This window comes from Bradyrhizobium tunisiense (assembly GCF_042263385.1).
Taxonomy (GTDB): domain Bacteria; phylum Pseudomonadota; class Alphaproteobacteria; order Rhizobiales; family Xanthobacteraceae; genus Bradyrhizobium; species Bradyrhizobium tunisiense.
Genome location: NZ_JBHLEV010000004.1, coordinates 678,075 through 734,508, shown reverse-complemented (window position 1 = coordinate 734,508; position 56,434 = coordinate 678,075). Strand labels below are relative to the sequence as shown.

Annotated in this window: 53 protein-coding genes (1 of these 53 running past the window's edge); 26 read left to right on the top strand and 27 right to left on the bottom strand. The window is 63.8% G+C overall.

From position 1 onward, the window contains the following. Window positions 1-7: 7 nt before the first annotated feature. The 5 genes from ACFDR6_RS22155 to ACFDR6_RS22135 all read right to left on the bottom strand — a co-directional run bounded on the left by ACFDR6_RS22155 (window position 8) and on the right by ACFDR6_RS22135 (window position 5,155). Window positions 8-1,180 (bottom strand): fumarylacetoacetate hydrolase family protein, encoded by a 1,173-nt coding sequence (locus ACFDR6_RS22155; RefSeq protein ID WP_375859481.1) that lies wholly within the window; start codon window positions 1,178-1,180, stop codon window positions 8-10. Window positions 1,181-1,293: 113 nt separating this feature from the next. Next, the gene (locus tag ACFDR6_RS22150; protein ID WP_212092391.1) at window positions 1,294-2,271 is read right to left on the bottom strand and encodes a HEAT repeat domain-containing protein; all 978 of its coding nucleotides are present in this window, start codon (window positions 2,269-2,271) and stop codon (window positions 1,294-1,296) included. Window positions 2,272-2,273: 2 nt separating this feature from the next. After that, window positions 2,274-2,507, bottom strand: a complete 234-nt coding sequence (locus tag ACFDR6_RS22145; protein ID WP_212092390.1) for a 4Fe-4S dicluster domain-containing protein — start codon at window positions 2,505-2,507, stop codon at window positions 2,274-2,276. Between the two features lie 27 nt (window positions 2,508-2,534). Next, window positions 2,535-4,277: a fumarate reductase/succinate dehydrogenase flavoprotein subunit gene (locus ACFDR6_RS22140; protein ID WP_375859480.1), complete on the bottom strand. Its 1,743-nt coding sequence runs from the start codon at window positions 4,275-4,277 to the stop codon at window positions 2,535-2,537. A 104-nt stretch (window positions 4,278-4,381) separates the two neighbouring features. After that, window positions 4,382-5,155 carry a ferredoxin--NADP reductase gene (locus ACFDR6_RS22135; RefSeq protein ID WP_212092388.1) on the bottom strand — a complete coding sequence of 258 codons (774 nt, stop codon included), beginning with the start codon at window positions 5,153-5,155 and terminating at the stop codon, window positions 4,382-4,384. A 210-nt stretch (window positions 5,156-5,365) separates the two neighbouring features. Here ACFDR6_RS22135 and ACFDR6_RS22130 point away from each other — a divergent pair, with 210 nt between their 5' ends. From ACFDR6_RS22130 to ACFDR6_RS22110, 5 genes are all read left to right on the top strand, one after another. Continuing rightward, window positions 5,366-5,662, top strand: coding sequence for a gamma-butyrobetaine hydroxylase-like domain-containing protein (locus tag ACFDR6_RS22130; RefSeq protein ID WP_212092496.1), 297 nt, complete (start codon window positions 5,366-5,368; stop codon window positions 5,660-5,662). 183 nt (window positions 5,663-5,845) lie between these two features. Further along, window positions 5,846-6,622: a Crp/Fnr family transcriptional regulator gene (locus ACFDR6_RS22125; protein ID WP_212092387.1), complete on the top strand. Its 777-nt coding sequence runs from the start codon at window positions 5,846-5,848 to the stop codon at window positions 6,620-6,622. Between the two features lie 181 nt (window positions 6,623-6,803). Further along, window positions 6,804-8,225 (top strand): ABC transporter substrate-binding protein, encoded by a 1,422-nt coding sequence (locus ACFDR6_RS22120; protein ID WP_212092386.1) that lies wholly within the window; start codon window positions 6,804-6,806, stop codon window positions 8,223-8,225. Beyond that, window positions 8,222-9,130 (top strand): ABC transporter permease, encoded by a 909-nt coding sequence (locus ACFDR6_RS22115; protein WP_375859479.1) that lies wholly within the window; start codon window positions 8,222-8,224, stop codon window positions 9,128-9,130. Before ACFDR6_RS22120 ends, ACFDR6_RS22115 begins: the two co-directional genes overlap by 4 nt. Next, entirely contained in the window at window positions 9,127-9,999 is an 873-nt protein-coding gene (locus tag ACFDR6_RS22110; RefSeq protein ID WP_212092384.1) for an ABC transporter ATP-binding protein, read from the top strand. The genes ACFDR6_RS22115 and ACFDR6_RS22110 overlap by 4 nt, the downstream gene beginning before the upstream one ends. Before the next feature lie 57 nt (window positions 10,000-10,056). Here the strand turns inward: ACFDR6_RS22110 and ACFDR6_RS22105 are convergent, their stop codons facing one another. After that, window positions 10,057-10,854: an MBL fold metallo-hydrolase gene (locus tag ACFDR6_RS22105; protein WP_375859478.1), complete on the bottom strand. Its 798-nt coding sequence runs from the start codon at window positions 10,852-10,854 to the stop codon at window positions 10,057-10,059. A 102-nt stretch (window positions 10,855-10,956) separates the two neighbouring features. Between ACFDR6_RS22105 and ACFDR6_RS22100 the strand changes: the two genes are divergently transcribed. Beyond that, window positions 10,957-11,844, top strand: coding sequence for a LysR family transcriptional regulator (locus tag ACFDR6_RS22100; protein ID WP_375859477.1), 888 nt, complete (start codon window positions 10,957-10,959; stop codon window positions 11,842-11,844). A 96-nt stretch (window positions 11,845-11,940) separates the two neighbouring features. Here the strand turns inward: ACFDR6_RS22100 and ACFDR6_RS22095 are convergent, their stop codons facing one another. The 7 genes from ACFDR6_RS22095 to ACFDR6_RS22065 all read right to left on the bottom strand — a co-directional run bounded on the left by ACFDR6_RS22095 (window position 11,941) and on the right by ACFDR6_RS22065 (window position 18,235). Beyond that, window positions 11,941-12,996, bottom strand: a complete 1,056-nt coding sequence (locus ACFDR6_RS22095) for a YeiH family protein (protein WP_375859476.1) — start codon at window positions 12,994-12,996, stop codon at window positions 11,941-11,943. 119 nt (window positions 12,997-13,115) lie between these two features. Then, window positions 13,116-13,334, bottom strand: a complete 219-nt coding sequence (locus ACFDR6_RS22090; protein ID WP_212092381.1) for a hypothetical protein — start codon at window positions 13,332-13,334, stop codon at window positions 13,116-13,118. Window positions 13,335-13,500: 166 nt separating this feature from the next. Further along, window positions 13,501-14,214, bottom strand: coding sequence for an ABC transporter ATP-binding protein (locus ACFDR6_RS22085; protein WP_212092380.1), 714 nt, complete (start codon window positions 14,212-14,214; stop codon window positions 13,501-13,503). Then, window positions 14,211-14,966, bottom strand: a complete 756-nt coding sequence (locus ACFDR6_RS22080; protein WP_375859475.1) for an ABC transporter ATP-binding protein — start codon at window positions 14,964-14,966, stop codon at window positions 14,211-14,213. The genes ACFDR6_RS22085 and ACFDR6_RS22080 overlap by 4 nt, the downstream gene beginning before the upstream one ends. Window positions 14,967-14,968: 2 nt before the next feature. Next, window positions 14,969-15,988, bottom strand: coding sequence for a branched-chain amino acid ABC transporter permease (locus ACFDR6_RS22075; protein WP_375859474.1), 1,020 nt, complete (start codon window positions 15,986-15,988; stop codon window positions 14,969-14,971). After that, entirely contained in the window at window positions 15,985-16,887 is a 903-nt protein-coding gene (locus ACFDR6_RS22070; protein ID WP_317240289.1) for a branched-chain amino acid ABC transporter permease, read from the bottom strand. Before ACFDR6_RS22070 ends, ACFDR6_RS22075 begins: the two co-directional genes overlap by 4 nt. A gap of 88 nt (window positions 16,888-16,975) precedes the next feature. Continuing rightward, window positions 16,976-18,235, bottom strand: coding sequence for an ABC transporter substrate-binding protein (locus ACFDR6_RS22065; protein ID WP_212092376.1), 1,260 nt, complete (start codon window positions 18,233-18,235; stop codon window positions 16,976-16,978). A gap of 170 nt (window positions 18,236-18,405) precedes the next feature. On the opposite strand from ACFDR6_RS22065, the gene ACFDR6_RS22060 reads away from it, so the two are divergent. From ACFDR6_RS22060 to ACFDR6_RS22050, 3 genes are read left to right on the top strand one after another with little or no spacing between them, the layout of a single operon-like run. Then, window positions 18,406-19,899, top strand: coding sequence for an AMP-binding protein (locus tag ACFDR6_RS22060; RefSeq protein WP_317240290.1), 1,494 nt, complete (start codon window positions 18,406-18,408; stop codon window positions 19,897-19,899). Continuing rightward, window positions 19,896-20,543 (top strand): TetR/AcrR family transcriptional regulator, encoded by a 648-nt coding sequence (locus ACFDR6_RS22055; RefSeq protein WP_317240291.1) that lies wholly within the window; start codon window positions 19,896-19,898, stop codon window positions 20,541-20,543. The genes ACFDR6_RS22060 and ACFDR6_RS22055 overlap by 4 nt, the downstream gene beginning before the upstream one ends. Then, window positions 20,540-22,450, top strand: coding sequence for a flavin-containing monooxygenase (locus ACFDR6_RS22050; protein ID WP_375859473.1), 1,911 nt, complete (start codon window positions 20,540-20,542; stop codon window positions 22,448-22,450). Before ACFDR6_RS22055 ends, ACFDR6_RS22050 begins: the two co-directional genes overlap by 4 nt. Window positions 22,451-22,622: 172 nt before the next feature. Here ACFDR6_RS22050 and ald read toward each other — a convergent pair whose 3' ends face one another. Then, complete coding sequence (gene ald / locus ACFDR6_RS22045; RefSeq protein WP_375859472.1) at window positions 22,623-23,738, bottom strand: alanine dehydrogenase; 1,116 nt, start codon at window positions 23,736-23,738, stop codon at window positions 22,623-22,625. Window positions 23,739-23,878: 140 nt separating this feature from the next. On the opposite strand from ald, the gene ACFDR6_RS22040 reads away from it, so the two are divergent. The 6 genes from ACFDR6_RS22040 (at window position 23,879) to ACFDR6_RS22015 (ending at window position 31,249) form a co-directional block, all read left to right on the top strand. Next, complete coding sequence (locus ACFDR6_RS22040; protein ID WP_375859471.1) at window positions 23,879-24,358, top strand: Lrp/AsnC family transcriptional regulator; 480 nt, start codon at window positions 23,879-23,881, stop codon at window positions 24,356-24,358. Window positions 24,359-24,494: 136 nt separating this feature from the next. Next, a complete protein-coding gene (locus ACFDR6_RS22035) occupies window positions 24,495-24,986 on the top strand; it encodes a (2Fe-2S)-binding protein (RefSeq protein ID WP_375859470.1) in 492 nt (163 codons plus the stop codon). Next, entirely contained in the window at window positions 24,983-25,999 is a 1,017-nt protein-coding gene (locus ACFDR6_RS22030; protein ID WP_375859469.1) for an FAD binding domain-containing protein, read from the top strand. Before ACFDR6_RS22035 ends, ACFDR6_RS22030 begins: the two co-directional genes overlap by 4 nt. 7 nt (window positions 26,000-26,006) lie before the next feature. Then, complete coding sequence (locus tag ACFDR6_RS22025; protein WP_375859468.1) at window positions 26,007-28,211, top strand: xanthine dehydrogenase family protein molybdopterin-binding subunit; 2,205 nt, start codon at window positions 26,007-26,009, stop codon at window positions 28,209-28,211. A gap of 98 nt (window positions 28,212-28,309) precedes the next feature. Next, entirely contained in the window at window positions 28,310-30,667 is a 2,358-nt protein-coding gene (locus ACFDR6_RS22020; RefSeq protein WP_375847614.1) for an Orn/Lys/Arg family decarboxylase, read from the top strand. A 6-nt stretch (window positions 30,668-30,673) separates the two neighbouring features. Beyond that, window positions 30,674-31,249 carry a GNAT family N-acetyltransferase gene (locus tag ACFDR6_RS22015; protein ID WP_317240297.1) on the top strand — a complete coding sequence of 192 codons (576 nt, stop codon included), beginning with the start codon at window positions 30,674-30,676 and terminating at the stop codon, window positions 31,247-31,249. A gap of 3 nt (window positions 31,250-31,252) precedes the next feature. Here ACFDR6_RS22015 and ACFDR6_RS22010 read toward each other — a convergent pair whose 3' ends face one another. Both ACFDR6_RS22010 and ACFDR6_RS22005 read right to left on the bottom strand, forming a co-directional pair. Further along, on the bottom strand, window positions 31,253-31,465 hold the full coding sequence (locus ACFDR6_RS22010; protein WP_212092365.1) for a hypothetical protein: 213 nt from the start codon (window positions 31,463-31,465) through the stop codon (window positions 31,253-31,255). Between the two features lie 118 nt (window positions 31,466-31,583). Continuing rightward, window positions 31,584-32,633 carry a hydroxyacid dehydrogenase gene (locus ACFDR6_RS22005; protein WP_212092364.1) on the bottom strand — a complete coding sequence of 350 codons (1,050 nt, stop codon included), beginning with the start codon at window positions 32,631-32,633 and terminating at the stop codon, window positions 31,584-31,586. 240 nt (window positions 32,634-32,873) lie between these two features. Here ACFDR6_RS22005 and ACFDR6_RS22000 point away from each other — a divergent pair, with 240 nt between their 5' ends. The 3 genes from ACFDR6_RS22000 (at window position 32,874) to ACFDR6_RS21990 (ending at window position 34,503) form a co-directional block, all read left to right on the top strand. Further along, window positions 32,874-33,428, top strand: coding sequence for a thiamine pyrophosphate-binding protein (locus tag ACFDR6_RS22000; protein ID WP_375859467.1), 555 nt, complete (start codon window positions 32,874-32,876; stop codon window positions 33,426-33,428). 11 nt (window positions 33,429-33,439) lie between these two features. Then, complete coding sequence (locus ACFDR6_RS21995; RefSeq protein ID WP_212092362.1) at window positions 33,440-34,048, top strand: thiamine pyrophosphate-dependent enzyme; 609 nt, start codon at window positions 33,440-33,442, stop codon at window positions 34,046-34,048. A gap of 77 nt (window positions 34,049-34,125) precedes the next feature. Beyond that, window positions 34,126-34,503, top strand: coding sequence for a VanZ family protein (locus ACFDR6_RS21990; RefSeq protein ID WP_375859466.1), 378 nt, complete (start codon window positions 34,126-34,128; stop codon window positions 34,501-34,503). A 45-nt stretch (window positions 34,504-34,548) separates the two neighbouring features. On the opposite strand, the gene ACFDR6_RS21985 is transcribed toward ACFDR6_RS21990, so the two are convergent. The 11 genes from ACFDR6_RS21985 to ACFDR6_RS21935 form a co-directional block, all read right to left on the bottom strand. Further along, window positions 34,549-34,932, bottom strand: a complete 384-nt coding sequence (locus tag ACFDR6_RS21985; RefSeq protein WP_212092360.1) for a DUF1236 domain-containing protein — start codon at window positions 34,930-34,932, stop codon at window positions 34,549-34,551. Window positions 34,933-35,045: 113 nt separating this feature from the next. Then, on the bottom strand, window positions 35,046-35,933 hold the full coding sequence (locus ACFDR6_RS21980; protein ID WP_375859465.1) for a 2-hydroxy-3-oxopropionate reductase: 888 nt from the start codon (window positions 35,931-35,933) through the stop codon (window positions 35,046-35,048). A 101-nt stretch (window positions 35,934-36,034) separates the two neighbouring features. Beyond that, entirely contained in the window at window positions 36,035-36,820 is a 786-nt protein-coding gene (gene hyi / locus ACFDR6_RS21975; RefSeq protein WP_212092358.1) for a hydroxypyruvate isomerase, read from the bottom strand. An 11-nt stretch (window positions 36,821-36,831) separates the two neighbouring features. Then, on the bottom strand, window positions 36,832-38,616 hold the full coding sequence (gene gcl / locus ACFDR6_RS21970) for a glyoxylate carboligase (RefSeq protein WP_375859464.1): 1,785 nt from the start codon (window positions 38,614-38,616) through the stop codon (window positions 36,832-36,834). Between the two features lie 152 nt (window positions 38,617-38,768). Next, window positions 38,769-40,571: an adenine deaminase C-terminal domain-containing protein gene (locus ACFDR6_RS21965; protein ID WP_375859463.1), complete on the bottom strand. Its 1,803-nt coding sequence runs from the start codon at window positions 40,569-40,571 to the stop codon at window positions 38,769-38,771. An 85-nt stretch (window positions 40,572-40,656) separates the two neighbouring features. Beyond that, window positions 40,657-41,451 carry an NYN domain-containing protein gene (locus ACFDR6_RS21960; RefSeq protein WP_375859462.1) on the bottom strand — a complete coding sequence of 265 codons (795 nt, stop codon included), beginning with the start codon at window positions 41,449-41,451 and terminating at the stop codon, window positions 40,657-40,659. A 52-nt stretch (window positions 41,452-41,503) separates the two neighbouring features. Continuing rightward, window positions 41,504-43,003 carry a tripartite tricarboxylate transporter permease gene (locus ACFDR6_RS21955; protein ID WP_317240305.1) on the bottom strand — a complete coding sequence of 500 codons (1,500 nt, stop codon included), beginning with the start codon at window positions 43,001-43,003 and terminating at the stop codon, window positions 41,504-41,506. Beyond that, window positions 43,003-43,488, bottom strand: a complete 486-nt coding sequence (locus ACFDR6_RS21950; protein WP_375859461.1) for a tripartite tricarboxylate transporter TctB family protein — start codon at window positions 43,486-43,488, stop codon at window positions 43,003-43,005. The genes ACFDR6_RS21955 and ACFDR6_RS21950 overlap by 1 nt, the downstream gene beginning before the upstream one ends. After that, entirely contained in the window at window positions 43,485-44,453 is a 969-nt protein-coding gene (locus tag ACFDR6_RS21945; protein WP_375859460.1) for a Bug family tripartite tricarboxylate transporter substrate binding protein, read from the bottom strand. Before ACFDR6_RS21945 ends, ACFDR6_RS21950 begins: the two co-directional genes overlap by 4 nt. Before the next feature lie 107 nt (window positions 44,454-44,560). Beyond that, on the bottom strand, window positions 44,561-45,403 hold the full coding sequence (locus ACFDR6_RS21940) for an IclR family transcriptional regulator (RefSeq protein WP_375859573.1): 843 nt from the start codon (window positions 45,401-45,403) through the stop codon (window positions 44,561-44,563). Between the two features lie 70 nt (window positions 45,404-45,473). After that, the gene (locus ACFDR6_RS21935; protein ID WP_317240308.1) at window positions 45,474-47,603 is read right to left on the bottom strand and encodes an acetate--CoA ligase family protein; all 2,130 of its coding nucleotides are present in this window, start codon (window positions 47,601-47,603) and stop codon (window positions 45,474-45,476) included. Between the two features lie 344 nt (window positions 47,604-47,947). On the opposite strand from ACFDR6_RS21935, the gene ACFDR6_RS21930 reads away from it, so the two are divergent. The 8 genes from ACFDR6_RS21930 to ACFDR6_RS21895 all read left to right on the top strand — a co-directional run. After that, window positions 47,948-48,643 carry a GntR family transcriptional regulator gene (locus tag ACFDR6_RS21930; protein WP_161537124.1) on the top strand — a complete coding sequence of 232 codons (696 nt, stop codon included), beginning with the start codon at window positions 47,948-47,950 and terminating at the stop codon, window positions 48,641-48,643. Between the two features lie 61 nt (window positions 48,644-48,704). Continuing rightward, the gene (gene oxc, locus ACFDR6_RS21925) at window positions 48,705-50,438 is read left to right on the top strand and encodes an oxalyl-CoA decarboxylase (RefSeq protein WP_375859459.1); all 1,734 of its coding nucleotides are present in this window, start codon (window positions 48,705-48,707) and stop codon (window positions 50,436-50,438) included. Between the two features lie 62 nt (window positions 50,439-50,500). After that, entirely contained in the window at window positions 50,501-51,778 is a 1,278-nt protein-coding gene (gene frc, locus ACFDR6_RS21920) for a formyl-CoA transferase (RefSeq protein ID WP_212092349.1), read from the top strand. Between the two features lie 290 nt (window positions 51,779-52,068). Then, complete coding sequence (locus ACFDR6_RS21915) at window positions 52,069-52,266, top strand: hypothetical protein (protein WP_212092348.1); 198 nt, start codon at window positions 52,069-52,071, stop codon at window positions 52,264-52,266. Between the two features lie 673 nt (window positions 52,267-52,939). Beyond that, the gene (gene pcaB / locus ACFDR6_RS21910; RefSeq protein ID WP_375859458.1) at window positions 52,940-54,355 is read left to right on the top strand and encodes a 3-carboxy-cis,cis-muconate cycloisomerase; all 1,416 of its coding nucleotides are present in this window, start codon (window positions 52,940-52,942) and stop codon (window positions 54,353-54,355) included. Next, window positions 54,352-55,341: a Bug family tripartite tricarboxylate transporter substrate binding protein gene (locus tag ACFDR6_RS21905; RefSeq protein WP_375859457.1), complete on the top strand. Its 990-nt coding sequence runs from the start codon at window positions 54,352-54,354 to the stop codon at window positions 55,339-55,341. Before pcaB ends, ACFDR6_RS21905 begins: the two co-directional genes overlap by 4 nt. A gap of 194 nt (window positions 55,342-55,535) precedes the next feature. Further along, complete coding sequence (locus ACFDR6_RS21900) at window positions 55,536-55,979, top strand: SRPBCC family protein (RefSeq protein ID WP_212092345.1); 444 nt, start codon at window positions 55,536-55,538, stop codon at window positions 55,977-55,979. Window positions 55,980-56,153: 174 nt separating this feature from the next. Beyond that, window positions 56,154-56,434, top strand: the 5' portion of a protein-coding gene (locus ACFDR6_RS21895; RefSeq protein WP_375859456.1) for a c-type cytochrome. 145 nt of this gene lie beyond the right edge of the window; the window shows 281 of its 426 coding nt (coding positions 1-281); its start codon is at window positions 56,154-56,156; its stop codon lies beyond the right edge, outside the window.

The following is a 56,434-nucleotide window of genomic DNA, read 5'->3' as shown; positions in this document are numbered from 1 at the left end:
CGAAGAGCTAGATCAGCTTCCGCTGCGCCAGGTTCTTCATCAGCGCGCCGATGCCGAAGGTCCAGGGCTCGCACTCGTCGCTGGTGCGCATGCGGTTGACGAGCTTGCCGAGCTGCGGCGCTGAGATCGTGACGATGTCGTCGCGCTTGTGGGTGAAGCCCTGCCCTGGCGCGTCGCGATCCTTCACGGGGGCGAACATGGTGCCGAGGAAAAGAACGAACCCGTCGGGATATTGGTGGATCTTGCCAATGGTCTGCGCCACGAGATCGGTCGGATCGCGGCTGATCTTGCTGATGGAGGAATGGCCGTCGAGGACGAACCCATCTGTGCCCTGCACGTTCAGGCCGATGTCCAGCTTGCGCGCGTCGTCGAGCGTGAAGGTGTCGTCGAACAGGCGCAGCAGCGGGCCGATCGAGCAGGACGCGTTGTTGTCCTTGGCCTTCGACAGCAGCAGCGCCGAGCGGCCCTCGAAGTCGCGCAAATTGACATCATTGCCGAGCGCGCCGCCGACGATCTTGCCGCGGCTCGACACGAACAACACGAGCTCCGGCTCGGGATTGTTCCAGGTCGATTTCGGATGCAGGCCGGCATCCATGCCGGTGCCGACCGAAGATAAGGTCGGCGCCTTGGTGAAGACCTCGGCATCCGGGCCGATGCCGACCTCGAGATATTGACTCCAGGCGTTCTGGTCGATCAGCACCTGCTTCAGATGCATCGCCTGGTCCGAGCCCGGCTTGAGCTTGGACAGATCGTCGCCGATCAGCCGCGTCACCTCTTTCCGGATCGCCTCGGCCGAAGCAGGGTTGCCTTTTGCCCGCTCCTCGATCACGCGCTCCAGCATGGAAATGGCGAAGGTGACACCCGCGGCCTTCAGCGTCTGGAGATCGACCGGCGCCAGCAGCCACGGCTTTTTCGGATCGCGCCCATCGGGCGCCGTGTTGGCGACGATCGCTTCGAGATCGCCGATGCGCTCGCCATTGATCCCGGCAAGCGCTTTGGCCGGATTGTCCTCTTCGCAGAGGGCGCTGATGGTCGGAAATCTTGCGGTGACGTCGAAGACCCCATCCTTGCGCACGGCGACGACGGCGGGCCCACTTACCTGCGGCAGCCAGACGCGGCCGACCAGCGTTCCCCTCGTGCCATCCTCAGGGAGAAGATCCTGAACAGTCAATGTGGTCATGGCCGGCGTCCTCGCTGCTTTTCGGACCGGCCGCGTCAACGGCGGCCGATCACTTTGGCGAAGACCAATAAACGTCTGGCTCCGGATGTCCAGAGCACGGTCAAGGGCGGCGGCTAGGCCCCTGCCCGCGCCTTCCGCGCCGCAATCTGCTGCAGCGCCCACCGAGCGTTCTTGCGGACCTCAGGGTCTGGGTCGTCGGCGATCACGGCCAGAAATGCCTCGCCGTCGGCATGTGCGATCTCGCCGAGCGCGGCGGCGGCCTCTTTGCGCAAGTTTGCCTGGTCGTGGGTGACGCACGCGCCGATCGGCCGCACCGCGCGCTCGACCTTCATCTTGCCGAGGCTGCGGATCGACTTCAGCCGCACCTGCCAGAACTCGTCCGCGAGGCAGGCGACGAGCTGATCCGCCGCGATGGCTCCGTTCACGTTGAGGCCCAGCGTCTCCGCGGCCATCTCGCGGACCATCCAATCCGAATCCTTCAGCGCGCGCGTGATCGTCTCCGCAGCAGACTTCAACTGCGAGAACGCAAGCGCGCTCACGGCGGCGCGGCGCACATGAGCGTCAGGATCGTTGATCAGCGCCGTCAGCGCGGGGATCGATTCTTCCAGCTTCAGGAAGCCGATCACGCCGATCGCCTGCGCGCGCACGGCCGCATCGGAATCCTGCAGCGCCTCCAGCGCGGGCTTCAGCGTGTCCTTGCGGCGCAGCTCCTTGAGTGCCCGCAACGCGCCCATGCGAACGAAGGCGTGGCCATGCTTGACCAGCGGCAGGATGACATCGGCGCAAGCCGGGTCCTTGAACTCGGCCATGCTGTCGGCCGCGGCCGTCGCAACGATTCTTTCGGGATCGACCAGCAGCTTCACGAGCGCGCCCGCAGCTTCCGGCCCGTCGAACTCACCGAGCGCCATTGCGACCTGCTGGCGCACGCCCGCATCGGGGTCGGCCACCATGTTGGCGAGATGCGCAACCGCAGCGGGATCGCCGGAATGGCCGAGCGCGATGATGGCGACGCGGCGCTCGGCGGGATCGGCAGCCTGAAGCCGCTCGTCGGCGTCTTCGAGATCGTCGTAGGATTCGAACGGACTGGACATGGTCACCTCAACAGGTATGGAATGTTGACGGTGACGGCGCCGGTCGGGCAATCGGCTTCGCACGGCATGCAGTACCAGCACTCGTCATAAGCCATGTAGGCCTTGTTGGTCATGTCGCTGATACGCAGAACGTCGAGCGGGCAGACGTCGACACAGACGGTGCAGCCCTTGTCCGCAATGCACTTGGCGTCGTCGACGACCACCGGAACCGATGTCTGAAAGGACGCGAGGGGCATCGTTGTCTCCTGTTGTTCGCGATGGGGTCAGGCGGTGGCGCGGATGCGCTGCTTGTCGTAGAGGTCCTTCTCGTCGTCGGCGATCGGGACGACATAAGGCTCGACCGCACGCTTTTCGCTGGTCATCTTGCCGTCCCGCTTGCTCAGCAGCGTGTGACAGAACCAGTTCTCGTTGTCCTTCTCGGGGAAATCCGTGCGCCAATGGTAGAGGCCCCAGCGGCTCTCCTCCCGATATAGCGAGGCATGCGCCGCCATGTCGGCGCAGTCCATGATCGACTGCACCTCGAGCGCGCGGAGCAGCTCATGCGCGTTGCGCGCAATCATGCGCTCCTGCATGTCCTCCCGCGCCTCGGCCAGGCGGCGCATGCCGAGCTCGTACTTGCGCGTGACCTTCGGCGGCTGGAGATAGTCGTTGACCAGGCGGCGGGTCTTGTACTCGATCTGGTTCGGCGGAATGCCGTCCTCGCGCTTCGTCGGCGCCATCACGCGGTCGCGCTCCATCGCGACGTCGGCTGCATCGAACTCCGCGAAGTCGTGGCTGTCGGCGAATTCCATCGCGTCGATGCCTGCGACCGAGCCGTTCGTGAAGGCGCCGAGCATGTAGTTGTGGGGCACGCTCGCCATGTCGCCGGCGGCATAGAGGCCCGGCACGGTGGTGCGCGCATTGTCGTCGACGAACACGCCCGAGGCGCTGTGGCCAGAGCAGAAGCCGATTTCGGAGATGTGCATCTCGATCGATTCGCTGCGATAGTCGACGCCCCGCCCCTGCTGGAACAGCCCGCGCGTCGGCCGCTCCACCTTGTGCAAGGTGGATTCGATCTCCGAAATGGTCTCTGGATGGAGATGCTTGAGCTGGAGGAATACCGGCCCCTTGCCGGACAGGAGCTCGTTGTAGAATTCGAGCATCATCTGACCCGACCAATAGTCGCATTCGATGAAGCGCGAACCTTCGTTGTTGGCTGTGAAGGCGCCGAACGGACCGGCGACATAGGCGCAGGCCGGGCCGTTGTAGTCCTTGATCAGCGGATTGATCTGGAAGCATTCGAGGTTCGCGAGCGCGGCGCCGGCGTGATACGCCATCGCATATCCATCCCCGGAATTGGCGGCGTTCTCGTAGGTGCCGAACATGTAGCCGGAGGTCGGCAGACCCAGGCGGCCGGCGGCGCCCATGCACAGGATCACGGCCTTGGCCTTGATCACCAGCATCTCGGCGGTGCGGGTATTGACGCTCACCGCGCCGGCGATGCGACCGTCGGCGGATTTGAGCAGCCGCGTCGCCATGTAGCGGTTGGAGATCAGGATGCGGGCGCGGCGGAGCTGGCGATACAGCGCCTTCTTCACAGTCTCGCCGTTCGGCATCGGCAGCACGTAGGTGCCGATGTGGTGCACCTTCTTGACGGCGTAATCGCCGTTCTCGTTCTTCAGGAAGCGGATGCCGAAACTGTCGAGCTCCTCGATAATGCTGTAGCAGTTCTGCGCGTATTTATAGACTGCCTTCTGGTCGACGATGCCGTCGTTGGCGATGGTGATTTCCTTGGTGTACTGCTCCGGCGTGGCATAACCGGGGATGACGGCATTGTTGAGCCCGTCCATCCCCATCGAGATCGCGCCGGAGCGCTTGACGTTGGCCTTTTCGAGCAGAACGACATTGGCTTTCGGATTCTTCAGCTTCGCCTTCAGTGCCGCCATCGGCCCGGCCGTGCCGCCGCCGATCACCAGCACATCGCAGGAAACCTCCGAAAGTCCGTCGACGATCTGATCTAGTGCCATCGCTTGCTCCTGGTTCGCCGGACGTCCGGCGCCTTTGCATCAGATTTGTTCAGAGGGCCCTCCCGGCGATAGCAATTAGTTGTCGCCGGGGTGCGATTTGCGCCTCAGCGCTCGACGAAGGCCTTTTCGACCACGAAATGACCGGGCTGGCTGTGGTTGCCCTCGATAAAGCCGCGTGCGGAGAACATCGCGGGCAGTTCCTCCAGCATCGCCGGGCTGCCGCAGAGCATGATGCGATCGGTCTCGATATCGAGGCCGGATAGGCCGATATCGTCAAACATCTGATTGGAAGCGATCAGATCGGTGATGCGGCCGCGATTCCTGAACGGCTCCCGGGTGACGGTCGGGTAATAGACGAGCTTGTCGCGGATCAGCGGCCCGAAGAATTCGTGGTTGCGCAGGCCATCGACGACGTGCTCGCCATAGGCCAGTTCCGAAACGTGGCGGCAGCCATGGGCGAGCACGATGGTCTCGTAATTCTCGTAGACATCGGGATCCTTGATCAGGCTGGCGAAGGGCGCAAGGCCGGTGCCAGTCGAAAGCAGCAACAGGCGTTTACCCGGAATGAGATTGCCGGTGATCAGCGTCCCCGTCGCCTTGCGGCCGACCAGGATGATGTCGCCTTCCTTGATCTTCTGCAGGCGCGAGGTCAGCGGCCCGTCCTGCACCTTGATCGAGAAGAACTCGAGTGCCTCCTCGTGATTGGCGCTGGCCATGCTGTAGGCCCGCATCAAGGGCTTGCCTTCGACCTCGAGCCCGATCATCGCGAACTGGCCATTCTGGAAACGAAAGCCGGGATCACGGGTGGCAGTGAAGCTGAACAGGGATTCGGTCCAGTGCCGGACCGACAGAACCGTCTCCTTCTGAAATGCGCTCATGGTCTCTCCTTCTCGATGACACCAAGGTCGCGGCAAGAGGAGAGTCCGGCAATTCGGAAGTGAGATTCGCGGTCGATTAGTTTCACATTTTGCCGCGGTGATCGAAGAGAGGGCAATTGACCGCCATCCCCACGCATCCATGCCGGCAATTAGTTGCTATCCATGCTGTCCCGCGCCGACGTAGAAATCAGCCGGAGGTTCGTCATGACCATGAGACTGGTGGCACCCACCGTGGCCGATTATGAAGCAAGCGCCGATCTCGCTTCGCTCCTCGTCCGCACGACGCAGGACGATGCACTGAGCGTCCCCGCAGAAACGCTTCGCCTTTCCTGCAAATGCGCCCATTGCACCCGCGCGCGCTTCGACGGCCGCTTCCCGGAAGCATTTCCGGGCATCGCCATCACCGAAATCGGCGATCTCGGCTACGGGTTGAACATCGCGTTCTCGGACGGGCATAACCGAGGGATCTATCCGAAGCCGTATTTGCTGAGCCTGGCAGGGCATTGACCCATAACCGGTCTCGTCATTCCGGGGCGCCCGAAGGGCGAGCCCGGAATCCATAACCCCCACTCGCAATTATGGATTCCGGGCCTGTGCGCCTTGCGAATCCCGGAATGACGCCGGAAGTTGGCGCCCCATCTGGCACGGACATTGCTCCTCTTTAGAACGATTTGAACGTTCCGGAGGCAGATGATGTTGCAGGCCGCCAATGTGGTTCGCGGGCCCATTCCCCCGGCAGTCCGGCCTACCGGCAGCTCCTCGCTGCTCCTCACCGAGAACCAGCAATGGATCGGCGGACCGCCGCCGTTGATGGACAAGCTTTCGCCGCGGGAACGGGAGCTGGTGCTGAAACAGGGGCGGCGCAAGGTGCTCAACCGCGGCCAGACCCTGTTCAGTCAGGGCGGCAAGCATGACGGCATCTGGTTGGTCGAGAGCGGCCGGATCCGGGTGTTCTACACATCCCCGCTCGGGCGCGAGATCACGCTGGCCTATTGGCATGTCGGCAATTTCGTCGGCGGACCCGAGGTATTCGAGGGCACCGTGCATCAATGGTCCGGCGTCGCATCCAGCAATTGCAGCGTGGTGCATCTGCCCGGAAAGGAGCTGCGGTCCCTTGCCACCGAGATCCCCAATCTTGCGATCGGCCTAATCGAAGGCCTCACGTTCAAGGGCAAATGCTATTCGGCGCTGGCCCAGATGCTGGGAACGCGCTCGATCACGCAGCGCCTTGCGCACCTCTTGCTGCATCTCGTCGAGCTCTATGGCGTCGAGGACGCGGACGGCCGCGTGATCGCCGCAGCCTTCACCCATGCGGACATCGCCCACATGGTCGGGGCGACGCGCCAATGGGTCACGATCAGCCTGAAGCGCATGCAAGAGAAGGGAATCGTGCTGACCAAGCGCTCGCAGATCGTGGTCTGCCGGACCGACGTGCTGGAGGAGATGCGTGGACACGCATCTGACTGAAGGATTTTGGGACCAGGCCCGGTGCACAGGCAAGCGGCTTTATAATGCAGGACTGCCCAAGGAGTATGCAATCAGCTTTTCCCGGCAACTAATCGACTGCGGTCATCATTCCGGATTTGCCCTGTCTGAGCCCTCACCCAATCATGGCAACCACAGCACATCCAACCGAATGAGGATGAGAATGGTCCGCCATCTTTCCACGCTCTCGATCGCGATGTCGGTGACGTCGCTGACGCTTCTGATTGCGCAGTCAGCCTCGGCGGAAACCGTGACGCTCGGCATCGGAACGCAGGACACCACGACCAACACGGTGACCGCCGGCGTTGTGATCCGCCAGCTGAACCTTCTCGAAAAGTACCTGCCCAAAGACGGCAAATACGCCAACATCAAGTTTCAGCTTGAGTGGCAGAACTTCACCTCGGGTCCGCCTGTCACCAATGCGATGATGGCGAACAAGCTCCAGATCGGCATGATGGGCGATTATCCGCTGATCGTGAACGGGTTCACCTTCGAGAGCAATCCGGAAAGCAAGAGCCGGCTGATGGGCATCGCCGCCTACAGCCTCGAAGGCTCCGGCAATGGCCTCGTCGTTCACAAGGATTCGCCCTACTACGATCTCGCCGACCTCAAAGGCAAGCTGGTCAGCGTGCCCTTCGGCTCCGCCGCGCACGGCATGGTCCTGAAGGCGATGCAGGACCGTGGCTATCCCGCGGACTTCTTCCAGCTCGTCAGCCAGAGCCCTGAAGTCGGCTCGACCAATCTCCAGGAAAAGAAGATCGACGCGCATGCCGACTTCGTTCCCTTCGCCGAGCTGCTGCCCTTCCGCGGCTTCGCACGAAAGATCTTCGACGGCGTCGAGACCAACCTGCCGACATTCCATGGCATCGTGGTCCGCACCGATTTTGCCGAGAAATACCCGGAAGTCGTCGTCGCCTATTTCAAGGCGGTGATCGCCGCCAACCAATGGCTGCGCGACGATCCCAAGCGAGCCGCTGAAAAGATCCAGGAGTGGACCGGCATCAGCAAGGAGGTCGTCTACATCTTCCTCGGTCCGAGCGGCAACATGACCACCGATCCGACGATTAAGCCAGCGCTGATCGATGCCGCCGCAGTCGACGTCAAGGTGCTGCAGAACCTCGGTCGCATGAAGGAATTTGATCCGAAGAAGTGGGTCGACGATAGTTTCATCCGCAAGGCCTACGCCGAGATGAAGCTCGACTATGACACACAGCTCGCCAGTACGAAGAACTACGAGATCGCCGGTGAAGACAGCTTCTGCAAGAAGCCGATTGCGGATCCGCGCAAGGCTGGCGAAGTCTGGGTGGATGATGCCGGCATCATGCCCTTCGCGTCAGCCAACTGCACGCTTGGCGCCTATGCCGACTACAAGGCCAAGGGCAAGAAGATCAACGTCGCTTACGTTTTCGATACGACACGCGGCATCAAGCTGTTCGCCGACCAGGCCTTCTACGCAGTGGGCAATGGCGACGTGGCACCCTTCCTGCTGAAGAAGGATGCCGAAGCCCATGCCGCCAAGATCAGCGGCAAGGTGCTTGGCTTCGAGGACGCCGTGAAGGTGGCGGTGGGCGGAGGCAAGACGTGAGCAGTCCCGCCCTCCTCAGACATCCCAAGGATAGCATGCCGGCAACGACCTTTATCGAGGCGGGCTCCGCGCCCGCCGTCCCGCCGCCTGCAGCATCGCGCACCTTCGGCACGCTCGCCCTGCGATGGTACAGGCTCAACCGGTCCGGACTGCGCGCGACTGCGATCGGCGTGATCTCGCTGCTCGCGTTCCTGCTGGTCTGGCACCTGCTCACGACCTACCGCGTCGTGTTCTTCGTGCGCTTCACCAACGTGCCCTCGCCGCTCGCGGTCTATCAGAGCTTCATCAAGGCTGTATACGACCCGAAATTCCTGCTGCATATCGCATTGAGCTGCCGCCGCATCTTCATCGGCTTTTCGCTCGCGGCGATCGTGGCCGTGCCGCTCGGCCTGATCATGGGCCGCTTCAAGCTTGTGCATGAGGTGATCTTCCCGGTTGCCGAGGTGCTGCGACCGATTCCCGCGATCGCCTGGGTGCCGATGGCGATCATGCTGTGGCCCACCAACGAGCAGAGCATCGTCTACATCACCTTCCTCGGTTCGTTCTTCCCGATCCTTGTCAACACGCTGCACGGCATGTCGCTGGTCGATCCCGTGCTGGTGCGCGCCGCGCAATGTCTCGGCGCGCGGGAACGCTCGATCTTCCGCGAGGTGTATTTTCCGGCGTCGCTGCCGCACATCTTTACCGGTCTCACCGTCGGGATGGGGGTCGCCTGGGTGTCGCTGATCGCCGCCGAAATGATCTCCGGGCAGTACGGCATCGGCTATTTCACCTGGGAGGCCTATTCGCTGGTCCAGTATGCCGACATCGCGCTCGGCATGATCGCGATCGGCGTGCTCGGCCTCGGATCGAGCCTGCTGATCAGAGGCGCGGGACAATTGGTGATGCCGTGGAGATCGACATGAGCGAGATGATTGCGAGCAGCCCGAAAGGCCATATCGAGGTCAAGAACTTCTCCCTCGCCTACGAGACCATCGAGGGAGCGGTGCAGGCCGTGACCGACACGCAGATCCACGTGAAGCCCGGCGAATTCGTCTCGATCGTCGGCCCCTCCGGCTGTGGAAAGTCGACGCTGCTCAATGCGGTCGCCGGCTTCCTCAAGCCGACCACGGGAATCGTCACTGTCGACGGCGAGCGCGTGAACGGCCCCAGCGCCGAACGCGGCATGGTGTTCCAGCAATATTCGCTGTTCCCCTGGAAAACGGTGCGGGAGAATGTCGAGTTTGGTCTGAAGATGCGCGGCATGCCCCGTTCCCAGCGTGAACGGGCGGCACGCACCCTGCTGGGGCTTGCAGGGCTCGAAGCGTTCGAGAAGCATTATCCGGAAAGGCTCTCCGGCGGCATGAAGCAGCGCGTCGGCATCGTCCGGGCGCTGGCGACAGGGCCCAAGGTGCTGCTGCTGGACGAACCCTTCGGCGCACTCGATGCGCAGACGCGCGTCATAATGCAGCAGATCCTCACTAACATGTGGCAGCGGCTGAAGATCTCGGTGCTGTTCGTCACCCACGATATCGACGAAGCGATCTTCCTGTCCGACCGGGTCTACTGCATGACCGCTCGTCCCGGCTCGATCAAGGCGGAGATCCCGATTCCCCTTGAACGGCCGCGGCAGCAATCGATGATGATGTCGTCGGAATTCCTGGCGCTCCGCCGCGGGCTGATGTCGCTGATCCGCGAGGAAAGCCTGAAGGCCATGGGCGGCGAGATCACCGACATGGGCATGCAGGGGCTGAGCATCGAGCTGAACGGCCATTCACTGGCGGATGTCATCTAGCGATCGGCCGGCGCACGCGCCTTCGTTCCGACCTCGTGGTAGAAATCGCGTGCCGGTTTAACCTTGTGCCGGCTCATAACGGTACGCTTCGCCGTTACGTACCACGCGACCGATGCCTGGCCGGCCGAGATGCGCGCCGGCGATCCATGTCCCCGCCCGGGCTGCGTCATGGAGAACCTTCAGGCGGGTTGCGCGTGCGGTCGGCTGATCGTCGTCATAGCCCCAGCTGAAGGCGGGATTGCCAAACTGCAAGGCGGGCACATGAACGACGTCACCGAAGAACAGGACACGGCCCTCGTCCGTGTCGAGCGCGTAGCCGATGTGACCGGGAGCATGACCGGGAAGGGAAACCGCCCGTAATCGCACGGCCACTTGCTCGCCATTCCGAACAGGCTTCAGCAAGGGCCGGAAACGCGCTAGGTGCGTTTCGGCGAGAAAGCTCTCCACAGCGCCCTCGGCAATCATGATCGCCTTCAGCTTCGGAAAGAGCACTCTGCCGTCGGGCGTCAAAAGCCCGTGCACATGATCCTGATGGGCGTGAGTGAGGGCCAAACGCGTGATCGAAGCCGGGTCGATCCCGGCCTCGACCAGGGTCTGCTCGAGGCGCCCCACCGTCGATGCCCAGCCCCCTCCTCCGCTGTCGATGAGAATGCCCTCAGCGCCAGGACCTGCGAGAGCGAAGCAATTGACCGACAGACGAAGCGCTCCTCCCTGCGTAGCTTGCGATACGGGTCTATTCTGCGGGTCTCGCAAAAGGTCTGCCGGCATCTCGATATAGCCGTCCGAGAGCGACCAGATTCGCCATTCTCCCGAAGTGACGCAGAGGACATTATCGCTGTGAGGTGTCACGATCATAAGGCCACCGTCGCGTCTCGTTGCCTGCCAAATCTAGGATAAGACGGCTTATGAGACTATATGGATTGTACTGGATGAGGTCATGAGTGATATTCATCAATCATGAGAAACGAACTGAACGAACTCGCTACGTTTGCACTGGTCGCCCGTGAACGGAGTTTTACGCGGGCTGCGGCAAAGCTGGGTGTGTCTCAGTCTGCCCTGAGCCACACAATCCGGGGACTTGAAGAACGGCTCGCGCTGCAGCTTCTCGCTCGGACGACGAAGAGCGTCGCACCAACCGCTGCTGGGGCAGCTCTCTTGGACGACTTGTCTCCTGCGCTCGAGCAAATCGCTCACGCTCTCGATAGAGCCCGAAGCCTTCGACACCGGCCCGCCGGGCGCCTTCGAATTGTGACGTCTCGCTCTGCCGCCGTGATGGTCTTGTTGCCGCGGCTCGCGGAATTCGCCGAAAATTACCCTGACATCGTTCTCGACGTCGTCACCGTCACCGGCCTTGTAGACCTCGTTGCAGGCGAGTTCGATGCCGGTATTCAGCTCGGCGAATACATTCAGAAGGATATGATCGCCGTGCGTGTCAGCCCGGAATTGCGATTGACGGTCGTGGGATCGCCCCGTTATTTCGCCTCACGATCCATCCCGCAAAAACCAAAAGATCTGACCGATCATCGATGCATAACCCTGCGTCTTCCGGGCGGTCCATATCGATGGGAGTTCGAACGCGGACGACAGGCGGTCACGATCGGCGTGAACGGCCCGCTCGTCGTAGACGATACTCACTTGGTGATTCAGGCGGCGCTCGATGGAGTTGGCCTCGGTCTCGCCTATGAAGAGCAGGTCGCGGGATACATTGCGAAGCGGCAGCTCATCCGTGTCCTGGATGACTGGTTGCCGCCAATGCCCGGCTTCTTCATGTACTATCCAAGTCGCCGGAATCAGCCTGCTGCGCTGTCTGCGTTAGTGAACGCGCTGCGACTCTCTCGAGAATAGTCCACAGACCACGTGCGAGACGCTCCGACAATCAACGCCGGAGCAAAGCCTCGTCATCTGCCCCCACAAGCCAGGAGGGCAAGCACCGCCTCCGCCTCACTTGAACCACTGCACCAGCGCGATGCTGATCCCCAGCAGCAGCAGCAGTGACAGCGTGACTGCCGCCGTCACCCTGCCCCCGACATTGGCGAGCACGCGCACGTCGACGCCGAGGCCGAGCGCGGCCATCGACACCACCGTGAGAAAACCCGTGATCTTCGTCACCGGTCCGACCACCGTGGCCGGCACGATCTCCAGCGACCGCAGAGTCGCAAGCGCAAGGAAGCCGAGGATGAACCAGGGCACCAGGCGGAAGAATCCGACATTGGTCTTCTTGGCGTCGCTCTGCCAGCGCGAGGCGAGGAGAGACAGGCCGACGACCACCGGCCCGAGCATCAGGACGCGCATCAGCTTGACCAGCGTTCCGATCTGCGTCGAGACGAGGCCCGCCGGGACCGTCGCGGCCAACACCTGCGGCACCGCGTAGACGGTCAGGCCTGCGAGAATGCCGTATTGCGTGGCGGACAATTGCAACAGCGGAATCAGCAGCGGCAGGCCGAGCACCATCATCACGCCGAGGATTGCGGTGAACGAGATCGAGGATGCAATCTCGTCGTTGTTGGCGCCGATGATCGGCGCCACGGCGGCGATTGCGGAATTGCCGCAGATCGAGTTGCCGCAGGCGATCAGGATCGACAGCCGCGTCGACAGGCCCAGCACACGGCTGAGGCCGAAAGTGACGCAGAGCGTGATCATGACGACCGCGGCGATCGAGGCCAGCAGCGCGATGCCCGACGCCGCGATGGCGGCGAAGCTGATCGAGGCCCCCAGCAGCATGACGGCGACTTCGAGGAGCTGCTTGGCGCTGAAGGCGATTCCGGCCTGCCAGCGTGGCGCCGGTTTCCAGAAACTGCGGAGCACCATGCCGAGCAGGATCGCCATCACCAGCGCCTCGACGTAGGGATGCTCGAAAGCGCTCAGTTCCGCCCGCTCCAGCAGGGCCGAGACACCGGCCACGGCAATGCAGAGGAGAATTCCGGGAATCAGCGCGACGACGCGGCTAAAGGCGGTCGGCTTGGAATCGGCCGGGCTCGATGCTTGATTCTGCGACACAAATCTCTCCCAGAGGAGAAGGATTTATACGCAGCGACGTGTGATTGGGGAATAAGTTTTCGGCATATCAGGGCCGAGGGAAGTCGTCTCCTCAGCCCGGAATAAATCCCGGGTGAACCTTAGAAGATCAGGCTCTTGGCCAGCGAGGCCACGCGGCTGAAGCCGTCATAGATGCCCGGCTCGAAGAAGGCCGCACGTGCGAGCACGATGCCCGCGACCAGTGACCAGAACAGCGTGGCGCCGGCCCGCAGCAGGAGCTTCGACCCGCGCGATTTCGGCTGGACGTCCGTTGCGGACACCAGCTGCTCGCCGAAGGGCTCAAATCCAGTGCGTTCCATGACTGCAGCCTAATCCATCAAATTCTGATGGGAATGTCGTCGTTTCCCACCCAAACGGCAATGGAAGCGATTGGCGTTTTTGCCCCCCTGAGGGGAAAGTCCTTCCGGCGGGTCCCTCCGAGACAATAGTTTTCTTCTTTCGGGCTATTTGGGACGCCGGCGGCGGCTACAGGGCCAGATAGCGCCGCCGGATCGCCTCGTTGGCCTTCAGCTCGTCTATCCCGGCGGCATAGACGATCTGACCCTTGTCGATGACCGTGGCGTGGCTCGCTAGCCCCAGGCAGAAATGCATGTTCTGCTCCGCGATCAGCACGGTCGATCCGATGCTTCGTAGCTGCCGCAACAGCTCGCCGATCCGCTGCACGATGATCGGCGCGAGTCCCTCGCTCGGCTCGTCCAGCAGCAGCAGCGCCGGGTTCCCCATCAGCGTGCGCGCGATCGCCAACATCTGCTGCTCGCCGCCGGAGAGGCGTCCTGCGATCCGATCGCGCAATGGCTCGAGAAGCGGAAAGACCTCATAGATGCGCTTGATCGGCCATTCGTCCTGGCCTTCCGGTCCCTTCTTCTTCCCGATGACGAGATTGTCTTCGACACTGTGCTCCGGAAAGATCTGGCGATCCTCCGGCACGAAGCCGAGGCCGGCGCGCGCGATGGCATGCGGCTTCTGGCCGGAGATCACCGCCCCGCGCAGGCTCACTCTGCCCCGGCGCGGCGGCGCCAGCCCCATGATCGCCTTCATCGTCGTCGACTTGCCCGCACCGTTGCGGCCGAGCAGCGCCATGGTCTCGCCCTGCCGCACCGAGAGGCCGACGCCGAACAGGATCTGACTGGTTCCGTAGTAGACGTCGAGATCGGCAACCTCGATGACAGCGGCGGTCATGCGGCCGCTCCCGCATGTTCGGTGCCGAGATAGGCGTCGACCACGGCGCTATTGTTGCGGATCTCGTCGGGCGTACCGGTGGCCAGGATGCGGCCGTAGCACAGCACGACGATTTTGGGCGCAATCTTGAACACGATGTCCATGTCGTGCTCGATGAAGACGACGGTGATCTTTTGCGTCTCCCAGAGTTCGCGCACCTTGTCGATCATGCGCCATCGTTCCTCCGGGCCCATGCCGGCGGTCGGCTCGTCCAGCAGCAGGACCTTTGGCTCGATCACCAGCGCCAGCGCGATGTCGAGCAGCTTCTGGTCGCCATGCGACAGCGTCGCGGCGGTACGATGGCGCTTGCTCGCAAGGCCCAGGAGCTCCATCACATGCTCGGCGCGGTCGCGCGTCTCCGGCAAGGGAAAGCGCTTGTGCAAGACCGCCGAGGTGCGCTGGTCGGCGCTGACGGCGGCGAGCATAGTCTCCTGCACCGTCAGCGATTTGAAGATGCTGGCGACCTGGAAGGCGCGGCCGATGCCGTGGCGCACGATCTCAGGCGGCGAGCGGCCGGCGAGATCAACGCCGTCGAGCAGCACCTGTCCGGAATCCGGCTTCAAGGCGCCCGTGATCAGGTTGAATAACGTGCTCTTGCCCGCGCCGTTCGGGCCGATGACCGCGGTCAGCGAGCCGTCGGGGAAGTCGAGCGAGACGTCGTTGGCCGCCTTCACGCCGCCAAAGGACTTTGCGAGGTTGCGGATTTCCAGCATCGCTAACGCCCCTCGCCCGCATCGCGACGGCGCGAAAACCATTCGGCGACGAAATCGAGCAGGCCCTTGCGCAGACCCAGCGCGAAGAACAGGATGACCACACCGAGAACGATGCCGTGATACTCGGTGAACCGCGTCACGGTGTCGTTGAGCAGCAAGAGCAGAACGGTGCCGACCATCGGGCCGAGGAAGGTCGAGACGCCGCCGAGCATGTTGATGAAAATGCCCTCACCCGAGATCGTCCAGTAGGCGAATTCAGGATAGGCGCCGGATACGAACAGCGCCATTACCATGCCGCCCATGGACGCGAACAGCGCCGCCAGCACGAACACGGTGAGCTTGGCGCGCCAGACATTGATGCCGAGGAAGCTCGCCCGCGCCGCATTGTCGCGGATCATGCGTAAGGTGTAGCCGAACGGTGATTGCGCGATCTGCCGCATCGCGAGCAGGCCGAGGATCAGAAGCGCGCAGCTCGTGACATAGAGATGGACGTGGTTGGAGAGATCGATGCCGAAGAAGGCGGGCCGCGGAATGCCGCCGCGCAGGCCCTGATCGCCGCCGGTGAAGGACGCCCATGACAGGATGGTCGAATGGATCAGCATCTGGAAGGCGAGCGTGACGAAGGCGAAATAGATCTCCTTCAGCCGCACGCAGATCGCGCCGATGATCGCGGCGATCACCGCCGTGATCGCCAGCGTCGCGACGAAGGCGACCGGAATGGGCACGGCGAGCTTCTGCATGATCAGGCCGAAGCTGTAGGCGCCAAGGCCGAAGAACATGCCATGGCCGAACGAGGTCAGGCCGGTGTAGCCGACCAGCAGATTCAGCGAGGTCGCGAACAGGCCGTAGGCCGAGCAGCGGATGACGAAATCGAGCAACGCCTTGCTGCCCGTGAACAGCGGCAGGCTCGCCAGCACCGCGAAGGCGATCAGCGCGATCAGCACGTCGCGATAACGTTGCAGCGCGACGCTGCCGCGCAACGGCGCCAACCGCTCGGCCCGCCCCGCCTCCAGTTCGGTCATGCCGCCTCCTTGCCGAACAGGCCGGTAGGCTTGGAGACCAGCACGATTACCATGAACAGATACATCAGCCCTTCAACGAACAGAGGAAAGCCCTGTGAGCCAAATGACCTGATCAGACCAAGCAGCAGCGCGCCGATCAAGGCGCCCAGGATCGATCCCATGCCCCCGATCACGGTGACGATGAAGGACTCGATCAGCACCGAGAATCCCATGCCCGGCGTCAACGACCGCACCGGGGCTGCCAGCGCGCCGGCGAGGCCTGCCAGCATGCCGCCGAGCGCAAACACGCCGCCATAGATCAGGCCGGTATTGATGCCGAGCGCCGAGACCATGCCGGGATTGTGCGCGGCTGCGCGGATCACCTTGCCGATCCGGCTCCGCGACAGCCCGATGCCGAGCACCATCGCCGTGACGAGCGCAACGCCGATCAGCAGCAGATAATAAGGCGGCACCACACCGCCGGCGATGAACAGCGGCATCACTTGGAACGCCGACGGCATGCCCATCGACTTGAATTCCGGCCCCCAGATCATGCGCACGACATCGTCGAAGATCAGCACGAAGGCGTAGCAGACGAGGACCTGCATCAAGACGTCAGCGCCATAGACGCGGCTCATGAAGACGCGTTCGAAGATCAGGCCGAGAACGGCGGTGCCGGCCGCGCCCGCCAGCATCGCGAGCAAGAAGCTCCCGGTGAACTGATAGGCCGTCATGGCGAAATAGGCGCCGAACATGTAGAAGGCGCCGTGGCTGAAATTGACCACCTTGAGCACGCCGAAGATCAGCGTCAGCCCAACCGCGACCAGGAACAGAAGCATGCCGATGATGAGGCCGCTGGTGGTCTGCGTCACCAGACAGGCGGAGCTGGAGAGGCAACCGGCGAGCGCGTCGAGATCCACGGGAGAACTTTCATTGCAGCGCCCGATGCGGCGCGAGAAGCCAGACGAAGCCGGCGGAGACGGTCGTCCGCCTCCGCCATCCACGCGGTCAGGTGTAACCCTTGCTCTTCTTCCACTCGGCCTCGAGCTCGAAGATGGTCTTCCAGTCGCCGGCCTTGATCTCTGGGACATAGGGCTCTTGCGGGATCGTCGTGCCCCAGCCGATGGCGTAGCCGACCAGCGTGTGATCGTCGCCGCGCATCGTCACGGTGCCGTCGGCGCCGAACGGGCACTTGATGGTGAGGCCCTTCAGCACCTCCGCGATCTTCTTGCCGTCGGCCGAGTTTGCCTTCTTGGCGGCTTCCGCGATCAGCATGATCGCGGTGGCGTTCTCCCACGACCAGTTGGTCGGATACTCGTTATACTTCGCCTTGTAGGCATCGCCCCAGGCGGCATTCTCCGGCGTTGCCGGGAAGGTCTTGATGTAGCGGTTGCCGGAGTGGATGCCCTTGGGAAGGTTCTTCACCACGGTGAGAGCGGTGTAGTCGGCCATATTGACCGCGAATACCTCCATCTGGCCAAACATCGCATAGATGTTGGCCTGATCGATATAGGAGGTGAGATCGCCGCCCCACAGGCAGGAGTACAGGGCTTGCGGCTTGGCCTGCAAGATCTTCGTCACCACCTCGGTGTAATCCGGCTGGAATAGCTTGGGCCAGGACTCGCTGATGATTTCCACGTCGGGTGCAAAGCGCTTCAGGTACAGCGTGAACTCGCCGGTGGTGTCGCGGCCATAGGCGTAGTCGGGCGAACAGGTCGCCCATTTCTTCAAACCCTTCGCCTTTGCGATCGCGGCGGCATAGCTGCCGCCGACGATGGAGTCGTGCACGCCCTGCCGCGCGGTACGGAACGCGTTGGGGATGCGCTGCTTGGGATCGGCGGTCAGCGCCGAGGTCTCCGAATTGGTGTGGATGCAGAACACGCCGAGATCGCGTGCGACCTCATGTACAGCGAAAGCACCGGAGGAGGCTTCGGCGTCGATCAGCAGCTCGCAGCCGTCGGCGTTGACGAGTTCGCGCGCGACGCGGGCGGCTTCCTGCGGCTGGCCCTTGGAGTCGCGGATCACCATCTCGATCTGCCGGCCGGCGAGACCGCCCGCGGCGTTGACCTTCTCGACTTCGAGCATCACCGCATTGCGCGAGGACGTACCGAGCTGCGCGACCCGGCCGGACAGAATCGTCGGCATGCCGATCTTGATGGTCTTGGCTTGCGCACGCGCCACCCACGGCGCGGCGAACGTCATCGCACCGGCGCCCATCAGCGCCAGTGTTGAACGGCGGCTAATGCCCGGCGTGCGGGTTCTCGTCATTTTTCCCTCCCTCTTTCGGGTCGGCGTTTCCTGATCCCTGCCGGAGATCGTCCGTCTCCGTGTTCCCAAGAATTTCAGAGCATAGGGGGTGACGTCAAGCCAAAGATGAATTACGAGTCAGAATTCATCGAAGGTGGAATGAAGCCGCCAAACGGCTCAAAACACGCGCAATGATCAACCTGTCGAGCTTCATCGCCTTTCATGCCCGGCGCACGCCGGAGCGGCCTGCGCTGAAATATCGCGGCGAAGAGATTTCCTACGCGGTCTTCGATGCGCGCGTCCGCCAGGCCGCCGGCTGGCTCGCCGCGCAGGGCATCCGCGACGGCGACGTCGTCGCGGTGCTGATGAAGAACAGCGCGGCGTTCCTCGAGCTCGTCTTCGCGACCAGCCATCTCGGCGCGGTGTTCCTGCCGATCAACTTTCGCTTGTCCCGCGACGAGGTCGGCTACATCGCCGGCAATGCCGGCGCGCGGCTGTTGATCGCCGATGAAGAACTCGCCGCGAACGCGGTGGGCGCAAGGATTGTCGTGCTCGACGAGACTGCGCAGCAGAGCGTCACGCATCTGGCGGGCGACACGCCGGCCGCGCCCATGCATGTCCGCGCGCCATCCGACCTGATGCGGCTGATGTACACCTCGGGCACGACGGACCGCCCCAAGGGCGTGATGCTCACCTACGACAATTTCTACTGGAAGTCCGCGGATCAAACGATCGCGCTCGGCCTCGGTGCCGACACGCGGCTGCTCGTGGTCGGTCCGCTCTATCACGTCGGCGCGCTCGATCTGCCCGGCATCGCCGTGCTCTGGCATGGCGGGTTCATTCGCATCGAGCGCAATTTCGAACCGGAGACGGCGCTTTCTGCCATCGCCGAGGACAAGCTCAACGCAGCCTGGTTTGCCCCTGTGATGACCACGGCGATGCTGACCTGCCCGACGCGCGACCGCTACGACGTCTCCAGCCTGCAATGGGCGGTCGGCGGCGGCGAGAAGACGCCGGAGATGCGCATCCGCGCCTTCTCCGACTATTTCCGAAACGCGCGCTATATCGATGCCTATGGCCTCACCGAAACCGTGGGCGGTGACACCTTCATGGACGCGGGCCGCGAGATCGAGAAGATCGGCTCGACCGGGCGCGCCATCGCCCACGTCGAGATCCAGATCCGCGACGAGGACGGCAAGACGCTGCCGCCCAACGTCAACGGCGAGATCTGCCTGCGCGGACCGAAGATCACGCGCGGCTACTGGAACGACCCGCAGAAGACGGCATCGACCTTCTTCGGCGACTGGTTTCGCAGCGGTGATATCGGCTATCTCGACGAGGAAGGGTTCCTGTACCTGACCGACCGCAAGAAGGACATGATCATCTCCGGCGGCGAGAACATCGCCTCCTCCGAGGTCGAGCGCGTCATCTATGAATTGCCCGAGGTGCGCGAAGTCGCGGTGATCGGCCTGCGCGACGCACGCTGGGGCGAGCGGCCGGTTGCCATCATTGTCTTGGCGGAAGGCGCCGCGCTGGAGCTCCCTGCTCTCACCGAGCATTGCCGGGCGCGCCTCGCAAGCTTCAAGGTGCCGAAAGAGCTGATCCTTCGCGACAGCCTCCCGCGTAACCCATCCGGAAAAATTCTCAAGCGCGTGCTGCGCGCCGAACTGGAGACCGTGGCATGAATCAAGGACCAGCCACCGCGAAGGTCACAAAGCTCAACCGTATCGAGCGCAACGCCTGGACCAAGCAGAAGATCTTCGAGGCTGCCACCAAGGTGGTCGGCAAGCATGGATATGCCGAAGCCTCGGTCGCGCGCATCACGGAGCAGGCCGGCGTGGCGCAAGGCACTTTCTACAATCATTTCGAGAACCGGCAGGAGTTGCTCGACCAGCTGCTACCCAAAATCGGCCTCGACATGGTCGAGTTCATCCGCGCCCGCACCGGCACCGCGCACGCGGCTCGGCAGGAGATCGAGCGCTTCGCCGCCTTCTTCGACTTCATCCGCGAGGTCCCGGAATTCCTCCGCATCCTCAACGAAGCCGAGTTCTTTGCGCCGATCGGCTACCAGAAACATCTCGACAACATCGCGACTGCTTATGTCCGCATCCTGCGTCGGGCTCGCCTTGCCGGCGCGATCGAGGATTACGACGACGAAGAATTCGAGGCGATCGTCCACATGCTGATGGGCTCGCGCGGCTATCTCAGCCGGCGCTACTCCTATTCGGAAGGCGTCGTCACCGCCGTGCCCGACCACGTCATCTCCGCCTATCGCAAGCTGATGACGCGCGGCCTCTTCACTGCCTCCGGAGATCAGGACACGCCATGAATATCGCATCTCCACAACAGCCGCTCGACCTCACCTCAGCTATCGCCGAAGGCGACATCCGCTGTCTCCTGATGGTGCTGGTGCACATGACCGGCGACGAGAAATGGCTCGCGCCGCCCTACTTGCCCAAGCGCGACATCCGCCTCATCCCAGATCCTGAGGCCGGCGTGCCCCGGGACATTCAGGACGAGATCCGCGCCGCGGTCGTCAAGCTATTTGCCAATGGTACGCCGAAGCCTGTCATCGCCGATCCCGGCGAAGAGCTGCTGCTGAAGATGATGCGCGCCTGCCTCGGCGAGAACGTCGCGCCTGAATACGCCCCGCTGATGCGCGAGGAGATGGGCTTTGTGGCGCGGCAGGCGCGCTGGACCAAGCGTCCGTCGGACGAAAAGCTCGCGGACCAGCATGTGCTCATCGTCGGCGCCGGCGTCTGCGCCATCGCGCTCGGCGTCGCGCTCGGCCATCTCGGCATTCCCTATACTATCGTCGAGAAGAATGACGAACTCGGCGGCACCTGGTGGATCAACCGCTATCCCGGCTGCGGTGTCGACACGCCGAACCATTCCTATTCCTACTCGTTCGGCTCCGGCAACGCATGGACACGCTACTTCTGCCAGCGCGAGGAGTTGCTCGGCTATCTCAAGAAGGTCGCCGACGAATACGGCATCCGCAAGCATCTGCGCGTCAACACCGAGCTAACCTCATCGCGCTGGGACGAAGGCAAGCGGCGCTGGATCTCGACGCTGAAAACGAAGGACGGCGAAGAGATTTTCGAGTCCACCGCGCTGGTGTCGGCCATCGGCCAGCTCAACGATCCCTCCCGCGCACAGTTCAAGGGCGAGGACAGTTTCAAGGGAACGATGCTGCATTCGGCGCTGTGGTCGGACGACATCGAGCTTGACGGCAAGCATGTCGCGGTGATCGGCACCGGCGCGACCTCGATGCAGCTGGTGCCGTCGATCGCCGGCCGTGTCGCCTCCGTCACGGTCTATCAGCGCAGCGCGCAATGGGCGCGGCCGGTGAAGGGCTATTCCGATCCGATCAGCGAGGGCGCGCGCTGGCTGCTGGCGCACCTGCCGTTCTATGTGCAGTGGTATCGCTTCAATATGTTCTGGCGCTACGGCGACGGCCTGTTGCCTTTCCTGCGCAAGGACCCCGCCTGGCCGCATCCCGAGCGCGCCGTCAACAAGGGCAATGACCGGCACCGCCAGGAACTCACCGATTTCATCCTCTCCGAGTTGATGGACCGGCCCGATCTGATCGAAAAATGCGTGCCGACCTATCCGCCCTACGGCAAGCGCATACTGCTCGACAACAACTGGTACAGGACGTTGACCCGGCCAAATGTCGAACTGGTCACCGATGCGATCGATCGTTTCGACGAGAGCGGCGTCGTCACCGCCGATGGCAAGCACCGGCCCGCCGACATCATCGTGGTTGCCACCGGCTTCAAGGTCACGGAAATGGCCGCGCGCCTCAACATCAGCGGCCGCGACGGCAGGAACTTGCGCGAAGCCTGGGCAAACGACAATCCGACCGCGTATCTCGGCCTCACCGTGCCGGGCTTTCCGAACTTCTTCTGCATGCTTGGGCCGAACTCCGGTCCCGCGCATGGCGGCAGCGTCATCTTCCAGTCGGAATGCCAGAGCCGCTACATCTCGGCCTGCCTCGCCGATATGATCGAGCACGACGTCGCCGCCGTCGACGTCCGTCCGGACGTGCTCGACGACTACGTCCGCAAGGTCGACGCCGAGCATGAGGCGATGATCTGGACCCACAAGGGCATGAGCACCTACTACCGCAATTCCAGCGGTCGCGTGTTCTCGGCGATGCCATGGCGCTTCGTGGATTACTGGCGCATGACGCATGATCCGGATCTGGGACAATACAGGCTGACGAAGGCGTAGAATGCTCGCGCCGCAGCGGTAGTGCACTCTCTCCCTTGTGGGAGAGGGTGGCTTCGCGACAGCGAAGCCGCGTGAGGGGTTCTCTCCTTGCGAACGGTGTTGGACGCGGAGCAAACCCCTCATCCGGCGCTTCGCGCCACCTTCTCCCACAAGGGGAGAAGGGAAGAAAAAACTACGCCGCCAGCCCGCTCTCGACCGATGCGAACTCCAGGCCCAGGCTTTCCGCCACCGCCCTGTTCGTGATCCGGCCGCGATGCACGTTGAGTCCGTTGCGCAGATGCGGATTTTCCAGCGCCGCGGCAAAGCCTTTGCCCGCGAGCATCAGGCCGAACGGCAGCGTGGCGTTGTTCAGCGCCTGGCTCGACGTCACCGGCACCGCGCCCGGCATGTTGGCGACGCAATAATGCACGATGCCTTCGACTTCGTAGGTCGGATCGCTGTGCGTGGTCGGATGCGAGGTCTCGAAACAGCCGCCTTGGTCGATAGCGACGTCGACCAGCACGGCGCCCGGACGCATCGATGACAACATCGCGCGGGTGACCAGCTTCGGCGCACTTGCGCCCGGCACCAGCACCGCGCCGATCACGACGTCGGCGGCGAACACCTCCTCCTCGACCGACTCGATCGTCGAGAAGCGGGTGCGCGCGCGCCCGGCAAATAGATCGTCCAGCTGGCGCAGGCGAGGAATAGAGCGGTCGATCACCGTGACCTCGGCGCCGAGCCCTGCTGCCATGCGTGCCGCCTGCGTTCCGACCACCCCGCCGCCGAGCACGACCACCCGCGCCGGTTGTACGCCCGGCACCCCGCCGAGCAACAGCCCGCGCCCGCCCGCCGATCGCCTGAGCGCGGCGCCGGCCGCCTCGATGGCGAGGCGGCCGGCGACTTCGCTCATCGGCGCGAGCAGCGGGAGGTGGCCGCCCGCATCCGTGACGGTCTCATAGGCGATCGCGGTGCAGCCGGAGGCGAGCAGGCCCTTGGCTTGCTCCGGGTCGGGCGCGAGATGGAGATAGGTGAACAGGATCTGGCCTTCCCGGAGCTGGGCCCATTCGCTTTTCTGAGGCTCCTTCACCTTCACGATCATGTCGGACTTGGCGAAGATATCGCGGGCGCTTTCGGCGATCGCGGCCCCTGCCCGCCGATAAACCTCATCCGATGCGCCGATGCCGCTGCCGGCGCCGGTTTCGACCGTGACCTGGTGCCCGGCGGCGACATATTCACGGACTGCGCCGGGAGTGAGTCCGACGCGATATTCCTGCACCTTGATTTCCCTGGGAACACCGACGCGCATCTTCTGCTCCTCCAAAGCATTGATTCCACTCATCATCGTAGCGATGGCGGCGGTTTGGTTTCATGCAAATATCCGCTAGGTTCAAAGCCTGCGCGCCGGTTTCCGGCGCGGAAACCTCCTTTCACGCTGGAATCGAAACCTTGGCCCTCGACCGGAAAGACCTCGCCATCCTCGCGGAACTCACCACCAATGCGCGGGCCAGCCACACCGAGCTTGCCAGCAAGGTCGGGCTATCAAGCACCGCAATGGCGCGGCGGCAGAAGGCGCTGGAGGACGACGGCTACATCCAGGCCTATCAGGCTGCGCTCGACCTCGCGAAGTTCGGCCTCACCACGACGGTGCTGGTGCGGATCGCGCTGGAAAGCCAAAGCGACGACGCATTGAAGGCATTCGAGGCCGAGGTGGTGAAATGCCCCTCCATCGTGCGCTGCTTCCTGATGTCGGGCACTGACGACTACATCCTGATCGTGCTCGCTCGCGACATCCAGGATTTCGAGCGCATCCATCGCACCGAACTGTCGCGGCTGCCCCGCGTCGCCCGCGTGCAATCCAGTTTCGCGCTGCGCGAGGTCGTGAGCCGCGCTGTGCCGACCGTGGTGTTCGCCGACACCAAGCGCTGATCTCGTCCGGGCGATCCAAGCACCGGTGGGAACCAAGCATCCCGTCATCCGTTGGGCGCTATTGGCCAGCGGCGGCAACGCATCCTCTTGTCTGCTTGCAAACTCGCGCAGCTCGGCCCCTCCGCAGGGAACGAATATGGCCGATATGACCGATCAGCCCCTCGAACGCATTCCAATCAGCCTCCTCGTCAATGGGACCAAGCGCACACTCGAAGTCGCGCCGTGGACCACGCTTCTGGATGCCGTGCGTGACCGGCTGGCGTTGACCGGCACCAAGAAGGGCTGCGATCACGGCCAATGCGGCGCCTGCACCGTGCTGGTCGACGGAAGACGGGTCAATTCCTGCCTGACGCTCGCCGTCATGAAGGATGGCGCCGAGATCACGACGATCGAAGGCCTGGGTAAGGACGGCACGCTGCATCCCCTGCAGCAGGCCTTCATCGATCATGATGCGTTTCAGTGCGGCTATTGCACGCCGGGACAGATTTGTTCTGCCGCGGGCCTGTTGGCCGAAGGCCGGGCACGCGACGCCGACGAGATCCGGGAATTGATGAGCGGAAATCTCTGCCGCTGCGGTGCTTACCCCAACATCGTCGCTGCGATCGAGCAGGCCATGAGCCGATCATGAACAACTTCCAATACTCCCGCGCAAGCGACGTCGCTGATGCCATTCGCCTGCTCTCCACCGATCCGAGCGCAAAGCTCATTGCCGGCGGCACCAACCTGATCGACCTGATGAAGGAGAACGTCGAACGGCCTTCTCGCCTGATCGACATTTCCCGCCTGCCGCTTCGCGGCATCGAGGAGACCGCCGATGGCGGCCTGCGTATCGGCGCCTTGGTGACGAATTCGGACCTCGCCTACCACCCACTGATCGAGCAGCGCTACCCCCTGCTCGCCAGCGCCATCCTCGCCGGCGCCTCCGCGCAGCTGCGTAACATGGCTTCGGTCGGTGGAAACCTGATGCAGCGAACGCGATGCGCCTACTTCTATGACACCACGACGCCTTGCAACAAGCGAAGCCCCGGCACGGGCTGCTCGGCACTCGACGGGCTCAACCGCAACCACGCTATCCTCGGTGCCAGCAAGTCCTGCATCGCGACCAATCCATCCGATATGAGCGTGGCGCTGGCCGCGCTCGGCGCGCTCGTGCACATCGCCGGCCCCGTGGACGCGCGCACCGTTGCGCTGACGGATTTCCATCGGCTTCCGGACGACAAGCCTCATCTCGATACGATTCTGGGCAAAGGTGAGATCATCACTGCCATCGAACTGCCGCCGCACAGCTTTAGCCGGAACTACAGCTATCTGAAGATCCGCGACCGACTGTCCTACGCTTTCGCCCTGGTCTCGGTCGCAGTGGCGCTCGAACTGGAGGGCAACGCGATCGGCGAAGCGCGTCTTGCCCTCGGCGGCGTTGCTCATAAGCCTTGGCGAAGTCTCGAGGCCGAAGCGGCGTTGCGCGGCCAGGCCGCGACACCGGATCATTTCGGGCACGCCGCCGATCTGCTGCTGCAGGGAGCAACCGCCGGTTCACACAATGGATTCAAGATCGAGCTGGCGCGCCGAGCCGTCGTGCGGGCTCTGATGCAGGCCACGAACGCCACGCCGCAATCCCAAGCTCACAAGAAGATCGCGTGAGGCACCGATGAACGCCTATGTCGGAACACCAACGTCGCGCGTCGACGGCCGTGCCAAGGTCACCGGAGCCGCGAAATATGCCGGAGAATTCGCGGCAGACCGTCTGCTTCATGGGTTTGTAGTCGAGGCAACCATTCCGCGCGGGCGCATCGCCCACCTCGACACGAGCGAGGCGCTGAAGGTCAAGGGTGTGGTCGACGTGCTGACCCATGCGAATCGCCCGCCCCTCGCCGACAAGGACGAAGCCTGGAAGGACGAGGTGGCGCCGGAGAAGGGCTCGCCTTTCCGTCCGCTCTACGACGACAGGATCAAGTTCAACGGCCAGCCTATCGCGCTCGTCGTCGCCGAGGATTGGGAGACCGCCAAATTCGCGGCAACGCGCGTTCGCGTCGAGTACGAGCAGGAGGCGTTTGCGACCGATCTCGAATCCGAACGCGGCAGGGCTTCCGAAGTCGAGCAGCCGCACAAGCCGCGCGGTGATGCCGAAGCGGCAATGACGCAGGCGGCCGTCCGTCATGAAGCGGACTATGTGCTTCCGACCGAGCATCACAATCCGATGGAGCTATTCGCAACGACGGCCGTCTGGGACGACAGCGGCCGGCTCACCGTCTACGACAAGACGCAAGGCGTCCAGAACGTGCAGAAGTTCCTCTGCGGCGTTCTGGGAAAGAAGCCGGACGACATCCGCGTGATCTCGCCCTATGTCGGCGGCGCCTTCGGCTCCGCTCTTCGGCCACAGCACCAGGTGGTGCTGGCAACACTTGCCGCGCTCGCATTGAAGCGGCCTGTGCGTGTCGTGCTGACCCGGCAGCAGATGTACGGCCTTGGCTATCGTCCCATGACGATCGAGCGCGTTGCGCTCGGTGCAAGGCCGGACGGCACGCTCGATGCGGTCACGCACGAAGCGATTGCGGTAACCTCGCGCTACGAGGATTTCTCGCGCAACGATACCGGCTGGGCGGAGCAGCTCTACAAAAGCCCCAACAGCCGCTCCTCCCACAAGCTCGTTCCCCTCGACGTCGTCACGCCCAGCGACATGCGTGCACCGGGCGCGGCAACGGGCGTCTGCGCACTCGAATGCGCCATGGACGAATTGGCCGTCGCACTCAAACTCGATCCGATCGAGCTGCGCCTGAAGTGCTATTCGGACCGCGACCAGACCGGGGACCTGCCTTACACCAGCAAGCAACTGCGCGAATGTTACGCTCGCGGTGCGGAAGCTTTTGGCTGGAACCGCCGCAATCCCGAACCGCGCGCGATGCGAGACGGCAAGGAATTGGTCGGTTGGGGCATGGCGACGGGAGTATGGGAGGCGTTGCAGATGCCGGTCGCAGTCCGCATCGCGCTGACGGCCAACGGCCATGCAGAGGTCTCCTGCGCCGCGTCCGACATCGGCACCGGCACCTACACCATCGTGGCGCAGGTCGCGGCCGACGCCCTCGGCCTGCCGATCGAGAACATCAGCGTCAGGCTCGCCGACTCGACCTTGCCACAAGCTCCTGTCCAGGGTGGATCCTGGATGGCGGCGTCCAGCGCGCACGCCGTGTTGGGAGCAGCCGAGGAGATCCGCCAGGAACTCGTTCGGCACGCCAAGGCGATGCCGGGTTCGCCACTTGCCGACGTCGATCCCGCCAGCATTACCTTTGCCGACGGCATGCTCGCCGGCAGCGGCAAGGACGGGACCACCGTCTCCATCTCGGACATCATGCGCCACAGCAAGCTCGAGCGGATCGAAAAGGAGAAGCTCAACCAGTTCACCGAGGACAAGTCGCACGCGCGCAACACCCATGCTGCGGTGTTCGCCGAGGTCAAGGTGGATGAAGAGCTCGGCATCATCCGCGTCACGCGGATCGTGAGCGCCGTCGCAGCCGGGCGCATCCTGAACACCAAGACCGGACGCAGCCAGATCATGGGCGGCGTGGTCTGGGGCATCGGAATGGCGCTTCACGAGGAGACGGTGATGGACCACCGCTTCGGCCGCATCATGAACGCGAACATCGCCGAGTACCACATTCCCGTGAATGCCGACATTCACGACATCGACGTCATCTTCGTCGACGAACCAGACAATCGGATCAACAAGCTCGGCGTCAAGGGGCTCGGCGAAATCGGGGTCGTCGGCGTGCCCGCCGCGATTGCGAACGCCGTCTATCATGCCACCGGCAAACGCATCCGGCGCTTCCCGATCACACTGGACAAGCTGCTGGACTGAGGCCGTAGACACTCGAACAATCCCGCGGCACTCGGGTTGTCATCCAACTGTCATCGAATGTGCCGAGAGCTGTGTCTCCTCCACATTCGGGACCTGACATGGACTATTTCAAGCGTTTCAACTTCCTGTTCGCCGCACCCGTTTTCGATGCCGACGATCTCGAAGGCATCCGCTTCAACCAGATCATCGAGGAGATCCAGCGCTCCGGCTTCGAGGTGGTCCGGGCCCGCAAGCTGGAGGACGCCGAGATGGCGGTGCAGACCGATGCCGCGATCGGCTGCATGGTGGTGGACTGGGGCAAGAAGGGGCTGGAAGGCAAGACCTCGGCGCTGATCAACTTGATGCGGCGCCGCGGCCTCGACTTCCCGATCATCCTCCTGATCCGCCGCAAGCGGTTCGAGGATTTGCCGGTCGAGGTGCTCGATTTCATCGACGGCTACGTCTTCCTGTCCGAGGAGACGCCGACCTTCATCGCCAAGAATCTGATCAGCCGCCTGAAGCAATACGCCGAGACGCTGAAAACGCCGTTCTTCGGCGCGCTGGTCGACTATGCCGAGGAAGGCAACCAGCTCTGGACCTGCCCGGGCCACAATGGCGGCGTGTTCTACAACCGAAGCCCGATCGGGCGCGTGTTCGTCGAGCATCTCGGCGAGTCCGTGTTCCGCGACGACCTCGACAATTCCGTGCTCGATCTCGGCGATCTCCTCACCCATGAGGGGCCGGCGCTGAGGGCGCAGAAGGAAGCCGCACAGATTTTCGGCGCGGAGAAGACCTATTTCGTGCTCAACGGCACCTCGACCTCGAACAAGGTCGCGCTCGGCGCGCTCGTCACCGACGGCGATCTCGTGCTGTTCGACCGCAACAACCACAAGGCCGCCCATCACGGCGCGCTGATGATCAACGGCGGCGTCCCGGTCTACGTCCCGACCGTCCGCAACGCCTGGGGCCTGATCGGCCCGATGCGCTGGGACATGCTCGACGAGAAGGCCTTGCGCGAGGCGATCCGCAGCCACCCGCTGATCACGGACAAGGAGGCCTGGCGCAAGGAACGGCCGTTCCGCGTCGCCGTGGTCGAGCAATGCACCTATGACGGCACGATCCACAGCGCCGAGATGATCCTGAAACGCATCGGCCATCTGTGCGAATACATCCTCTTCGACGAGGCCTGGGCCGGCTTCATGAAGTTCCATCCGCTCTATGCCGGCCGCTTTGCCATGGGCCTCTCCAACCTTCCCCCGGAAGCGCCCGGCATCATCGCCACGCAGTCGACCCACAAGCAGCTCGCCAGCTTCTCGCAGGCTTCGCAGATCCACATCAAGGACCGCCACATCCGCGGCCAGAAGCGGCGCGTCGAACACCGCCGCTTCAACGAGAGTTTCATGCAGCACGCTTCGACCTCGCCCTTCTATCCACTCTTTGCGTCACTGGACGTCGGCGCGCAGATGATGAAGGGCCGCTCCGGCGAAGTGCTGTGGGACGACACGATCCGGCTCGGCATTGAGCTGCGCAAGAAGATGCGGGCGATGCGCCGGGAGTTCGAGGAGAAGGAGCAGAATCCGGAGCGGCGCTGGTTCTTCGAACCGTTTGTTCCGGATCGCGTCGCCATTCCCGATGTCAGCCGCCCCGGCGCTGCGCACAACGTCGCCTGGGAGACCCTCTCCACCGACGAGCTCGCCACCAATCCCGCGTTGTGGCAGCTCTCTCCCGACAGCGCCTGGCATGGCTTCCCCGGCCTCACCGAGGGCTTTGCCATGACCGACCCGAACAAGCTGACGCTGCTGACGCCCGGCTTCGATCGCACCACCGGCGCCTATGCTGAGCACGGCATCCCCGCACCGGTCGTCGCGCAATATCTCCGTGAGAACCGCATCGTTCCCGAGAAGAACGACCTCAACTCGCTGCTCTTCCTGCTCACGCCCGGCGTCGAAGCCAGCAAGGCCGGCACGCTGATCTCGGGCCTCGTGGCGTTCAAGAAGCTGCACGACGACAACGCGCTGCTCGCCGACGTCATCCCCGAGTTTTGCCAGCGGCGACAGGCGCGCTATGCCGGCGCGCGCCTGCGCGACCTCTGCGGCGAGATGCACCGCTTCTTCCGCGCCGCGGATGTCAGCGCACTCCAGGCGCGGCAATTCATGCCGGAACACATGCCCGAGATCGCGATGTCGCCCCGCGACGCCGCGCGTTACCTGTTCCGCAATGACGTCGACTATCTGCCGATCGAGGCGATCGCGGGCCGTATCGCCACCACGCCCTTCGTGGTCTATCCACCGGGCATAGCCACCATCGTGCCGGGCGAAAGGCTCAACGAGCGCGCCAGGCCCATGATTGATTATCTCAAGATGTTCGAGACCTGCTTCAACACCTTTCCGGGCTTCGATGTGGAAATCCAGGGCGTCTACAAGGAGCTCGATGCGAACGGCCGCATCGGGCTCTATACTTACGTCGTTGCCGAGTAGGTGCCGATGAACGAAACAGCTGCGCGCGCGAGTGACGAACAGGTTCTGGTCCGCCCCTCACGTCACACCGATGTCGAGGCGATGCTGGCGATCTACCGCTATCATGTCCGCAATGGCGTGCCCCGCGACGTCGAAGGAACCGGCGCGCCCGAGCCGGACGACCTGCGTGACCGGCGTAAGAACCTGAAGCAGACCCGGCTGCCGCACCTGGTTGCCACCTATCGTGGCGCGGTCGTGGGCTATGCCTATGCCGTGCTATTCCGCAAGCGGCCGGCTTATCGCTACACGGCCAAGCATTCGATCTACGTCCATCACGAGCACCTTGGCCGCGGGATCGGACGGCTGCTGCTCCAGGAGCTCGTCGACGCGTGCGCGGCGGCCGGCTTCCGCCAGATGATCGGCTATATCGACGCCGACAATGCGCCCTCGCTGGCGCTGCACGAAAAATTCGGCTTCGCGCGCGCAGGCTTGCTTTGCGGCGTCGCCTATCGCCACGGCCGCTGGTCCGACACCGTCATGGTGCAGCGCTCGCTCGGCGCCGGGACAACGGCGCCTCCGCCCGTCATGGCGGCGGGCCGCTAGAGCTCAGGACGGAAAGTCAGCCGGTCTGACCTGGATGCGGTCGGCATGCAGCGACCAGTGATGCAACGCCTGGTCCTTGCAGAACCTTGCCTTCGCCCGCTCCGTGGCCTCGTCCTCGTCGGCGGCGTCGACCTCGAGCGTACCCTGACAGACCTCGCACTGCCGACCGTACTCGCCGAGCACGTTCTTCATGAACCTGACGACATAAGTAGCCATGGCACCTCCTGCTGCCCCGGCAGCACTCTAGTCCCATTTAAGCCGTTCGGGGAAAGGAGATTTTGACGCGGATCAAAGCCAAAGGGCGATTTCTCGCCCCGCGTCGCTTCGGTTGTCCTTACCCCGGCATCACCCCGAACGCCTGCTTGAACCGCGCCGCGTAAGCCGGCCAGACCTCGGGATTGATGATACGCGGCGGGCGCTTGCCGTCGAGCGTGTCCAGCACCTGCTCGGCGGCAATGCGGCCCATGTTCTGGCGCGCCTCGATGGTCACGCCCGCGGTGTGCGGGCTCGCCAGCACGTTGTCGAACTGGAGCAGCGGATGATCCGGCGGCGGCGGCTCCTTGGACCAGACGTCGAGGCCGGCACCCGCGATGCGCTTGTCACGCAGGGCCTGGAGCAGCGCATCCTCGTCGTGGATGAAGCCGCGCGCCGTAGTGATGAAATACGCATGCGGCTGCATCAGCGCGAACTCGCGCGTGCTGATCATGTTGCGGCTACCCTTGTCGAGCGGGCAGGAGATCGAGACGAAATCGGCACGGCGCAACAGCTCGTCGAGCTCGACCTTCTCGCCGCCTCGCTCGGCCATCACTTCGGCCGACAAATACGGGTCGTAGGCCAGCACCTTCATGCCCAGCAGGCCCTTGCACAGCGCGGCGATGCGGCGGCCGACATTGCCGAGGCCGATGATGCCGACGGTCTTGTGCTCGACCTCGTTGCCGACCAGATCGTTGCGGTTGACGTCGCGCTCCCGGCGCAGGCGGCGATCGGACTGGATGATGCGCTTGGACAGCGTCAGCATCATCGCCAGCGCGTGCTCGGCGACCGAATGAGCATTGCCGCCGGACTGGTTGACGACCAGCACGCCCGCATCGGTGCAGGCCTCGACATCGACTGGATCGAAGCCCGCGCCGTTGCTTGAGACCAGCAGCAGGTTCGGCGTACGCTTCAGCAGGGCGGCATCGACATGGAAATGGGGGGCGAGCTCGTCCCGGGCGGCGCCGATCTGATAGACATGCGCCGCGCTCAGGATCGGCGCGTAGAAGTCCTCCGGACTCTCGTTCTCGATGCGATCGAGCCGGACGTCAGGCCGCGCCTTCAGGATGTCGATATAGATCGGATTGGCCAGATATTTGACGTAGAAGACGCGCTTGCTGTTGACGGACATCAGGACCCTTCCGGCTATCGAGGGAGATCCGCAAGGGTCAGCGCAATGCGCGCCCGTCCGTGCCCCCTCCCGTTTTTCGTTGTCGCCGCTTATGACATGGCGGCGCCGGCCACGACAGGCTGTTCCGCGCAGATCACGGTGCGGCCCGGACATGTTGACAATCCCGCCCGCTCCGTCAAGTTCGGCCGATCGCCGCGACGGCCAGACCCAAGAAGCATGCGCGGCTGCAGGGAGGACGCGATGGCGATTGCGGAACGGCAGGCGACGCCGGCGGCGGGCGATAACAGATGGCACGACATCGTCCTGCAGACCCTGAAACGGAACGAGATCAGCCTCATCCCCTACGTGCCCGATCGCGTGCTGACCCCTCTGATCAAGAACCTGCATGCCGATCCCTTCTTCACCGCTTTCGCCACCGCCCGCGAAGAGGAGGCGGTCGGCATCGTTTCGGGCGCCTGGATGGGCGGACGGCGCGGCGCGGTGCTGATGCAGACCTCCGGCTTTGCCACGCTCGCCAACGTCCTTGCCTCGCTGGCGGTGCCCTATCAGATCCCGCTGATCATGTTCGTCTCCGAGCGAGGCACGCTCGGCGAGTTCAACTACGGGCAGTCGCTGGTCTGCCGCACCATGCGGCCCGTCCTGGACTCGCTGGCTCTGGAGCACCACACCATCACCCGGCTCGACGAGCTCGAATTCATTGCCGACCGCTCGATCAAGCAGGCCGTCACCACGCAGGCGCCCGTGGCGCTGATCCTCAACCCGCTGCTCACCGGCGGCAAGACCTTCGACAAGTGAGGTCGGCCAAAATGAATACCGACATGAACACTGGCAACACCAAGGTGATGAATCGCTTCGACGTGACCTCACGCCTGATTGGAAAGCTGAAGCACGAGGAAGCCGTGATCGGCGGCATCGGCAACACCAATTTCGACCTCTGGGCCGCCGGCCACCGCCCGCAGAATTTCTACATGCTGGGCAGCATGGGGCTCGCCTTTCCGATCGCGCTCGGGGTCGCGCTGGCGCAGCCCGACCGCCGCGTCTTCGCGCTCGAAGGCGATGGCTCGCTGTTGATGCAGCTCGGCGCGCTCTCGACGATTGCGAGCCTGAAGCCGAGGAACCTCATCATGGTCGTGATGGACAATGGCATCTACCAAATCACCGGCGCACAGCCGACACCTGCGGCAAGTGTCGCCGACATCGTTGCCATTGCCGTCGGCTCCGGCCTTTCCAGCAGCGCCTGGGCGGCGGACGAGGAGGATTTCGAACGCCTGGTCGAAGCGGCGATGTCGGCCACCGAGCCGAGCCTGATCGCGGTCCGTATCGACGACAAGCCCGGCGTTGGCGCCACGAGGCGCGATCCCGTGCAGATCCGGGAACGCTTCATGCACGGGCTCGGCGTGCGCGAGCCCCTTTAATTTTCCGTCATTAACTACACGGCGATCTGATGGAAGGACGGTACCGGTCCACTGCCGATCCGTGCTAAGCGCAATGCATGTCGATTTTAGTTCGATTCATTGCCTGGTTGCTCGCCGCCGCAGTGACCTTCGCGACCCTTGGCCCCCCCGGTTTGCGGCCCTATTCCGGCCTCGGCCAGGACGGCGAACATGCGCTTGCCTTCATCCTGGTGGGATTGGCCTTTGGCCTCGCCTATCCGCGCCGGCGCGTGCCGAGCGCAGCGGCTGCGGTCGCCCTGATCGGCGTGCTGGAGCTGATGCAGTTTTGGGCACCCGGACGCCACGCCCGGCTGGAGGATTTTCTGGTCGACGCGCTCACCGCCTGCATGGGCTTTGCGCTCGCGGCCGGGGTCGATTGGCTGCTCACGCGCCTTCGCACGGGCACCGCCGCGACAAGCGAAGGCCCCGCGGAGTGACATTCCGCAGGGCCCCTATTCTCAACGCTTAACGTTTGCCGCCGATCAGTCGATGATCTTCACGACGCGGCGGGTGCGCGGCTCGACGATCACGCGGCGGTCGTTCACGACCGCATAGCGATACTCGGTGTAGTTAGGCACCGGGCGCAGCACGACGGTCGGAGGCAGCGGCTCGCCGACCACGACGCGCTCTTCCACGACAACCGAGTCACTTCGCGGGATTCCGCCGAGAATCGCATTCGGAATTTCGAGACCCGCGCCGACGGCAGCACCGACGGTGCCGCCGACCATCGCACCGACCGGGCCACCGATGTCGCCGCCCGCACGCGCGCCATCCCTGGCGCCCTGTTCGGTCGTCGACTGAGCAAAGGCTGCGCTCGACGCCAGCAGCGACGCGGCAGCCAACGTAATCGCAAAACGGGTTTTCATGACTTGAGACTCCAATAATTGATATGCGCCTTCAACCGCGGGGCGAGACCATTGTTCCAGTTCCCCTGCGGCGAAAGACACACAGGATCCGGAGACTGTTACCGCGTAACAGTTCAGGCTGCGGTGATCTCGTGCCCCGCCATCAGTTCCAGCGCGCGCACCATCGCCGAATGATCCCATGCCTTGCCGCCATGGGCGGTGCAGGACGAGAACAATTGCTGCGCCACCGCCGTGCTCGGCAGCGAGAGGCCGAGCGCACGCGCGCCTTCCAGCGCGAGGTTGAGATCCTTCTGGTGCAGCTCGATGCGGAAGCCGGGATCGAAATTGCGCTTCACCATGCGCTCGCCGTGGACCTCGAGAATCCGCGAGGAGGCAAAACCGCCCATCAGCGCCTGCCGCACCAGCGCCGGATCGGCTCCGGCCTTCGATGCAAACAGGAGCGCCTCGCTCACTGCTTCGATCGTCAGCGCGACGATGATCTGGTTGGCAACCTTCGTCGTCTGGCCGTCGCCATTGGCGCCGACGCGGGTGACGTTCTTGCCCATCTTGTCGAAGGCCGGTTTCATGGTGTTGTAGGCCCGCTCCGGGCCGCCGACCATGATGGTGAGGCTCGCCGCCTTGGCGCCAACCTCTCCACCCGACACCGGCGCGTCGAGATAGTCAGCCCCCAGCGCCTCGATCTTCTTTGCGAACTCCTTCGTCGCCAGCGGCGAGATCGAGCTCATGTCGACGACGATCTTGCCCTTGGAGATGCCGCTCGCGACACCGTCCTTGCCGAACAGCACCTCCTCCACATGCGGGGTATCAGGCACCATGATGATGACCGCGTCCGCCTCCTCCGCAACCGCTTTGCCGGATTTGCAGGCAATGCCGCCGGCCGCGATCAGCTCCGGCGCAACGGGCGCGACGTCGTGCAGGAAAACACGATGGCCCGCGCCAAGAAGATGGCCGGCCATCGGCCGTCCCATGGTGCCAAGTCCGATGAAGCCGATGTCGATCATGTCTGGTTTCTCTCAGTTGTCTTCGCAAAATTCCATCCACGCGCTCGGTGCACCTCTCCCGCGCGCGGGAGAGGGAGCGCACCGCGAGCGTGACAGGACCTCTACGTCTCGAATGTCCGCGCTGCGTGCCACGAGAGCCCTTCCAGCGTCGTGGTGCGCGGCTTGTATTCGCAGCCGACCCAGCCACGGTAGCCGATCGCGTCGAGATGCCGGAACAGGAAGGGATAGTTGATCTCGCCGGTGCCGGGCTCATGGCGGCCGGGATTGTCGGCGAGCTGGATATGGGCAATCTGCGGCAGATATTCCTGCATGGTGCGGGCGAGATCGCCCTCCATGATCTGCATGTGGTAGATGTCGTACTGGATGAAGAGGTTGTTCGACCGCACGTCCGAGATCAGCTGCACCGCCTGCTCGGTGCCGTTGAGGAAGAAGCCGGGAATGTCGAGCGTGTTGATCGGCTCGACCAGAAGCTTGATGTTCTCCCGCGCCAGCGTCGAAGCCGCAAAGCGCAGATTGCCGACCAGGGTCTCCTGAAGCTCGCGCGGATCGGCGTCAGCAGGGGCGATGCCGACGAGACAGTTGAGCTGCTCGCAATCGAGCGCCTTGGCATAGTCGATGGCGCGGAATACGCCGTCGCGAAATTCGGCGGTGCGATCGGGCAGGATCGCAATGCCACGCTCGCCTGCCGCCCAGTTGCCTGCGGGGAGATTGTGCAGCACCTGCGTCAGCCCGTGGGCCTCGAGCTGCTCGCGCAGCTGCGCCTTGTCGAAGTCGTAGGGAAAGAGATACTCGACCCCGGCAAAGCCCGCGGCCTTCGCCGCCGTGAAGCGCTCGAGGAACGGCATCTCGTTGAAGAGCATGGTGAGGTTGGCGGCAAATTTCGGCATGATACGGTCCCCTATTCCGCCGGCTGCAACACGCGTGTGGTTGCGACCTCGTCGAGCGGAAGGTCCAGCACCTCCTCGAATTCGACGATGTTGTCGATCTCGGTGCCCATCGCGATATTGGTGACGCGCTCGAGGATGAACTCGACCACCACGGGCACGCGGTGCCTGGCCATCAATTCGCGCGCGGTGGCGAACGCCGCCTGCGTATCCTTGGGGTCGGTGACGCGGATGGCCTTGCAGCCGAGGCCTTCGGCGACTGCGACGTGGTCGACGCCGTATCCATTGAGCTCGGGCGCATTGACGTTCTCGAACGAGAGCTGGACGTGATAGTCCATGTCGAAGCCGCGCTGTGCCTGGCGGATCAGGCCGAGATAGGAGTTGTTCACGACGACGTGGATGTAGGGCAGATTGAATTGCGCCCCGACCGCGAGCTCCTCGATCAGGAACTGGAAGTCGTAATCGCCTGAGAGCGCGACGATCTCACGATCCGGGCACGCGGCACGCACGCCGAGCGCGGCGGGCAGCGTCCAGCCGAGCGGCCCTGCCTGCCCGGCATTGATCCAGTTGCGCGGCTTGTAGACACCGAGAAACTGCGCGCCGGCGATCTGCGACAGGCCGATCACGGTGACATAGGTGGTGTCGCGACCGAACGCTTTGTTCATCTCCTCGTAGACGCGCTGCGGCTTGATCGGGACGTTCTCGAAATGGCTCTTGCGCAGCATCGTCTTCTTGCGATCTCGGCAGGCAGCGGGCCACGCCTGGCGCTCGCGGAGCTTGCCCGAGCGCCGCCACTCCCTGGCGACGGTGACGAACAGCTCGAGCGCGACTTTCGCATCCGAGACGATGCCGAGATCGGGATTGAACACGCGCCCGATCTGGGTCGGCTCGATGTCGACATGCACGAAGGTGCGACCCTTGGTGTAGGTCTCGACCGAGCCGGTATGACGGTTGGCCCAGCGATTGCCGATACCGAGCACGAAGTCGGATTCGAGCATGGTGGCGTTGCCGTAGCGGTGGCTGGTCTGGAGACCCACCATGCCGGCCATCAGCACGTGATCGTCGGGGATCGCGCCCCACCCCATCAGGGTCGGCACGACAGGCACATTGGCGATCTCGGCGAATTCCACCAGCAGGTCCGAAGCGTCGGCATTGATGATGCCGCCACCCGCGACGATCAGCGGACGCTCGGCAGCATTGAGCATCTCCAGCGCCTTCTCGACTTGCTTGCGCGTCGCGGCCGGCTTGTAGACCGGCAACGGCTCATAGGTCTCGTCGTCGAACTCGATCTCGGCGAGCTGCACGTCGAGCGGCATGTCGATCAGCACCGGCCCCGGCCGGCCCGAGCGCATCACGTGAAAAGCCTGGCTGAACACACGCGGCACCAGCGCCGGCTCGCGCACCGTCACCGCCCATTTGGTCACAGGCTTTGCAATCGACTCAATGTCGACCGCCTGGAAATCCTCCTTGTAGAGCCGCGCGCGCGGCGCCTGCCCGGTGATGCAGAGGATCGGAATGGAATCGGCGATCGCCGAATAGAGGCCGGTGATCATGTCGGTGCCGGCCGGCCCCGAGGTTCCAATGCAGACGCCGATATTGCCGGCCTTGGCGCGGGTGTAGCCCTCCGCCATGTGCGAAGCGCCCTCCACGTGGCGTGCCAAAATGTGGCGGATCGAGCCGCGCTTCTTCAGCGCCGAGTAAAGCGGATTGATCGCGGCCCCGGGAACCCCGAAGGCAGTGGAGATGCCCTCTCTCTCAAGAATTCGCACGGCAGCATCGATAGCTCGCATCTTCGCCATATCGGACCTCGCTCAAGTTGCGTCAGCGAGCGAGATCATCGGGCGCGCGGCATGCGATCTCAACGAGATCGATTTTATTTTCCACGATGCGGCAGCCGCAGGAAAAACGCGGCGGCCTCAATCGGTTAGATCGAGATACACGTGAAAGATGATTACTCGAACAGAGGCGCCAGCTCCATCTGTGGCACCAGCACGAGGCCCTTGTCGGTGATGCGAATTTCCGGAATGACCGATAGCGGAATCAAATTGAAACCCATGTAGGGGATGGTGCAGCCGGCCTCGGCCCATTCCTTCTTCAGCGCCTTGACCTCTTGGGCCACTTCGGTGACGCGCTTGTCGGACAGGAGCCCCGCGATCGGCAGCGGGACCAGCGCCCTCACCTTGCCGTCGGCGACGACGCAGACACCGCCCTGTTGCGCTTTGATGGCTGATATTGCCGCATGCATATCGCCCTCGTTGGTGCCCGCGACGATGATGTTATGGCTGTCGTGCCCGACGCTGGAGGCGACTGCGCCGCGCTTGAGGCCAAAATCCTTCAGCAGGCCGTGGGCAACGTTGCCCGCGGATTTGCCGTGACGCTCGACCACCGTGACGAAGCAGAGGCCGTACCGCGCGAACAGCGACGGCCAGTCCTTTGCCGGCTCGATCGCGACCTTCTCGTGGATCAGCGTAATGCCTGGCAGCGCGGTCTTGATCGCATTGACGGTGCAGGCCGTCGCCGGCAGCTCCGGCGTCAGCTTCATCGTCTCCGGCAGTTTGACGGTGGCGTAAGCAGCCTTCGGATATTGATAGCGCTGCGACAGCGCCTGATCGAGAAGCGGCGTGATCTTGCCATGCTCGACCACGAGCTCGCCGCCATACCAGGTACATTGGGGCCTGAGCTGATCGTCCATCAGCACGAGATCGGCCCGGCGTCCGCCGCCGAGCCCGCCGATATCGCCATCCATGCCGAAGCGGGTTGCGCCATGCAGCGAGCCCATCGACCAGGCCTGTTCCGGCGACATGCCGGCTTTCACGGCTTCACGCACCACCCAGTCCAGACCGAACAGCAGGAGATCGTCGGCATCGCGGTCGTCGGTGCACACGGCGGTGCGCTTGTGAGAGGCCCCGAGCTCGGTGACCGTGCGGATCGCCTGCGGCAGCGAGTGCCATGGCGTCGTCGGCGGCCCGCCGCGCAGGAACACCCAGACGCCGGCGTCGAGCAGATCGTCGGCGATGTCGCGATCAATCGCCTCATGGGTGTCGGTCACGCCGCTCGCCGCATAGGCCGCAACAAATTCGCGGCCGTAGACGTGACCAGAGACGGGACGGCCCCGCTTCAAGGCGGCCGCGAGGATGGCGTGACTACGCTCGTCGCCCATCGTCACCGGCACAAAGTCCATCTTCTCGCCGAGCGCGACAGCCTCCGGCCAACGATCGAACAGGCCGGCGATCTTGTCCGGTGTGAGGTCTCCGCCGGCGGTCTCCAGTTCCGCCGAGGTCGCCGGCACCGTGCTCGGCACCGTCAGGAAGATCGAGAGCGGCGCCTCGCGCGCGTCCTCCAGCATCGCCTCGACGCCGGCGACGTCCATGACGTTGCCGATCTCGTGGCTGTCGCAAAAGATCGTGGTGGTGCCGTTCAGCAGCGCCGCCTCCGCATAAGCGCAGGCCGTCACCATCGAGGATTCGATGTGGATGTGCGGATCGACCAGGCCAGGCGCGATGATGCCGCCGGCCGCGTCGTAAGTCGCGACACCACTCCAGGCCTTCTTCGCCGTACCCGCTGGCTTCACCGCGGCGATGCGCCCGCCGGTGATCCAGATCTCCCGACCGGGATGGATGCGCTCCGAATAGGTCGAGAGCACCCGGGCGCCGGTCACCACGAGGTCGGGCGCGAGACGTGCGGAGGCCACATCGGCCAGACGCCGGGTCATCGCGTGCAGCGGCTCGACGGCAAAGCGGGCAAGTTTGGTCATCGGGACCCTCGAGTGGCGTTACGGCCCTGCGATGGTTACGCCGTGCGCCAGACCGGGCAAGCTCAAATATGACGGCACGCCTTGCTTACGCTTTAGGCGCCGAACTGCCTGCCGTTGCGGCCCTTCGGCGCGAGTTCCGCGGTCTCGAAATCGGTGCGGCAGCGGGTTTGACCCGAATGCGCATCGACCGCCCTTTTTGCTCGTCAATCTCGAAGGAATTTGTCTTCCGTACGAGGTCGCTCAGCTTTCGGAAGCCGAACGTCCTCGGATCGAAATCGGATGCGAGGTTGGCAAGCTGCCGGCCGACCTCCCCGAGAGGAACCCAGCCGTCCTCGCTCTCCATCTGGGTGATGACCTTCTTGATGATGGGTGTGGCCGCATCGGGCGGCTGAAGCGGCGCCCGCCGCGAGGTGGCGTCCTGCGTATTCGCTGATCCAGCGAGGAGGTTCTCGGTGTAAACGAATCTGCGGCAAGCCTGGCGGAAGCTTTCCGGCGTCTTCTGCTCGCCGAACCCGAAGACGTCGATGCCCTGCTCCCGGATGCGGGCAGCCAAGCGGGTAAAGTCGCTGTCGGACGAAACCAGGCAAAACCCGTCGAACCGGCCGCTGTGAAGCAGGTCCATCGCATCGATGACCAGGGTGATGTCAGATGCGTTCTTTCCCGTCGTATAAGCGAACTGCTGCTGCGGGATGATGGCGTGCTTCGACAGGATGTCGGCCCAGCCCCTGGATCGTGCGTTGGAGAAGTCGCCGTAGATGCGACGGACGCTGGCCTCCCCGATCTTGGCAATCTCCTCGAACAGGCCGTCCGCGATCTTCGCCGAGGCATTGTCGGCGTCGATCAGAACCGCGAGACGGGGCGAACGGAGCTCAGAAGGCATGACAGTTCCCCACGAATGGACGCGACACGAGAAGACAAATGCGTCGGGACGGCTAGTCCTCGTTCGCCTTGAAGCGTCCCATCCCCTTCAGCACAAAGGGGGCCAACAGCGCAACCAGCGCGATGCCGAGCAGCGTGGCCGAGATCGGGCTCTGCAGCAGCGTCATGGGATCGCCAAGGCTGATCGCCAGCGCTCTGCGCAACTGGCTCTCGGCGATCGGGCCCAGGATCAGGCCGACCACGACAGGCGCGATCGGAAAATCGAACCGGCGCATCAGGAATCCGAGCACGCCGAAGCCGGCCAGCATCGACAGCTCGATGACCGACGGCTTTGCCGCGATGGTGCCCATGGTCGCGAACACGAGGATGCCGGCGTAGAGCCAGGGCTGTGGGATCGCGAGCAGCCGCACCCACAGGCCGACCAGCGGCAAATTGAGCACCAGCAGCATCATGTTGGCGATGAACAGGCTGGCGATCAGGCCCCACACGAGGTCAGGCCGCTCGGCGAACAGCAGCGGCCCCGGGTTGAGGCCATATTGCTGGAATCCCGCCAGCATCATCGCGGCCGTCGCCGAGGTCGGCAGCCCCAGCGTCAGCAGCGGCACCAAGGTGCCGGCGGCAGAGGCGTTGTTGGCGGCTTCCGGTCCGGCCACGCCCTCGATCGCGCCTTTGCCGAATTCTTCGGGATGTTTCGTCAGCCGCTTCTCGGTCGAATAGGACAGGAAGGTCGGGATCTCTGCACCGCCCGCGGGTAGCGCGCCGATCGGGAAGCCGAACATGGTGCCGCGCAACCACGGCTTCCACGAGCGCTTCCAGTCTTCCTTCGTCATCCACAGCGAGCCGCGCACCGGCTCGAGCTTCTCCTCGCTGTGGTGGCGGCGCGATGCGACGTAGAGCGCCTCGCCGACCGCGAACAGGCCCACCGCAAGCGTCGTCACCTCGACGCCGTCAAGCAGCTCGGGGACGCCAAACGCAAGCCGGGCCTGGCCGGTCAACTTGTCGATGCCGACGAGGCCGAGCGTCAGGCCGATGAACAGGCTGGTCAGGCCGCGGATCGGAGAATCTCCGAATGTCGCCGACACCGTGACGAAGGCGACGCACATCAAAGCAAAATAATCCTCGGGGCCAAAGCGCACGGCGAAATCGACCAGCCAAGGCGCAAGGAACGCCAGACCGATGGTGGCGATGGTGCCGGCGACAAAGGAGCCGATCGCCGAGGTCGCAAGCGCCGGCCCGCCGCGGCCCGCCTTGGCCATCTTGTTGCCTTCGAGCGCGGTCGCCATCGAGGCGCTTTCGCCGGGCGTATTGATCAGGATCGCCGTGGTCGATCCGCCGTACATGCCGCCGTAATAGATGCCGGCGAACATGATCAGCGATCCGCCGGGATCGAGCTTGTAGGTGACCGGCAGCAGCAGTGCGACCGTCAAGGCCGGACCGATGCCGGGCAGCACGCCCACGGCGGTGCCGAGGAACACGCCGATCAGCGCGTAAAGCAAATTCATCGGCTGGACGGCGACGGCCATGCCGTGGGCAAGCGCCGCAAAAGTATCCATCACAGCAGTCGCTCCAGAGGTCCGGCCGGAAGGCTCAGCGTCAGCAGGCGGTCAAACGCGAGATAAATGAGCGTCGACATCACGAGGGCGATGATAGAATCCACCGGGATGGCGCGGCGCCCGAACGCCGCCGATGTCGTCACGAACAGCGCCGAGGTCGCCAGGATGAAGCCGCCGCCGAAGCCGATGATGGCGATCAGCAGCGCCAGGCCGATGAGGATCAAGATCACCGGCACGGGATCGGCGCTCTCTCGCGCCGGCAGATTGCCGCGCAGCGCGTCGATAAGATTGCCGATCGCGAGCAGCGCGAGGCCGATGGCGATCACGACAGGCATCGCCTCCGGCCCCATGCCATACATCGCGGTAGATTGCAGACGGCCCGCGTCAAGGACCAGCACCGCGGCGAGACCTGCGAGCAGCGCGGCGATGACGATGCCGGCGCAATCGACGCGCCGCGGCGGCTGGGCCGGATCGCCTGAGGTCATGATTTGACGAGGCCGACCGACTTCAGCACGTCGGTGACGCGCACGGTTTCCTTCTTCAGGAAATCGGCGAAGGCGTCGCCGCCGAGATAGGCATCCTCCCAGCCCTTCTGCTTGAGGATTTCCTTCCAGGCATCCGACTTCACCATCTTCTCGACCGCCTCCGTCAGCGTCTTCTTCTGCTCAGGCGTAATACCGGGAGGCGCGACCACCGAGCGCCAGTTGGCAATCACGAGGTCGATGCCCTGCTCCTTGAAGGTCGGGATGTCGTTGCCCGGGAGGCGCTTCTCCGAGGTGACGCCGATCGCGCGCAGCTTGCCGGACTTGATCTGCCCTTCATATTCGCTGAGGCCCGAGATGCCCGCGGTGACCTTGCCGCCGAGGATCGCGGCGAGCGACTCACCGCCGCCGGAGAACGGGATGTAGTTGATCTTCTTGGCGTCGGCACCGACCGCGCCGGCGAACAGGGCCGCCATCACATGGTCGACGCCGCCGGCCGACCCCCCGGCAAACGTGACCTTGGCGATGTCGGCCTTCACCGCGGCGGCGAGATCCTGCGCAGTCTTGATCGGCGAATTCGCGGGAACCACGATCACCTGGATTTCCTCGGTCAGGCGCGCGATCGGCGTCACCTGCTCCAGCGTCACCGGCGACTTGTTCATGGCCAGCGCGCCCACCATGACGAAGCCGTTGACCATCATCTGGTTGCCGTCGCCCTTGGCACCATTGACGAACTGCGCGATGCCGACGCTGCCGCCGGCGCCGGGAACGTTGGTGACCTGCACGCTGCGCGCAACACCGGAAGCCACCAGAGCCTGCTGCATCGATCGCGCGGTCTGGTCCCAGCCGCCGCCGGGCGCGGCCGGCGCCATCAGCTTGAGCTCGAGCGGTTGGGCAAGGGAAGGCGTCGCTGCCGAAAGGGTCAGCGCAACGGCCGCGCCGGCAAGGCGCGGGGAAAAGCGAAACATGGGGGCATCTCCAGGCTCATGCGGACGTTTGCCGCATTGTGTCGTTTGGTCGCATATCAGCCAAAACGGCCGATGCTGTCCAGCGACAGCGCCCAGATTCCTCCGTTTTAGCGGGGCGTCGGCATCACCCCGCCCAGCGCGAGCGTCAGCTCGCCGGCGACATTGCGCACGATTTGGCCCACGTCCGGCAATCTGTCGTCGGTCAGGCGGCTGGTCATGCCGGAGACGGAAATCGCCGCGAGCGGCTCGGCGCAGTCGTTGTATACCACCGCGGCAATGCAGCGCAGGCCCATGCAGGCCTCTTCATCGTCGAGCGCAAAACCCTGCTGGCGGATCTTTTCGAGTTCCTTGAACAGATCGCTCGGCCGCACGATCGACTTCCCGGTCAGGCGCGGCATGCCGTGGTGGCGGATGACGGCGCCGACGTCCTCGTCCGAATAGGTCGCGAGCACCGCCTTGCCGACGCCTGACGTCACCATAGGGACCCGGCCGCCGACCTGGGTCAGCGAACGCATGATCTCGCGGCTCTCCATGCGGGTCAGAACGATGATGAATTCGTCGTCGACGACGGCGAGATTGGCGGTCTCGCGGGTGAGATCGCGCAGCTTGCGCAAGTAAGGAATCGCCTGCGTCGAGAAGTTGCGCCGCCTCGCAAAGCTCGCGCCGACCGTGAAGGCGCGCGAGCCGACATGCCATTTGGATTCGGCGCGGTCGAACTGCACGAAGCGACGGCTTTCCAGCGTCGCCAGCAGGCGGTGCACAGTCGAGGCCGACAGACCGGTGCGCACGGCCAGATCGCTGAGCCGATAGCCCTCGTCGTCCTCGGCCAGCGTTTCGAGAATCGACAGCGCGCGGTCGACGGACTGCACGCCGCCGTCACGCGCCTCGTGCTCGACCTCTGACGAAGACCGGGCTTCAAGCGACTTGCGCCGGACCACGTTCTTGCTCATCGCGACCTTGGCTAATGTCATTTCCGGGACGCGCGGAAGCACGAACCCGGAAATGACAGGAGAGACAGCGTCAGAGCAGCCCTGCCCCGCGCGCCCATTTGTACTTGGCGCCGAGCACCTCGACCGGAAGCTCGGTCGAATAGGCATAGGCCGGGATGCCGTTCTGGTAGAGATATTCGGCGGCTTCCTCGACCTCCACGTCGCCGGCCAGTGAGGCCACGATCGGCTTCACGAAACCCTTGGCCTCCATCTCCTTCTTCACCTCGACCATGTTGCGGGCGAACACCATCGGCGGGGTGACGATGGTGTGCCAGTAGCCGAGGATCAGCGAATGGATGCGCTCGTCCGACAGGCCGAGCTTCACCGTGTTGACATAGGTGATCGGCGGCTCGCCGCCGGTGATATCCACCGGATTTCCGGCAGCGCCAAACGGCGGGATGAACTTGCGGAACGCCGCATCGAGATCCGGCGGCATCGACATCAGCGACAGGCCGTTGTCGACGCAGGAATCCGACAGCAGCACGCCCGAGCCGCCGGCACCGGTGATGATCAGCACGTTCTCGCCCTTCGGCGTCGGCAGCACCGGCACGCCGCGGGCGAATTCGAGCAGTTGCCGCAAGCTGCGGGCCCGGATCACGCCGGACTGCGCCAGGACGTCCTCGTAGATCTTGTCGTTACCGGCGAGCGCGCCGGTGTGCGAGGACGCCGCCTTCGCGCCGGCGGAGGTGCGGCCAGCCTTGAGCACGACGACCGGCTTCTTCTTGGAGACGCGCTTTGCGGCTTCCGCAAAGGCGCGGCCGTCCTTGAGGTCTTCGCAATGCTGGGCAATGATCGAGGTGTTCGGGTCCTGCTCGAAGAAGGCGAGCAAATCGTCCTCGTCGATGTCGGACTTGTTGCCGAGGCCGACGATGGCCGAGACGCCCATTTTGGCCGAGCGCGAGAACCCGATGATCGCCATGCCGATGCCGCCCGACTGCGACGACAGCGCCGCGTGGCCCTTGACGTCGTAAGCCGTGCAGAAGGTCGCGCAGAGATTGGCGGGCGTATAATAGAAGCCGTAGATGTTCGGCCCCATCAGGCGGATGTCGTATTTCTTGCCGACCTCGACGATCTCGGCCTGCAGCTCGGGCGCGCCGGCCTCGGCAAAGCCCGACGGAATCAGCACCGCGCCCGGGATTTTCTTCTCGCCGCATTCGGTCAGTGCCGCCGCCACGAACTTCGCGGGGATCGCGAACACCGCGGTGTCGATCACGCCCGGCACGTCCTTGACGCTCTTGTAGGCCTTGTAGCCGAGGATCTCGGCGGCCTTGGGATGGATCGGATAGATATCGCCCTTGTAGCCGCCGTTGATGAGGTTTTTCATCACGGAGTTGCCGATCTTGCCGTCCTCCGCGGAGGCGCCGACCACGGCGACCGCCTTCGGCTGCATGATACGGTTCATCGCCGCGACGATCTCTTCGGTCGGACGCGGCTTCGGCTTCGGCACATAGGCGAAGTCGACGACGATGCGGACGTCGGCGGCGGTCGCGCCCTTCGGCGTCGCGAAAACAGGGTTGAGATCGAGCTCGACGATTTCAGGGAAATCGGTGACGAGCTGCGAGACCTTGACGATGACATCCGCAAGCGCCGTGCGGTTCACCGGCTCGCCGCCGCGCACGCCCTTCAGGATCTCATGCGCCTGGATGCCGTCGAGCATCGAGAGCGCGTCTTCCTTGGTCGCGGGCGCCAGGCGGAAGGTGATGTCCTTGAGGACTTCGACCAGCACGCCGCCGAGGCCGAAGGCGACCAGCTTGCCGAACGAGCCGTCGGTGATCGAACCGACGATCACTTCGGTGCCGCCGGCCAGCATCTGCTGCACCTGGACGCCCTCGATCTTGGCGTCGGCCTTGTACTTCCTGGCATTGCCGAGGATGGTCTCGTAGGCCTTCTCGGCCTCCTCGGCCGTCTTGAGGCCGACGATGACGCCGCCCGCTTCGGTCTTGTGGAGGATATCAGGCGAGACGATCTTCATCACGACCGGGAAGCCCATGGACGAAGCCATCTTGCCGGCCTCGCCGGCCGACTTCGCCACGCCTTCCTTCGGCACCGGAATGCCGTAGGCGTCGCAGACCAGCTTGCCTTCTGGCGCCGTCAGGCTGGTGCGGTTGTCCGCCTTGACCTGGTCAAGCACCTTGCGGACGGCATCTTTGGAATTGGACATGTGGCTTCTCCCTTGACTCAGTTCGTTCTTTTCAAAGCGCGCGCGTAGCGGCTGCCGTGATGCTTGCCATTCGCCGCGCTTCGTTCCATGCCGCGGACCGGAGTGGCATAAAGCCAGGATACTCCGCCGGCTTGGATCAAAAATGGCTGGCGATGGCATTTGGTATGCCAGAAGCCAACTTGTCAAGCCAGAGCGCACCTTAGAAGCCCGCAAAAAATAGCCAGCTTGACATTCTGGCATGTGGTATGCCAAAAACTTTCCCGTTAATATTCCTGTAAAAGACGACTCCCCACTGGAGGAGATTCGTCGTGTCACTACGGAAACCAACCAAGGCGTTGCCGAACATGGCCGAGGCAGACATCGCAATCGTTCGTATTGCCCCGGAGAGCAGCTTCAAGAACAAGGCGTATGACGCCTTGAAGGAAGCCATCCTCAAGATGGACATCTATTCGACGCCCGAGCCGGTGATGCTCGACGAGCGCGCGCTGTCCGAGCGCCTCGGCGTCAGCCGCACCCCGATCCGCGAAGCCATCGCGATGCTCGAGCAGGATGGTTTCGTGAAAACCGTGCCGCGTCGCGGCATCATGGTGGTGCGCAGGACCAAGAGCGAGATCGTCGACATGATCCGCGCCTGGGCAGCGCTCGAGAGCATGGCCGCGCGCCTCATCACCACCACCGCGCGCAAGAAGGACATCACGGCGCTGCGCGATTTCTTCAAGGATTTCGGCAAGGACCGCCTGCCCGAGGATCACGTCGAGGAATATTCGCGGGCCAACATCGCCTTCCACCAGGCGCTGATCTCGCTGTCGGAATCGCCGGTGCTGGTCGATCTCACCAACGATCTCCTGCTGCACGTGCGCGGCTATCGCCAGTTGACCATCGGCCGCAAGGACCGCACCGCGACCTCGCTGCCCGAGCATCTCGGCATGATCGAAGCACTGGAGGCCCGCGACACCGAGCTCGCCGAGAAACGCGCCCGCGACCACACCCTCGGCCTTGCCGCATACGTCGAAGCGCATGGTCAGGAACTCTTCACTTAGCAACGTTCACCAGAAGGGCGAAAAACTCGCCCCACTACTTGAGACCAGGGAGACAAGGCCCATGCTGAATACCGCGACCAAGTCCGAAGCACCGGGCACCGAGCAGGAGCTGACGGATGGCTTTCATCTCGTCATCGACGCGCTCAAGCTGAACGGCATCAACACCGTCTATAATGTGCCGGGCATCCCGATCACGGACTTGGGCCGCATGGCGCAGGCCGCCGGTATTCGCGTGATCTCCTTCCGTCACGAGCAGAACGCCGGCTACGCCGCGGGTATCGCCGGCTATCTCACCAAGAAACCCGGCGTCTGCCTCACGGTGTCGGCGCCCGGCTTCCTCAACGGCCTTACCGCGCTCGCGCACGCCACCACCAACTGCTACCCGATGATCCTCGTCTCCGGCTCCTCCGAGCGCGAGATCGTCGACCTGCAGCAGGGCGACTATGAGGAGATGGACCAGCTCGCGATTGCAAAGCCGCTGTGCAAGGCGGCCTTCCGCGTGCTCCACGCCCAGGACATCGGCATCGGTTTCGCCCGCGCCATCCGCGCAGCCGTTTCCGGCCGTCCGGGCGGCGTCTATCTCGACCTGCCGGCAAAGCTGTTCGGCCAGGTGATGAACGCCGAGGCCGGCCAGAAGTCGCTGATCAAGGTGATCGATGCGGCGCCCGCGCAGATCCCCTCGCCCGCTTCGGTGAAGCGCGCGCTTGATGTCTTGAAGAGCGCCAAGCGTCCGCTCATTATCCTCGGCAAGGGCGCGGCCTACGCGCAGGCGGATGAGGAGATCAAGAGCTTCGTCGAGAAGAGCGGCGTGCCGTTCCTCCCGATGAGCATGGCCAAGGGCCTTCTTCCCGACACCCATCCGCAATGCGCCGGCGCGGCCCGCTCGACGGTGCTGAAAGAATCCGACGTCGTCATGCTGATCGGCGCGCGGCTGAACTGGCTGCTCTCGCACGGCAAGGGCAAGAGCTGGGGCGAGGCGCCCAAGAAGTTCATCCAGGTCGACATCGAGCCCCGCGAGATGGACTCCAACGTCGAGATCGTCGCCCCCGTGGTCGGCGACATCGGCTCGGTCGTCTCCGCCTTCAACCAGGCGATGGCGACGGGTTGGACCGCCCCGCCCGCCGACTGGACCAAGGCGATTTCGTCCAAGCGCGAAGAGAACGTCGCCAAGATGGCGCCGAAGCTCATGAACAACAAGTCGCCGATGGACTATCACGGCGCACTCGGCGTGCTGAAGAACGTGATCAAGGAGTATCCCGAGGCGATCCTCGTCAACGAGGGCGCCAACACGCTCGACCTCGCCCGCGGCGTCATCGACATGTACCGGCCGCGCAAGCGTCTCGACGTCGGCACCTGGGGCGTGATGGGCATCGGCATGGGCCAGGCGATCGCCGCCGCGCTCGAGACCGGTCACCCCGTGCTCGCGGTGGAAGGCGACAGCGCGTTCGGCTTCTCCGGCATGGAGGTCGAGACGATCTGCCGCTATAACCTGCCGATCTGCGTCGTCATCTTCAACAATGACGGCATCTATCGCGGCACCGACGTCAACGGCGCCAATGCCGATCCGGCGACGACGGTGTTCGTCAAGGGCGCGCGTTACGACAAGATGATGGAAGCCTTCGGCGGCGTCGGCGTCAATGCGACCTCGCCCGACGAGCTCAAGCGCGCGGTCAACGAGGCGATGGCCTCCGGAAAGCCGACGCTGATCAACGCGGTGATCGACCCGGCCGCGGGCTCGGAGAGCGGCCGCATCGGCAACCTCAATCCGCAGAGCGTCCTGCAGAAGAAGAAGTAAGTCCACCCCTAACCCTTATTTCCCTGCCGGGCGCAGGGGCAGACAGAGTACGGAGCAACACGATGACCAAAGCGCTCACGGGCGTTCGCATTCTCGACTTCACCCACGTCCAGTCCGGCCCGACCTGCACGCAGTTGCTGGCATGGTTCGGCGCGGACGTGATCAAGGTGGAGCGTCCGGGCGTGGGTGACATCACCCGCGGCCAGCTGCAGGACATCCCGAACGTGGACAGCCTGTATTTCACCATGCTCAACCACAACAAGCGCTCGATCACGCTCGACACCAAGAACCCCAAGGGCAAGGAAGTGCTCACCGAACTGATCAAGAAGTGCGACGTGCTGGTCGAGAATTTCGGCCCCGGCGTGCTCGACCGCATGGGCTTCCCCTGGGAGAAGATCCAACAGATCAACCCGAAGATGATCGTCGCCTCGATCAAGGGCTTTGGCCCGGGTCCGTACGAAGACTGCAAGGTCTATGAGAACGTCGCGCAGTGCACCGGCGGCGCCGCCTCCACCACCGGCTTCCGCGACGGCCTTCCGCTCGTCACCGGCGCGCAGATCGGCGATTCCGGCACCGGCCTGCACCTCGCGCTCGGCATCGTCACCGCGCTCTATCAGCGCACGCATTCGGGCAAGGGCCAGCGCGTCACCGCCGCGATGCAGGACGGCGTGCTCAACCTCGCCCGCGTCAAGCTGCGCGACCAGCAGCGCCTCGCCCACGGTCCGCTCAAGGAATACAGCCAGTTCGGCGAAGGCATTCCGTTCGGCGATGCCGTGCCGCGCGCCGGCAACGATTCCGGCGGCGGCCAGCCCGGCCGCATCCTGAAGTGCAAGGGCTGGGAGACCGATCCGAACGCCTACATCTACTTCATCACCCAGGCTCCGGTCTGGGAGAAGATCTGCGACGTGATCGGCGAGCCCACCTGGAAGACCGATCCGAACTACGCCAAGCCGGCCGCCCGCCTGCCGCGGCTGAACGAGATCTTCGCCCGCATCGAGCAGTGGACGATGACCAAGACCAAGTTCGAGGCGATGGAAATCCTCAACAAGGACGACATCCCCTGCGGCCCGATCCTGTCGATGAAGGAAATCGCGGAAGACCAATCGCTGCGCGCGACCGGCACCGTGGTCGAGGTCGACCACCCCACCCGCGGCAAGTACATCTCGGTCGGCAACCCGATCAAGCTGTCGGATAGCCCGAGCGACGTCGAGCGGTCCCCGCTGCTCGGCGAGCACACCGACGAGATCCTGCGCTCGGTGCTCGGCTTCTCGGATCACCAGGTGGCCGAGATCCACAAGTCCGGCGCCCTCGACCCGCCGCAGAAGCAGGCCGCGGAGTAAGACATCGCATCAAGACGACGAAAGGCCGCCGATATCGGCGGCCTTTTTTGTGCGCACCGAGGGAACCGAACCGCGGGCCGGCCGTTACTCCTTCGACCAGCATGCTCTCAGAAGTGCGAGCGGACCGCCTCCACGGCGAGTGACCAGGCGTCACGCCAAAGACCCGTCCAACACTGAAGGATTATCACCCTCCCCGTGGAGGGTGACTAGTCAGTCCGTGTCGGCTTGCGAGCGGGAGGCGTCGCGTCCGGCGCTCGCGGGACACGCCTATTGATTGAAGTGAGGCTGAAATGTTGAGAGATCAATCCTCTGATCGCGCCAAGCGCGAAGCCAACAAGGCGTTCAAGCCTGCCAAGACGCAGAAGCCGATGAACGACTATGCGAAGGACCAGCACTCCCTCAACGAGAATCGCGAGCGACTCAAGGCGGAGCGATTGGCCCGCGAGGCAAAGTCGAAAGACCTGCCCGGAAAAGACCTGCCCGAATAGAAACGTCTTGTCGCTCAATAAAATCACACTGGTGAGCTCAAGCCAGCATCGATGCCACGCTTTGAGCGCTCACCGTGCTCTGTCGGCAAGTTGCTCGCGAAAGAACTTCACCACAGCGGCATCGAACTCGCACGGATACCAGAGCGCGCCTGATGGCGCAGGATCGGATTGGAGCAGCTGAAGGTCCGCAGCCTTGGCAGGCGAAGCAAGACAGCAGAGAATGACGGTAGGAGTCCAACGCGCTCTGCGCAACGGAAGTCCCCCTGTTTCGCGCTCGAGCTGAACGATGAAGAGCAGCGGAATTGCGACTTCGGTTGTACGGCGTACACATCGGGGCTGATCCGCCGTCGATAGCGTTCTCCAATTCAGAACGCATGAATCACAATAATGCATTTTTATAAGACGGAAGGGTCATCTAGCTTGACCGATGCCAAGCCGTATGTCGCGCAATGAAGCGCGACGACGTAGGGACGATACCGATGCGGCTATTTTTTAATCAGACGTCACCATACGCCCGCAAGGTAAGGGGCGCCATTCACGAGCTCGGATTGGAGGACGCAATTCGGCTTGTTGACTTTCGCGCAGCGCACCTGTCATGGCGCTCCGAAAGACCGAGGCTTACCGACTGGTTTGAACGTGCCCGCGTCCGGTCATCCATGATCGCGACACGGCCATGCTGAGTTTCGAGCCCGGAGCGGTCTTCGGTAGCCGCCACCTCGCCGATATTTTCAGCACCGCGCCGATGCGCACTATTTTCGGTGAGCGCAATTCGCTGGCGTCCATGCTTCTGGTCGAGGTCGCGCTGGCCAGGGTTCAAGCGCAGCTCGGCGTCATTCCGACCGAGGCTGCTGCTGCGATCGCCTCCGCTGCACGTCCTGAATTGCTCGACCTCGACGAATTGGCGGCGGGCACTTTGCGCGCCGGTTTGCCGATCGTGAATCTGGTCGAGCAGTTGATCCGGCTCACCGGTAAACCCCATGGCGAATTCGTCCATTGGGGTGCCACGAGTCAGGACATCATGGACACTGCGCTCGTGCTGCAGATGCGCGATGCGCTCGAGCTCGTCCACCGCGACCTGGAGCGCCTGATATCGGCGATTGCGGATCTGGCGCGTATCCATCGCGATACCCCGATGGTCGGCAGGACCAAGCTTCAACACGCGATCCCGATCACCTTCGGCTTCAAGGTTTCCGTCTGGCTGTCGAGCCTGCTGCGTCACAGGCAACGTCTCGCCGAGCTCAAACCAAGGGTCCTGCAGGTTCAATTCGGCGGCGCGGTCGGCACTTTCGCGTCGCTCGGCGACGACGGCGACCGCATCCGCGCGGCGTTGGCCCGCGAACTCGGACTCGGCGAGCCGCTGGTGGCATGGCATGCGGCGCGCGACGCGTTGGCCGAGACGGTATGCCTGCTTGGGCTGATCTCCGCGAGCCTGAGCAAAATCGCAACCGACATCGCGTCAATGGCACAGACCGAGATCAGCGAAGTGCTGGAGCCGGGCGGCCAGGGCCATGGCGCTTCCAGCACCATGCCGCACAAGCGAAATCCAATCGTCTGCGAGCAGATTCTCAGCACCGGACTGTCGTTGCGTCGGCTCGCAAGCGCCATGCTCGACGCTTCGGTCCACGACCATGAACGGGCGACGGGACCGTGGCAAGCCGAATGGTCGCTGTTGCCGGAAGCGTTCCTGCTGATCTCCCGGGCCATGGATAACGCCGTTCGGCTCTGCACCGGACTGGTCGTCAGACCCGATACGATGCAGGCCAATCTCGGGCGGACAAAGGGGCTCATCGCCGCGGAGGCCGTCATGATGGCGCTGGCTCCGCACGTCGGGCGCCATCATGCGCACGAAATGGTGAGTACGGCGTGCACGCACGCCATCGCTTCGGGCCTGACATTAGCCGAGAGCGTTTCGCGCGATCCGGCGGTGACGGCCCACGTCGCGCCGCATGAGATCGAAAAGGCCGCGGACCCGGCGCGGTACGTCGGCCTGTCCGGCCGTGAGGTCGATCGTGTCCTCGCCGCTTGTGCTGATCGGCCAGCTAGCGCCGTGCCAGAGGCGTCACCGCTGACACGGAGCTTGTCCACATGATTCTGAAATGCGCGCGCACGGTCCTCGTCGCAGCGGCGGTACTGACAACGGTGAATGTGGCACAAGCCGAGCCGCCGTTTCCTTCCCGGCCGATCATCCTGGTCGTCCCATTCGCGGCTGGCGGCCCGAACGACGTGATGAGCCGGATCGTGACCGAACACATGTCGCGAAAGCTCGGGCAGCCAATCATTGTCGAGAACGTCGCCGGGGCGGGCGGCACGACCGGCTCAACGCGCGTCGCGAAAAGCGCTCCCGACGGTTATACGCTGGTCAGCGGTCACGTCGGCACGCATGCGGCGTCGGTCGCGCTGTATCCGAACCTTCGTTACGATCCGCTGGTTGATTTCACACCGATTGGCCTGGTCGCGGAAACGCCGATCCTCGTCGTCGCCCGCCGCGATCTCGGAGCAGGTAGCATCTCGGCGTTCATCGCGATCGCAAAGGCGCGCGGCGCGGACCTCACCTTGGCTCATGCGGGTGTCGGTTCGATCAGCCACATCAGCTGTCTGTTGTTCACGACGGTGACCGGGATCAAGCCCGTCGAGGTGCCATATCGCGGATCGGCGCTGGCGATGACCGACCTGACCGCGGGTCGCAGCGACTTCAGCTGCGGACTGCTGGGAGACGTTCTTCCCTTCCTAGGTGACAACAACTTGCGTTTTCTGACCGTTTCGGCCCCAGCACGGGTTCCGCAATTGCCGGACACCCCGACGGCCCGGGAAGCAGGGCTTCCGCAGTTTGTCGCGTCAAGCTGGTTCGCGTTCTACCTGCCGAAAGGCGTGCCAGACGCCATTCGCGACCGGTTCGCCGATGCACTTCGCGCAGCGCTTGACGACGACGGCGTGCGGAAACGGCTTGAACTGGTAGGCTTGATCCTGCCGCCGCCGGATCAGCGAGGTCCCGAACCGCTCAAGCGGCGGATGGCCGAAGAGATCGCGCGCTGGCAGGACATTGTCAAAACCGCGCAGATTCGACTCGATCAATAAGTGCGACCGGCCACTCTAGGATGGCGTTCGCAATGACGCCTCTGGATGTGGCAGCCGTCTAGCAACCCGGCCAGACAAACATCCAACAAAAAAGCCGACACGCATGTCGGATCGGCGCCACGCCGGTCGTCCTCGTGACATGAATGGTCCCTAGACGCCGATCTCGGGCCCATCAAACACTGAGGATAACAACCATGCCCAGCACTATCCGCCTGCACCGCGTTCTCGCCACCAGCCCGGAGAAAGTCTATCGCGCCTTCCTGGAGGCCGATGCGATGGCGAAATGGCTGCCGCCGAACGGTTTCACCTGTACCGTGCATCATTTCGAGCCCAAGGTGGGCGGCACGTTCAAGATGTCGTTCCGCAATTTCACCACGGGCCACAGCCATTCGTTCGGCGGCGAATATCTCGAGCTCGTGCCGAACGAGCGCCTCCGCTACACCGACAAGTTCGACGATCCCAATCTACCTGGTCTGATCGAGGTCACCGTGATCCTGAAGAAGGTCTCGGTCGGCACCGAGATCGACATCACGCAGGCCGGCATCCCCGACGTCATCCCGCCCGAGGCCTGCTATCTCGGTTGGCAGGAATCGCTGCGCAATCTGGCGAAGCTGGTCGAGCCCGAGATCAATCAATAGGCTGGACGCGAGGCTTCGAGCTGAATCGATGTGAGCCGCGGGCACGTTCCGCGGGCTCGTTGCGCTCTGGCGGGGGCGGCTTGATGTGCGTCAAGCCGTCAAAAGGGCAAAACGGCTAGAGTAAGGATCATCTTGGCCGGCCTTGGAGGCGATACGATGAGATCTATCGGATGGTTGCTCATTGCCGGCCTTGCCGCTGGTTTCGCTGCCGCCGCCAAGGCCGAAGAGGTCGACATCGGGAAGGCCGAATTTCAGTCGTCATGCGCGAGTTGTCATGGCGCCGACGCAAAGGGCAAAGGACCGGTCAGCAGCCAGCTCAAGACATCGCCTTCGGACTTGACCATGCTGGCCAAGAACAACAACGGGGTGTTTCCGACCAACGCCGTTTACGAAACCCTGTATGGGTCGAAAACAGTCCCGGCTCACGGCACGCGTGAAATGCCGGTCTGGGGCGA

Excerpts from the sequence above, each read along its gene's own strand:
- ACFDR6_RS22155 (WP_375859481.1), bottom strand. The coding sequence starts at position 1,180 with ATGACCACATTGACTGTTCAGGATCTTCTCCCTGAGGATGGCACGAGG.
- ACFDR6_RS22150 (WP_212092391.1), bottom strand. The coding sequence starts at position 2,271 with ATGTCCAGTCCGTTCGAATCCTACGACGATCTCGAAGACGCCGACGAG.
- ACFDR6_RS22145 (WP_212092390.1), bottom strand. The coding sequence starts at position 2,507 with ATGCCCCTCGCGTCCTTTCAGACATCGGTTCCGGTGGTCGTCGACGAC.
- ACFDR6_RS22140 (WP_375859480.1), bottom strand. The coding sequence starts at position 4,277 with ATGGCACTAGATCAGATCGTCGACGGACTTTCGGAGGTTTCCTGCGAT.
- ACFDR6_RS22135 (WP_212092388.1), bottom strand. The coding sequence starts at position 5,155 with ATGAGCGCATTTCAGAAGGAGACGGTTCTGTCGGTCCGGCACTGGACC.
- ACFDR6_RS22130 (WP_212092496.1), top strand. The coding sequence starts at position 5,366 with ATGAGACTGGTGGCACCCACCGTGGCCGATTATGAAGCAAGCGCCGAT.
- ACFDR6_RS22125 (WP_212092387.1), top strand. The coding sequence starts at position 5,846 with ATGATGTTGCAGGCCGCCAATGTGGTTCGCGGGCCCATTCCCCCGGCA.
- ACFDR6_RS22120 (WP_212092386.1), top strand. The coding sequence starts at position 6,804 with ATGGTCCGCCATCTTTCCACGCTCTCGATCGCGATGTCGGTGACGTCG.
- ACFDR6_RS22110 (WP_212092384.1), top strand. The coding sequence starts at position 9,127 with ATGAGCGAGATGATTGCGAGCAGCCCGAAAGGCCATATCGAGGTCAAG.
- ACFDR6_RS22105 (WP_375859478.1), bottom strand. The coding sequence starts at position 10,854 with ATGATCGTGACACCTCACAGCGATAATGTCCTCTGCGTCACTTCGGGA.
- ACFDR6_RS22100 (WP_375859477.1), top strand. The coding sequence starts at position 10,957 with ATGAGAAACGAACTGAACGAACTCGCTACGTTTGCACTGGTCGCCCGT.
- ACFDR6_RS22090 (WP_212092381.1), bottom strand. The coding sequence starts at position 13,334 with ATGGAACGCACTGGATTTGAGCCCTTCGGCGAGCAGCTGGTGTCCGCA.
- ACFDR6_RS22085 (WP_212092380.1), bottom strand. The coding sequence starts at position 14,214 with ATGACCGCCGCTGTCATCGAGGTTGCCGATCTCGACGTCTACTACGGA.
- ACFDR6_RS22080 (WP_375859475.1), bottom strand. The coding sequence starts at position 14,966 with ATGCTGGAAATCCGCAACCTCGCAAAGTCCTTTGGCGGCGTGAAGGCG.
- ACFDR6_RS22075 (WP_375859474.1), bottom strand. The coding sequence starts at position 15,988 with ATGACCGAACTGGAGGCGGGGCGGGCCGAGCGGTTGGCGCCGTTGCGC.
- ACFDR6_RS22065 (WP_212092376.1), bottom strand. The coding sequence starts at position 18,235 with ATGACGAGAACCCGCACGCCGGGCATTAGCCGCCGTTCAACACTGGCG.
- ACFDR6_RS22060 (WP_317240290.1), top strand. The coding sequence starts at position 18,406 with ATGATCAACCTGTCGAGCTTCATCGCCTTTCATGCCCGGCGCACGCCG.
- ACFDR6_RS22055 (WP_317240291.1), top strand. The coding sequence starts at position 19,896 with ATGAATCAAGGACCAGCCACCGCGAAGGTCACAAAGCTCAACCGTATC.
- ACFDR6_RS22050 (WP_375859473.1), top strand. The coding sequence starts at position 20,540 with ATGAATATCGCATCTCCACAACAGCCGCTCGACCTCACCTCAGCTATC.
- ald (WP_375859472.1), bottom strand. The coding sequence starts at position 23,738 with ATGCGCGTCGGTGTTCCCAGGGAAATCAAGGTGCAGGAATATCGCGTC.
- ACFDR6_RS22035 (WP_375859470.1), top strand. The coding sequence starts at position 24,495 with ATGGCCGATATGACCGATCAGCCCCTCGAACGCATTCCAATCAGCCTC.
- ACFDR6_RS22030 (WP_375859469.1), top strand. The coding sequence starts at position 24,983 with ATGAACAACTTCCAATACTCCCGCGCAAGCGACGTCGCTGATGCCATT.
- ACFDR6_RS22025 (WP_375859468.1), top strand. The coding sequence starts at position 26,007 with ATGAACGCCTATGTCGGAACACCAACGTCGCGCGTCGACGGCCGTGCC.
- ACFDR6_RS22020 (WP_375847614.1), top strand. The coding sequence starts at position 28,310 with ATGGACTATTTCAAGCGTTTCAACTTCCTGTTCGCCGCACCCGTTTTC.
- ACFDR6_RS22015 (WP_317240297.1), top strand. The coding sequence starts at position 30,674 with ATGAACGAAACAGCTGCGCGCGCGAGTGACGAACAGGTTCTGGTCCGC.
- ACFDR6_RS22010 (WP_212092365.1), bottom strand. The coding sequence starts at position 31,465 with ATGGCTACTTATGTCGTCAGGTTCATGAAGAACGTGCTCGGCGAGTAC.
- ACFDR6_RS22005 (WP_212092364.1), bottom strand. The coding sequence starts at position 32,633 with ATGTCCGTCAACAGCAAGCGCGTCTTCTACGTCAAATATCTGGCCAAT.
- ACFDR6_RS22000 (WP_375859467.1), top strand. The coding sequence starts at position 32,874 with ATGGCGATTGCGGAACGGCAGGCGACGCCGGCGGCGGGCGATAACAGA.
- ACFDR6_RS21995 (WP_212092362.1), top strand. The coding sequence starts at position 33,440 with ATGAATACCGACATGAACACTGGCAACACCAAGGTGATGAATCGCTTC.
- ACFDR6_RS21990 (WP_375859466.1), top strand. The coding sequence starts at position 34,126 with ATGTCGATTTTAGTTCGATTCATTGCCTGGTTGCTCGCCGCCGCAGTG.
- ACFDR6_RS21985 (WP_212092360.1), bottom strand. The coding sequence starts at position 34,932 with ATGAAAACCCGTTTTGCGATTACGTTGGCTGCCGCGTCGCTGCTGGCG.
- ACFDR6_RS21980 (WP_375859465.1), bottom strand. The coding sequence starts at position 35,933 with ATGATCGACATCGGCTTCATCGGACTTGGCACCATGGGACGGCCGATG.
- hyi (WP_212092358.1), bottom strand. The coding sequence starts at position 36,820 with ATGCCGAAATTTGCCGCCAACCTCACCATGCTCTTCAACGAGATGCCG.
- gcl (WP_375859464.1), bottom strand. The coding sequence starts at position 38,616 with ATGGCGAAGATGCGAGCTATCGATGCTGCCGTGCGAATTCTTGAGAGA.
- ACFDR6_RS21965 (WP_375859463.1), bottom strand. The coding sequence starts at position 40,571 with ATGACCAAACTTGCCCGCTTTGCCGTCGAGCCGCTGCACGCGATGACC.
- ACFDR6_RS21960 (WP_375859462.1), bottom strand. The coding sequence starts at position 41,451 with ATGCCTTCTGAGCTCCGTTCGCCCCGTCTCGCGGTTCTGATCGACGCC.
- ACFDR6_RS21955 (WP_317240305.1), bottom strand. The coding sequence starts at position 43,003 with ATGGATACTTTTGCGGCGCTTGCCCACGGCATGGCCGTCGCCGTCCAG.
- ACFDR6_RS21950 (WP_375859461.1), bottom strand. The coding sequence starts at position 43,488 with ATGACCTCAGGCGATCCGGCCCAGCCGCCGCGGCGCGTCGATTGCGCC.
- ACFDR6_RS21945 (WP_375859460.1), bottom strand. The coding sequence starts at position 44,453 with ATGTTTCGCTTTTCCCCGCGCCTTGCCGGCGCGGCCGTTGCGCTGACC.
- ACFDR6_RS21940 (WP_375859573.1), bottom strand. The coding sequence starts at position 45,403 with ATGAGCAAGAACGTGGTCCGGCGCAAGTCGCTTGAAGCCCGGTCTTCG.
- ACFDR6_RS21935 (WP_317240308.1), bottom strand. The coding sequence starts at position 47,603 with ATGTCCAATTCCAAAGATGCCGTCCGCAAGGTGCTTGACCAGGTCAAG.
- ACFDR6_RS21930 (WP_161537124.1), top strand. The coding sequence starts at position 47,948 with ATGGCCGAGGCAGACATCGCAATCGTTCGTATTGCCCCGGAGAGCAGC.
- oxc (WP_375859459.1), top strand. The coding sequence starts at position 48,705 with ATGCTGAATACCGCGACCAAGTCCGAAGCACCGGGCACCGAGCAGGAG.
- frc (WP_212092349.1), top strand. The coding sequence starts at position 50,501 with ATGACCAAAGCGCTCACGGGCGTTCGCATTCTCGACTTCACCCACGTC.
- ACFDR6_RS21915 (WP_212092348.1), top strand. The coding sequence starts at position 52,069 with ATGTTGAGAGATCAATCCTCTGATCGCGCCAAGCGCGAAGCCAACAAG.
- pcaB (WP_375859458.1), top strand. The coding sequence starts at position 52,940 with ATGCTGAGTTTCGAGCCCGGAGCGGTCTTCGGTAGCCGCCACCTCGCC.
- ACFDR6_RS21905 (WP_375859457.1), top strand. The coding sequence starts at position 54,352 with ATGATTCTGAAATGCGCGCGCACGGTCCTCGTCGCAGCGGCGGTACTG.
- ACFDR6_RS21900 (WP_212092345.1), top strand. The coding sequence starts at position 55,536 with ATGCCCAGCACTATCCGCCTGCACCGCGTTCTCGCCACCAGCCCGGAG.